Source organism: Pseudomonas moorei, from assembly GCF_008801475.1.
GTDB classification, from domain to species: domain Bacteria; phylum Pseudomonadota; class Gammaproteobacteria; order Pseudomonadales; family Pseudomonadaceae; genus Aquipseudomonas; species Aquipseudomonas moorei.
On the sequence record NZ_VZPP01000021.1, the window covers coordinates 1 to 57,454 of the forward strand.

52 protein-coding genes and 4 pseudogenes (1 of these 56 cut by a window edge) are annotated in these 57,454 nt (G+C 60.0%); 32 read left to right on the forward strand and 24 right to left on the reverse strand.

The genetic code is table 11. The annotated features are described in order from the left end of the window. The 13 genes and pseudogenes from F7R06_RS28250 to gap all read right to left on the reverse strand — a co-directional run. Positions 1–244 (reverse strand): hypothetical protein (locus tag F7R06_RS28250; protein WP_151149715.1); only part of this gene is annotated, 244 nt, incomplete at its 3' end. An 11-nt stretch (positions 245–255) separates the two neighbouring features. Next, positions 256–639, reverse strand: a complete 384-nt coding sequence (gene gcvH / locus F7R06_RS28255; protein ID WP_090324755.1) for a glycine cleavage system protein GcvH — start codon at positions 637–639, stop codon at positions 256–258. Positions 640–1,016: 377 nt separating this feature from the next. Next, a complete protein-coding gene (locus F7R06_RS28260) occupies positions 1,017–2,525 on the reverse strand; it encodes a sigma-54-dependent transcriptional regulator (protein WP_090324754.1) in 1,509 nt (502 codons plus the stop codon). 132 nt (positions 2,526–2,657) lie between these two features. Further along, positions 2,658–4,007: a CoA transferase gene (locus tag F7R06_RS28265; protein WP_090324752.1), complete on the reverse strand. Its 1,350-nt coding sequence runs from the start codon at positions 4,005–4,007 to the stop codon at positions 2,658–2,660. A 97-nt stretch (positions 4,008–4,104) separates the two neighbouring features. Beyond that, on the reverse strand, positions 4,105–4,860 hold the full coding sequence (locus tag F7R06_RS31615; protein ID WP_425530746.1) for a methyl-accepting chemotaxis protein: 756 nt from the start codon (positions 4,858–4,860) through the stop codon (positions 4,105–4,107). A gap of 102 nt (positions 4,861–4,962) precedes the next feature. Beyond that, a pseudogene (locus F7R06_RS31620) lies at positions 4,963–6,243 on the reverse strand (methyl-accepting chemotaxis protein); the annotation flags it as partial. A gap of 201 nt (positions 6,244–6,444) precedes the next feature. After that, positions 6,445–6,834 carry a YbaN family protein gene (locus F7R06_RS28275; protein WP_090324749.1) on the reverse strand — a complete coding sequence of 130 codons (390 nt, stop codon included), beginning with the start codon at positions 6,832–6,834 and terminating at the stop codon, positions 6,445–6,447. 161 nt (positions 6,835–6,995) lie between these two features. Then, positions 6,996–7,604: a biliverdin-producing heme oxygenase gene (locus tag F7R06_RS28280; protein ID WP_090324748.1), complete on the reverse strand. Its 609-nt coding sequence runs from the start codon at positions 7,602–7,604 to the stop codon at positions 6,996–6,998. Positions 7,605–7,718: 114 nt separating this feature from the next. Beyond that, a complete protein-coding gene (locus F7R06_RS28285; protein ID WP_090324746.1) occupies positions 7,719–10,307 on the reverse strand; it encodes a TonB-dependent receptor in 2,589 nt (862 codons plus the stop codon). A gap of 122 nt (positions 10,308–10,429) precedes the next feature. Continuing rightward, the gene (locus F7R06_RS28290) at positions 10,430–11,395 is read right to left on the reverse strand and encodes a FecR family protein (protein WP_090324745.1); all 966 of its coding nucleotides are present in this window, start codon (positions 11,393–11,395) and stop codon (positions 10,430–10,432) included. 98 nt (positions 11,396–11,493) lie between these two features. Beyond that, positions 11,494–12,015, reverse strand: coding sequence for an RNA polymerase sigma factor (locus tag F7R06_RS28295; RefSeq protein ID WP_090324743.1), 522 nt, complete (start codon positions 12,013–12,015; stop codon positions 11,494–11,496). A 77-nt stretch (positions 12,016–12,092) separates the two neighbouring features. Continuing rightward, positions 12,093–12,557, reverse strand: a complete 465-nt coding sequence (locus tag F7R06_RS28300) for a methylglyoxal synthase (RefSeq protein ID WP_090324741.1) — start codon at positions 12,555–12,557, stop codon at positions 12,093–12,095. 245 nt (positions 12,558–12,802) lie between these two features. Next, the gene (gene gap / locus F7R06_RS28305; RefSeq protein ID WP_090324740.1) at positions 12,803–13,804 is read right to left on the reverse strand and encodes a type I glyceraldehyde-3-phosphate dehydrogenase; all 1,002 of its coding nucleotides are present in this window, start codon (positions 13,802–13,804) and stop codon (positions 12,803–12,805) included. A 220-nt stretch (positions 13,805–14,024) separates the two neighbouring features. On the opposite strand from gap, the gene edd reads away from it, so the two are divergent. From edd to F7R06_RS28365, 11 genes are all read left to right on the forward strand, one after another. Beyond that, positions 14,025–15,851 carry a phosphogluconate dehydratase gene (gene edd, locus F7R06_RS28310; protein WP_047532465.1) on the forward strand — a complete coding sequence of 609 codons (1,827 nt, stop codon included), beginning with the start codon at positions 14,025–14,027 and terminating at the stop codon, positions 15,849–15,851. Further along, the gene (locus F7R06_RS28315) at positions 15,848–16,798 is read left to right on the forward strand and encodes a glucokinase (protein ID WP_090324738.1); all 951 of its coding nucleotides are present in this window, start codon (positions 15,848–15,850) and stop codon (positions 16,796–16,798) included. Before edd ends, F7R06_RS28315 begins: the two co-directional genes overlap by 4 nt. Positions 16,799–16,973: 175 nt before the next feature. Then, positions 16,974–17,705 carry a response regulator gene (locus F7R06_RS28325; RefSeq protein WP_090324737.1) on the forward strand — a complete coding sequence of 244 codons (732 nt, stop codon included), beginning with the start codon at positions 16,974–16,976 and terminating at the stop codon, positions 17,703–17,705. A 31-nt stretch (positions 17,706–17,736) separates the two neighbouring features. Continuing rightward, positions 17,737–19,164, forward strand: a complete 1,428-nt coding sequence (locus F7R06_RS28330; RefSeq protein WP_390960033.1) for an ATP-binding protein — start codon at positions 17,737–17,739, stop codon at positions 19,162–19,164. A 158-nt stretch (positions 19,165–19,322) separates the two neighbouring features. After that, positions 19,323–20,582 (forward strand): D-mannose isomerase, encoded by a 1,260-nt coding sequence (locus F7R06_RS28335; protein WP_090324733.1) that lies wholly within the window; start codon positions 19,323–19,325, stop codon positions 20,580–20,582. A gap of 117 nt (positions 20,583–20,699) precedes the next feature. Then, the gene (locus tag F7R06_RS28340; protein WP_090324731.1) at positions 20,700–22,001 is read left to right on the forward strand and encodes an ABC transporter substrate-binding protein; all 1,302 of its coding nucleotides are present in this window, start codon (positions 20,700–20,702) and stop codon (positions 21,999–22,001) included. Positions 22,002–22,155: 154 nt separating this feature from the next. Continuing rightward, positions 22,156–23,064 (forward strand): carbohydrate ABC transporter permease, encoded by a 909-nt coding sequence (locus tag F7R06_RS28345; RefSeq protein WP_090324730.1) that lies wholly within the window; start codon positions 22,156–22,158, stop codon positions 23,062–23,064. Then, the gene (locus F7R06_RS28350) at positions 23,057–23,902 is read left to right on the forward strand and encodes a carbohydrate ABC transporter permease (RefSeq protein WP_090324728.1); all 846 of its coding nucleotides are present in this window, start codon (positions 23,057–23,059) and stop codon (positions 23,900–23,902) included. Before F7R06_RS28345 ends, F7R06_RS28350 begins: the two co-directional genes overlap by 8 nt. A 2-nt stretch (positions 23,903–23,904) precedes the next feature. Next, positions 23,905–25,065 (forward strand): ABC transporter ATP-binding protein, encoded by a 1,161-nt coding sequence (locus tag F7R06_RS28355; protein ID WP_090324727.1) that lies wholly within the window; start codon positions 23,905–23,907, stop codon positions 25,063–25,065. Between the two features lie 202 nt (positions 25,066–25,267). Beyond that, a complete protein-coding gene (locus F7R06_RS28360; RefSeq protein ID WP_090324725.1) occupies positions 25,268–26,614 on the forward strand; it encodes a carbohydrate porin in 1,347 nt (448 codons plus the stop codon). Positions 26,615–26,745: 131 nt separating this feature from the next. Beyond that, complete coding sequence (locus F7R06_RS28365) at positions 26,746–27,600, forward strand: D-hexose-6-phosphate mutarotase (protein WP_090324724.1); 855 nt, start codon at positions 26,746–26,748, stop codon at positions 27,598–27,600. Positions 27,601–27,673: 73 nt separating this feature from the next. Here the strand turns inward: F7R06_RS28365 and F7R06_RS28370 are convergent, their stop codons facing one another. Then, complete coding sequence (locus tag F7R06_RS28370; RefSeq protein ID WP_170948639.1) at positions 27,674–28,534, reverse strand: MurR/RpiR family transcriptional regulator; 861 nt, start codon at positions 28,532–28,534, stop codon at positions 27,674–27,676. 229 nt (positions 28,535–28,763) lie between these two features. On the opposite strand from F7R06_RS28370, the gene zwf reads away from it, so the two are divergent. The 4 genes from zwf (at position 28,764) to F7R06_RS28390 (ending at position 32,529) form a co-directional block, all read left to right on the forward strand. Further along, positions 28,764–30,233 carry a glucose-6-phosphate dehydrogenase gene (zwf, locus tag F7R06_RS28375; protein ID WP_090324722.1) on the forward strand — a complete coding sequence of 490 codons (1,470 nt, stop codon included), beginning with the start codon at positions 28,764–28,766 and terminating at the stop codon, positions 30,231–30,233. Beyond that, positions 30,220–30,933 carry a 6-phosphogluconolactonase gene (gene pgl, locus F7R06_RS28380; protein ID WP_090324721.1) on the forward strand — a complete coding sequence of 238 codons (714 nt, stop codon included), beginning with the start codon at positions 30,220–30,222 and terminating at the stop codon, positions 30,931–30,933. Before zwf ends, pgl begins: the two co-directional genes overlap by 14 nt. Before the next feature lie 17 nt (positions 30,934–30,950). Beyond that, complete coding sequence (locus F7R06_RS28385) at positions 30,951–31,616, forward strand: bifunctional 4-hydroxy-2-oxoglutarate aldolase/2-dehydro-3-deoxy-phosphogluconate aldolase (RefSeq protein ID WP_090324719.1); 666 nt, start codon at positions 30,951–30,953, stop codon at positions 31,614–31,616. A gap of 196 nt (positions 31,617–31,812) precedes the next feature. Further along, entirely contained in the window at positions 31,813–32,529 is a 717-nt protein-coding gene (locus F7R06_RS28390; RefSeq protein WP_090324718.1) for an intradiol ring-cleavage dioxygenase, read from the forward strand. Between the two features lies 1 nt (position 32,530). Here F7R06_RS28390 and F7R06_RS28395 read toward each other — a convergent pair whose 3' ends face one another. Together F7R06_RS28395 and F7R06_RS28400 are read right to left on the reverse strand one after the other, a co-directional pair. Next, positions 32,531–33,712: an aminotransferase class V-fold PLP-dependent enzyme gene (locus F7R06_RS28395; RefSeq protein ID WP_090324716.1), complete on the reverse strand. Its 1,182-nt coding sequence runs from the start codon at positions 33,710–33,712 to the stop codon at positions 32,531–32,533. Positions 33,713–33,733: 21 nt separating this feature from the next. Next, the gene (locus tag F7R06_RS28400; protein WP_090324715.1) at positions 33,734–33,970 is read right to left on the reverse strand and encodes a DUF3820 family protein; all 237 of its coding nucleotides are present in this window, start codon (positions 33,968–33,970) and stop codon (positions 33,734–33,736) included. A 204-nt stretch (positions 33,971–34,174) separates the two neighbouring features. Here F7R06_RS28400 and F7R06_RS28405 point away from each other — a divergent pair, with 204 nt between their 5' ends. The 4 genes from F7R06_RS28405 (at position 34,175) to F7R06_RS28420 (ending at position 37,854) form a co-directional block, all read left to right on the forward strand. After that, positions 34,175–34,642, forward strand: a complete 468-nt coding sequence (locus F7R06_RS28405) for a ferritin-like domain-containing protein (RefSeq protein WP_090324713.1) — start codon at positions 34,175–34,177, stop codon at positions 34,640–34,642. Positions 34,643–34,798: 156 nt separating this feature from the next. Next, positions 34,799–36,787, forward strand: coding sequence for an FUSC family protein (locus F7R06_RS28410; protein ID WP_090324712.1), 1,989 nt, complete (start codon positions 34,799–34,801; stop codon positions 36,785–36,787). Further along, positions 36,774–36,980 carry a DUF1656 domain-containing protein gene (locus tag F7R06_RS28415; RefSeq protein ID WP_090324710.1) on the forward strand — a complete coding sequence of 69 codons (207 nt, stop codon included), beginning with the start codon at positions 36,774–36,776 and terminating at the stop codon, positions 36,978–36,980. The genes F7R06_RS28410 and F7R06_RS28415 overlap by 14 nt, the downstream gene beginning before the upstream one ends. 10 nt (positions 36,981–36,990) lie before the next feature. Next, complete coding sequence (locus F7R06_RS28420; protein ID WP_090324709.1) at positions 36,991–37,854, forward strand: efflux RND transporter periplasmic adaptor subunit; 864 nt, start codon at positions 36,991–36,993, stop codon at positions 37,852–37,854. A 51-nt stretch (positions 37,855–37,905) separates the two neighbouring features. Here the strand turns inward: F7R06_RS28420 and F7R06_RS28425 are convergent, their stop codons facing one another. Then, complete coding sequence (locus tag F7R06_RS28425; protein ID WP_090324707.1) at positions 37,906–38,376, reverse strand: MaoC family dehydratase; 471 nt, start codon at positions 38,374–38,376, stop codon at positions 37,906–37,908. A gap of 42 nt (positions 38,377–38,418) precedes the next feature. Continuing rightward, positions 38,419–39,363, reverse strand: coding sequence for an alpha/beta hydrolase (locus tag F7R06_RS28430; RefSeq protein WP_090324706.1), 945 nt, complete (start codon positions 39,361–39,363; stop codon positions 38,419–38,421). Positions 39,364–39,631: 268 nt separating this feature from the next. Here F7R06_RS28430 and fadD2 point away from each other — a divergent pair, with 268 nt between their 5' ends. Both fadD2 and fadD1 read left to right on the forward strand, forming a co-directional pair. Next, positions 39,632–41,320, forward strand: coding sequence for a long-chain-fatty-acid--CoA ligase FadD2 (fadD2, locus tag F7R06_RS28435; protein WP_090324704.1), 1,689 nt, complete (start codon positions 39,632–39,634; stop codon positions 41,318–41,320). A gap of 362 nt (positions 41,321–41,682) precedes the next feature. After that, a complete protein-coding gene (fadD1, locus tag F7R06_RS28440; protein ID WP_090324703.1) occupies positions 41,683–43,380 on the forward strand; it encodes a long-chain-fatty-acid--CoA ligase FadD1 in 1,698 nt (565 codons plus the stop codon). 52 nt (positions 43,381–43,432) lie between these two features. On the opposite strand, the gene F7R06_RS28445 is transcribed toward fadD1, so the two are convergent. Beyond that, positions 43,433–43,810, reverse strand: a complete 378-nt coding sequence (locus tag F7R06_RS28445) for a hypothetical protein (protein ID WP_090324700.1) — start codon at positions 43,808–43,810, stop codon at positions 43,433–43,435. Between the two features lie 199 nt (positions 43,811–44,009). Between F7R06_RS28445 and F7R06_RS28450 the strand changes: the two genes are divergently transcribed. The 3 genes from F7R06_RS28450 (at position 44,010) to def (ending at position 45,877) form a co-directional block, all read left to right on the forward strand. Continuing rightward, positions 44,010–44,201, forward strand: a complete 192-nt coding sequence (locus F7R06_RS28450) for a CsbD family protein (RefSeq protein ID WP_090324694.1) — start codon at positions 44,010–44,012, stop codon at positions 44,199–44,201. 177 nt (positions 44,202–44,378) lie between these two features. Next, complete coding sequence (locus tag F7R06_RS28455) at positions 44,379–45,335, forward strand: YihY/virulence factor BrkB family protein (protein WP_090324693.1); 957 nt, start codon at positions 44,379–44,381, stop codon at positions 45,333–45,335. A gap of 2 nt (positions 45,336–45,337) precedes the next feature. Further along, entirely contained in the window at positions 45,338–45,877 is a 540-nt protein-coding gene (gene def, locus F7R06_RS28460; RefSeq protein ID WP_090324691.1) for a peptide deformylase, read from the forward strand. 138 nt (positions 45,878–46,015) lie between these two features. Here the strand turns inward: def and F7R06_RS28465 are convergent, their stop codons facing one another. Beyond that, the gene (locus F7R06_RS28465; RefSeq protein WP_090324689.1) at positions 46,016–46,444 is read right to left on the reverse strand and encodes a GNAT family N-acetyltransferase; all 429 of its coding nucleotides are present in this window, start codon (positions 46,442–46,444) and stop codon (positions 46,016–46,018) included. Positions 46,445–46,773: 329 nt separating this feature from the next. On the opposite strand from F7R06_RS28465, the pseudogene F7R06_RS28470 reads away from it, so the two are divergent. From F7R06_RS28470 to F7R06_RS31630, 6 genes and pseudogenes are all read left to right on the forward strand, one after another. After that, positions 46,774–47,710: pseudogene (locus tag F7R06_RS28470) on the forward strand (fatty acid desaturase); the annotation flags it as partial. Positions 47,711–47,759: 49 nt separating this feature from the next. Beyond that, positions 47,760–48,551, forward strand: coding sequence for a phosphate/phosphite/phosphonate ABC transporter substrate-binding protein (locus F7R06_RS28475; protein WP_090324687.1), 792 nt, complete (start codon positions 47,760–47,762; stop codon positions 48,549–48,551). A gap of 218 nt (positions 48,552–48,769) precedes the next feature. After that, entirely contained in the window at positions 48,770–49,318 is a 549-nt protein-coding gene (locus F7R06_RS28480; protein WP_090324686.1) for a sigma-70 family RNA polymerase sigma factor, read from the forward strand. Then, positions 49,315–50,328, forward strand: a complete 1,014-nt coding sequence (locus F7R06_RS28485; protein ID WP_090324684.1) for an ABC transporter substrate-binding protein — start codon at positions 49,315–49,317, stop codon at positions 50,326–50,328. Before F7R06_RS28480 ends, F7R06_RS28485 begins: the two co-directional genes overlap by 4 nt. A 521-nt stretch (positions 50,329–50,849) precedes the next feature. Continuing rightward, a pseudogene (locus tag F7R06_RS31625) lies at positions 50,850–51,626 on the forward strand (PAS domain-containing protein); the annotation flags it as partial. 126 nt (positions 51,627–51,752) lie between these two features. Then, positions 51,753–52,169 (forward strand): annotated as a pseudogene (locus F7R06_RS31630) (methyl-accepting chemotaxis protein); the annotation flags it as partial. Between the two features lie 53 nt (positions 52,170–52,222). Here F7R06_RS31630 and F7R06_RS28495 read toward each other — a convergent pair. The 3 genes from F7R06_RS28495 to gntR all read right to left on the reverse strand — a co-directional run bounded on the left by F7R06_RS28495 (position 52,223) and on the right by gntR (position 54,751). Continuing rightward, entirely contained in the window at positions 52,223–52,795 is a 573-nt protein-coding gene (locus tag F7R06_RS28495; RefSeq protein WP_090324680.1) for a hypothetical protein, read from the reverse strand. 176 nt (positions 52,796–52,971) lie between these two features. Continuing rightward, a complete protein-coding gene (locus tag F7R06_RS28500; protein WP_090324678.1) occupies positions 52,972–53,610 on the reverse strand; it encodes a glutathione S-transferase family protein in 639 nt (212 codons plus the stop codon). Between the two features lie 109 nt (positions 53,611–53,719). Further along, entirely contained in the window at positions 53,720–54,751 is a 1,032-nt protein-coding gene (gntR, locus tag F7R06_RS28505; protein WP_090324676.1) for an HTH-type transcriptional regulator GntR, read from the reverse strand. A gap of 215 nt (positions 54,752–54,966) precedes the next feature. On the opposite strand from gntR, the gene F7R06_RS28510 reads away from it, so the two are divergent. Beyond that, entirely contained in the window at positions 54,967–55,500 is a 534-nt protein-coding gene (locus F7R06_RS28510; protein WP_090324675.1) for a gluconokinase, read from the forward strand. A gap of 81 nt (positions 55,501–55,581) precedes the next feature. Then, complete coding sequence (locus tag F7R06_RS28515) at positions 55,582–56,934, forward strand: GntP family permease (protein ID WP_090324674.1); 1,353 nt, start codon at positions 55,582–55,584, stop codon at positions 56,932–56,934. A 148-nt stretch (positions 56,935–57,082) separates the two neighbouring features. On the opposite strand, the gene alaC is transcribed toward F7R06_RS28515, so the two are convergent. After that, positions 57,083–57,454, reverse strand: the final stretch of a protein-coding gene (alaC, locus tag F7R06_RS28520) for an alanine transaminase (protein ID WP_047532424.1). 846 nt of this gene lie beyond the right edge of the window; only the last 372 of its 1,218 coding nucleotides appear in the window; its start codon lies beyond the right edge, outside the window — the gene reads right to left on this strand; it ends in the stop codon at positions 57,083–57,085.

Genomic DNA, 57,454 nt, shown 5'->3' on the forward strand with positions numbered 1-57,454 from the left:
AGGTCTTGAACAGCTGGTTCTTGGCGGCGATGGATTTGATCATCGCCAATGCATCGGCTTCGCTCAGGCCATCTTCCAGGCCCAGCACGCTGGTGCCCTTGATGCTGTCGGGAATCACGCTGGCGCTCAGGGCTTCGAGGGAATCGAAGCCGAGGCTGTTGAGCATGGCTTGCTCGTCGCCGGCGCGCGGGCCGATGTGGCGGGCGATGAATTCGTTGGCAGTGGTCAGATTCACTTGGGTCATTTCAGCGCTCCTCAGGCTTCGGCGTTGGCTTTGATCAGACGGTCGTAGGCGTCCTGATCCAGCAGTTTGGCGACAGCCGAGGCGTCAGTTGGCTGGAAGCGGAAGAACCAGCCTTCGCCCAGTGGATCTTCGTTGACCAGCTCAGGGCTGCTGTCCAGTGCCGGGTTCACTTCCAGCACTTCACCGTCCAGTGGCATGTACACGCCGCTGGCAGCTTTTACCGATTCTACGGTGGCGGCTTCAGCGCCTTTTTCGTAAGACTGCAGCTCAGGCAGTTGTACGAAAACCACGTCGCCCAATGCGTTCTGCGCGAAAGCGGTGATGCCGACTGTGACCGTGCCGTCAGCTTCGGTACGCAGCCATTCGTGATCTTCAGTAAAACGCAACTCGCTCATGGAAACTCCTAAGGGGCCAGACTCGTCTGGTGGACGCGATTGAATGCTTGGGCAATGCCCTGATTTATGCAGGGTTAATAAGCAAGAACGCGGCCAATGTTAAATTTACGTTATTAATCAATGGTTTATGAGTTTTTAGAAAGGCGCGGTCACGGCTGGCTGTAGCGAAATCGCTACAGCAGTGCGTAAAGAAAAAAGCTTAAGGGGATCAAAGCCTTGCGCAGCGCTGGTCGGGAAGGGGTGTAGCGATATCGTTCCGCTGTAGCGCTTTCAGTACAGATGAAGGTCGCTTTTAGAGTGATTTTTTGCTGGACACGAAGCCCGTGAGAGCGAGCTTGCTCCCACAGGGATCTGCGGTGATTCAGGCGTTGGCGGCGTCAGGCCTTGTTGGGAATACCGTACTTGCGCAAACGGTGGGCGATCGCGGTGTGGGAGGTTTGCAGGCGGGTAGCCAGTTGGCGGGTCGAGGGATAGCTGACGTAGAGTTTTTCCAACAGATCCTTTTCGAACGCTTCCATGGCTTGTTCCAGGCTGTCGACGTCATGGTCGCTCTGGCGCGCCACCGAGGTGCCGGCGATGTCGAGGTCGCCGATGTCCACCAGACTGCTTTCGCAAATGGCGGCGGCGCGGAAGATCACGTTTTGCAGCTGGCGGACGTTACCCGGCCAGCGATTGCCCAGCAGTGCCGGATAAGTGCCTGGCGCGAGACGACAGACCGGCCGCTGGATCTGCGCGCACGCCTGCTGCATGAAGTAGCGGGCCAGCAGCAGAATGTCCTGGCCGCGCTCGCGCAGGGGCGGGACTTCGACGTTGAGCACGTTGAGGCGATAGAACAGGTCTTCGCGGAACAAGCCTTCACTGACCATCTTCTCCAGATCGCGGTGAGTCGCGCTGAGGATCCGCACGTTGACCTTCACCTCGCGATCACCGCCGACACGGCGGAAACTGCCATCGTTGAGGAAACGCAGCAACTTGGCTTGCAAGTACGGTGACATTTCACCGATCTCGTCGAGAAACACCGTGCCCTGGTTCGCCAGTTCCATCAGTCCCGGTTTGCCGCCCCGCTGGGCACCGGTGAAGGCGCCGGGGGCATAGCCGAACAGCTCGCTTTCGGCGAGGTTCTCCGGCAATGCGGCGCAGTTCAATGCCAGAAACGGAGCGTTGTGTCTCGCACTGATGGCATGGCAAGCCCGGGCCACCAACTCCTTGCCGGTGCCGGTTTCGCCCTGGATCAGCAGCGGCGCATCAAGGGCCGCCACGCGTTGCGCGCGCACCTTGAGCGTGCGGATCACTGGCGACTCACCCAGCAGCGCATCGAAACCTTCGGCGTGATCGTGGTGCAGCGCCGACAGGCGTTCGCCGATGCGGTTCGGTTGATACAGGGTCAGCAGCGCGCCAGCGTCAGTGATGGGAGTGGCGTCCAGCAGTAACGTCTGCCCGTTGACGGTAATTTCCCGCAGCGGCAACCGGAAGCCGTGTTCGAGCAGGGCGTCGAGCAGGGCCGGATCAGCAAACAGGTCGGCGACGCTTTCACCGGCCGGTTCACGACCGTACAGGGCAATCAGGGCCGGGTTGGCCAACAGCACCTTGCCGCCACTGTCCAGCGCCAGCACCGGGTCGGTCATGGCCGCAAGCAACGCGTCGAGCTGCAAGTGCCGACGCTGGCCGGGCAGGATGTCGACCACCGTCACCGCTTGCACCCCGCGCACGCTGAACAGCGCATCACGCAGCTCTTCAAGGACTTCCGGGCTCAGGGTCGGGGCGTCGATGTAAACGTTGGGCGGAACCATCTCCACCGCATCCAGGTTGAGATTGCGCCCGCCGAGCAAGGCCAGGACTTCCTGGGTGATACCGACGCGGTCGATGAAGCTGACGTGGATACGCATGGGGCGGCAATGAATTCTGGACGGCGAAGGGGGGCAAGTATGCCTTGGCGCGGGCCAATGGTGAAATCCCGCGCACAATTTATGGGTAATGACAAACCTTGTGCGAGCCTGCTCGTGAAGGCTATCTGACCGTCACCACCACTGCGCGCGGTGGGAACCCAATTCAGAGGCCGCGATCGTCCACTGCAGAGGGGTACCGGTGATCTTCAATGGAACCCGCAGCCGATGCGCCGGCCCCCAGGTGGTCTGCTCGAGCACAAGCCCCTGATCGCCTTCGTCCTCTGCGCGCAATAACGCTTCGGTCCCGGGTCCATTGTCGATCAGCAACTTCGCCGTGCGCGCCAGTGACAGCCGCGCCGATCCACCACGGCCGTTGCTCAAGCGTTCAGCCAACAGCTTGATCGCACTGGCCGCCATCAGGTAGCCGGTAGCGTGATCCAGGGCTTGCAGTGGCAAAGGTGTCGGCTTGTCCGCGTGCTTCCAGTGCATGCCGGCCTCGGCAATTCCGCTGCTCATCTGCACCAGGCTGTCGAAGCCCCGACGGTTTTGCCAGGGGCCGCTCCAGCCATAGGCGTTCAGGCAGACATCGATCAGTCCGGGGGCCAGCCTTTGCCGTTCGGCGACGCCGTAGCCCAGGCGTTCCAAGGCATCGGCCCGGTAGCCGTGGAGCAGAATGTCGGTGTCCTTGAGCAAGTGTTCGAACACGCTGCGATCGGCCTTGTCATGCAGGTCCAGGCGCGCGCAGCGTTTGCCCAGGGTCATTTCCGGCACCACGCCGGGCTCGTTCCAGGTGGGCGGGTCGATGCGCAAGACGTCGGCGCCGAGGCCCGCGAGAAAACGGCTGGCGACAGGGCCGGCGAGCACACGGGTCAAATCCAGCACTTTGATCCCGGCCAAGGGTTGCGCGACCGAACCTTGCCAGGTCTTGGCGTTCCGGCTTTGCTGGCGGGCGAAATCGATCAGCGGTTCAGCGTTCACCGCCAGTCCCTGCGGGTGAGTCTGCCATTGCGGCCAACTGCGCATCTCGGCGGCACATCCACCGGCATCGACCACGGCCTGCTCCAGGTCACTCTTGGCCCATAGTGCGACTTTGCTCGCCATCGCTGCCCGGTCGGCACAGGCACCGAGTACCGATTCGGCAGCCGCGCGGTGATGGGGCGCATTGGTGTGCAGGCGAATCCAGCCATCGCGGGTGGCGTAGTCACCGGCGATCGGGTCCCACAGCGGCGGCACGCTCCAGCCCACCGGGCGGATCGAGGACGAGAACCAGAATGAGGCTAATCGACGATCGACTTCAATCTCGGGCAGGCGACCGGTTTGCTGATGCAGCAACTCACTGACGGCCTGGCCGGCGGCGGCGATGCTGGCGCACGCCAGGTCGGTAACGGCAAATGCCGAGGGCAGGGCGCCACTGGCGGTGAACGAAATCGGGGTGTGGGGCAAGCCGAGTGCGGCTTGAATGGACGTGAGTAGATCAGTCATCGAAGGCCCTCCGGAGCGAGAGCCCGAGCATAGAACAAATAGATGGTCGGTCGAATTAAATCCTGTGGGAGCGAGTGAGCTCGCTCCCACAAGGGTTCTATACGCGGAACTGATCCATCAGTTTCATCTGGTGGGTGGTCAGGTTGTTGAGCTGGCTGCTGATCTGCGCCGATTCGTTGGCCTGCCCGGTCAAGGTTTCGGTGACGGTGCGGATTGCCGAGACGTTGCGATTGACCTCTTCGGCCACGGCGCTTTGCTGTTCGGCGGCGCTGGCGATCTGCAGGTTCATGTCGCTGATCACAGTGACCGCATCGCTGATCTTGCTCAGGGCCTGGACGGCCTGCTGGATCTGGCCGGCATTGCTGTGGGCCTGAGTCTGGCTTGAGTGCATGGTGGCGACCACGCCGCGTGTGCCGCTCTGGATGCGTTCGATCACCAGGCGAATTTCCTCCACCGAGTCCTGGGTGCGTTTGGCCAGGTTGCGCACTTCGTCGGCGACCACGGCAAAGCCGCGACCACTTTCGCCGGCACGGGCGGCTTCAATCGCCGCATTGAGCGCCAGCAGGTTGGTTTGTTCGGCGATGCTGCGGATCACTTCCAGTACCGATCCGATCTGCTCGCTGTTGACTGCCAGGGCTTCCACTTCAGTCACGGCCTTGCTGACTTCCTCGGCCAGTTGATTGATGTCGCGGGTACTGCGCTCGATGATCTGCATGCCATCGCGGGCGGATTGGTCGGCGCCCTTGGCCGCATTTGCCGCATTCGATGCGCTGTTGGCAACGTCGTGGGCCGTGGCGCTCATTTCGTTGGATGCGGTGGCGACCTGGTCGACTTCACGGAACTGCACCAGCATGCCTTCACTGGTCTGGCGGGCGATTTCCGCAGACTGATCGGCGGTGCCGCGAGCATCAGTGATGCTCTGCTTGATCTGTGCGATGGTCGGTTGCAGCTTGTCGAGAAAGCGGTTGAACCAGCTGACCAGTTCGCCCAGCTCATCCTTCTTGCTGTAGTGCAGGCGTTGGGTGAGGTCGCCGTCGCCGCTGGCAATCGCCTTGAGCATCTCGGCCACGCTGTTGATCGGACGGGTGACGCCCGAAGCAGTCAGCCAGATCAACAGCAAGCCGATCAGGCCGGCAATGATCGCGATGCCCACCGCTTTGATCGTGCCGCTTTGTTGGGCGTCATCGAGTACTGCTTGCAGCTTCACCGAATCGGCCAACAGCACTTGTTTCGGCAGGTCGATCACCACGCCCCAGGCCTTGGCGTCAGGAATTGGACTGACCGGGTACACCGCGCGGATCAGATCGCCCTGTTGGAGAATTTTCGGTGCGCCGCCACCCAGCAGTTGCAGGATGTCCTTGCCGTCGGCACCCAGGGTGTCGCCGATGCTTTTGCCGACTTTGCCGGCGTCAACGCTGTAGGCAGCCATCACCCCGGTGCCGGAGACGATCAGCATATGCCCGGCGCTATTGAACAGGTCGCGCTGGGAGTCGACAGCCGCTGCCTGCAGGGCGTCGAGGGCGATGTCGACACCCACTACGCCAATGGACTTGCCATCCACCAGCAGCGGTACGGAAATGGTGGTCATCAACACTTCCTTGCCACCGACGGTATCGGCGTAAGGGTCGAGCAGGCAGGTGCGCTTGCTGTCGCGAGGGCAGGTGTACCAGACGTTATACGGGGTGCCGCTGAGGTTCAGAGTGGTCTTGGTCATGTCCTCTTCGACCATGATCGTATTGAGCGATTGCCCCCCCGCACGACTCCAGTAGGTGGCAAAACGCCCGGCTTCGTTGGACTGGCGAGCGGCGTCATTGGCGAACTCGCTGTCCTTGCCATCCAGGCCATTGGGTTCGAACGCCAGCCAGATACCCAGCACTTTGCCGTTGCGTTCGAACGCGGTTTTCAGGCTCTGGTTCAGTTCTTCACGCAGGGCGCCGGCCTCCAGGGAGCGCTTGGCTGCCAGGGTGCGCATGTCCTTGATCTGATCGGCCAGCGCCGTCACCACCGTGAGGGTCTCGCCAAATGTCTTCTGAACCCGCACCGCTTGTTCGGCAGCCTTGGCCTGCAGCAGATCCTGCACGCTGCTGGTGAGCATCTTGCTGCTGGAGGAACTGACCAGCTCATTGTTCTGATCGGTCTGGTAGACGTTCATGCCCTCGATCAGCGCGACCACGCCAAGCAGGCACAGACCGGAGAGCAAGACAATTTTCAGGCGGATGGACAGTGAGTCGAACATAGGGCGAACTCGCGAATGGATGAGGGGTGACTATGAGTCCGGGGCCGACTCGATTCGCCAAATCCATTCAGCGCATTCAATCCACATCGGCGAGGGTGGGGCATTGCATGAGAGCTATGCCGACGAACGGTAGTTGTTGAACGTTTGCGCAGGAAAATGTGCCGAAAATAAGGTTAAAAACGGGGAAAGTCGCGGCCTGATTCAGGAAGGTTGCGCAAGTGATTCGGGGCGCGACCAGATCCACAGATTACCCAGCCCCATGCCCGCAATCGCCAGGTAGATTGGCCAGCCATGATCGAGCATCACCAGCATCAACGTGGCGCACAGCAGCATGCTGACGGTGGCGCTGACCTTGGCCCGGCGCGCAATGATTTTGCCATTGCGCCAGTTACTGAGGATGGGGCCGAACAGCCGATGGTTTTCCAGCCAGGCACTCAGGCGTGGCGAGCTTCTGGTCGCCGCCCAGGCAGCCAGCAGGATGAACTCGGTGGTTGGCAGGCCGGGTATGACAATGGCGATCAGGCCGATACCCAGGCTGACGTAGGCCAGCAGGCCGAAGAGCAGACGAGTGAGTTTTGATGAGGAAGGCATTTTCTCAGAGGGGCGCTCGTGAGGCGGATCGGAATCTTTCAGGTTTACTCGGTCCCTGTGGAAGCGGGCTTGCCCGCGATAGCAGTCTTACAGGCAACATCCCGTTTGAATACCTGTCCGTCATCGCGAGCAGGCTCGCTCCCACGGGGGATCGAGTTATTTCAGACCGGTTCAGCCGTCACGGCATAAGCCTGTTCCAGCAACAGGGTAAAGCGGTTGAATGCTTCGATGGCGCCTTTATCCAGTTCGGCTTCTTCCTGAGCACTGAGCTGGAGTCCATCGAGGGTTTTAACGAAGCTTTTCCAGCCTTCTGCGCGACCACCGGCCGGTTCGCCAAGGTGGCGGGCGCCGAAGGTTTCGCTCAAGCCCAGGCCAATGGCACGCTTGATCAGGAAGGCCGCGCCGAGTTTTGAGCCTTCGGACACGAAGAGCCAGCCCAGGGCCTGGGCTTTACTCGGGTTGAACAAGGCGCCAGAAACCGCTGCCGGCACTTCGGTGTCCAGGTCCGCCAGGTCGGCTTTTGCGGCTTCGGCCCGGCAGCGAGCTGGCAGGTCCGGGACGACGGCGGTCAGTCTGGCATCGTTGTACAGCGACGCCAGCTCCGACTGGAACAGGTATTGCGCCACCACGAAACGGGCGAAGTTGGCCTGGGTTTCGAACGGTGCATGGGCTTTGACCAGCGCATCGAGTCTGGAGTGAGGTTCGTGGGTGATCTGGTTCAGGCGTTGCGAGCGCAAGGCCGGGCGTTGAGCCGTTTCCTGAGTGGTCATGAGAAGTCCTTGAGAAAAAGTAGAGCCTGGTAACGAGACGTATGGGCAGGTGCACGACAGTAAAAATTCCTCACGGCGCAGCCTGAATGAAGCTGCGTCGCGAGAAGGGCCGGATCAGATATCCCAGATCAGATTGACCGCGAAGTTGCGACCCGGTTGAGTCAGGCGATCAAGGTTGGCCGGTTGCGTCACCGAGGCTTCGCCGACGCTGTCGTAACCGCGCACGTCATTCCACAACCAGTACTTCTTGTCGGTCAGGTTGTAGACGCCGGCGCTGACGGTGACATCGTCGGTTACCTTGTAGAAACCACTCAGGTCCAGCACGCCGAAGCCCGGGGTCTTGAATTGACTGCTGACGCCGTCCGGCGACTTGAAGTTGCTGTCGTCGACACGATTTTTCTTTTTCACCAGCGTCCAGCTCAACAAGCCGCCGTAGTTGTCCTGGTCGTAACCGACTCCGAACACACCCGTCAGCGGACTGACGCTGTTGAGCGGCTCGCCGGTGTCATCGTTGCGCCCGTAGGCATAAGCCACGGAACCCTGGGTGTAGAGGCCTTGCGGCGCACCAAAGGCATCGAGGTTCAGGCGACCTTTGACTTCCGCGCCTTTGATGGTGGCGTGCTTGATGTTGGCACTCTGGAAGGTCGGTTCGTCATAACCCGGCGTGACGGCATCTTCGTTGATGAAATCGCGGTACTTGTTATAGAACACCGCCACATCGAAGGCGCCTTGCTCAAAGTTGCCGCGCAGGCCGGTCTCGTAGCTTTTGCTCTTTTCCGGTTCCAGATTCGGATTTGGCTCTACGCGGTAACCGGTAACGGTGTTATCGAAACGCCCGTACAGCGCCTTCGCGGTCGGGGTGCGGAATCCTTCGGCGTACTGGCCGTACCAGGTGTACTCGTCGGTCAGGGCGTAGGTCAGGCCGAACTTGGGCGACACTTTGTGCCAGGTCTTGTTCTGGTCGCTGACGGTTCCGCGACCATCGGCCGCCACGGTGTTGAGGAATTCCTGGGTAATGTGCGGCTTGAGTTCGGTGTAGTCGTAGCGCAGGCCCGGCAGGAAGGTCCACCGGTTCCAGCTGATCTGGTCCTGGGCGAACAGGCTGTAGGTGTTGATGGTCGGATCCGGGAAGTCGCTGGATTTTTTCAGCACGTCCGCTGCACTGGTGGCGCCAACCACCCGGCAGCTACCGAAGACGGCGAGGCAGGTGCCGTTGCCGCTGCGTGATCCGGTGACTTTCTGTTGCTTGATAGTGGTGCCGTAGGTCAGCAGGTGTTCGGTGTCGGCAATGCTGAATGATTTATCCAGTTGTGCATCGAAGACCCACTGCTTTTCTTCGTAGACCGTGTCTCGGGTCCGCAGCACTTTGCGTGACATCGGATAGTAGAACTCCTCGGTGCTCTGATCGGTCTTGGCGATCTGGTGATTCAGGCTCCACTTGACGTTGTCCACCAGCAGGCTGTCGAGGGCGAAGCTGTGTTCCAGGCCGAATCGTTCGCGGGTGATGGTGTCGTTACCGGTGCGCCACTGGTACATGCCGCCCGGCAAGATGCTGTTGGGAATGGTCGGTTGGCCACCGAAGAACGGGCCGCCATAAGCGCTTTTCTGGTCGGTGTCGCGGTCGTCCTTGTACTTTTCGTAGACAAGGCCCAGGCGCGCATCCTCTTTGTAGTTCCAGCCGACTTTCGCCAGCACGTTGCTGGCACGCACGTCTTCCGGGTTGGCGGCGGTACGCGCCAGCCCTGTGCCGTTGTTGCTGCCATAGGATTCGGTTTCGTGGCCATCGCGCTGGCTGTAATGCAGCAAGCCATCGAACTGATCGGCGCGGCCCGCCACGGTGGCGGATTTGAGCCAGCTGTCGTCGGCGGAGCTGTAACCGGTCTTCAGCCGTGCACCGACATCCTGGCCGGGCTTGATGATGTCGTCGGGGTCGAGCGTGAAGTAGCTGACGGCACCGCCGATGGCGTTACTGCCATAGAGCACCGAGGCCGGACCGCGGAGGATTTCGACACGCTTGACGATTTCCGGGTCGACGTAGTTGCGCTGGGTCTTGGCGTAAGGGCCGTTGAAGAAGCCGTCCGGTACTTCGACGCCATCGACCTGGGTCAGGATCCGGTCACCGTCGATGCCCCGGATGTTGTAGCCACTGATCCCGCCGCGGGTGCCTGTACCGCCCACGGCAACTCCCGGTTCGTAGCGCACCAGTTCCTTGATGGTGTTGACGTTGTTGCGATCCAGCTCTTCGCGTGTATGAACGGTGACGGTGCTGGGCACGCTGTTCACGTCCTGCTCCTGGCGGGTGGCGCTGATGGTCACCTGTTGCAGGTTGAGGGTGCTGTTGTTGTTACGCTTTTCCAGCACGATGTTGTTGTTGCCCAGTTTGCGATAGCTCAAGTCGGTCCCCACCAACAGACGCTCCAGGGCTTTTTCTGGCGGCAGCGAGCCGCGTACACCCGGCGATGCCACACCTTCGGCCAGCTGTGCCGACAAGCCAACCTGCCAGCCTGTAACAGCGGTAAACGCATTGAGCGCCGACACCAGCGACTGTGGCGCAATGGCGAACGAATAGTCGCCCATGTTGCGGCTCGGCTGTTCGGCAGTGGCGGCCATGAGCGGTGCAGTGCCGGCCATCAGGATGGCGGCGGTCAGCAGCGACAGCACGCGAGAAGGTGAAGAGGACTGGCGGGTAAGGCGAGAGGACATCGATAGCGCTCCGTGTCGCACGAATCTTTATAGGTGCTGATTGGCATGTGTAGATGCGAATCAATTGCATTGGCTATAACGAGACGTACGGGAAATGACTATCGAGTAAAAATAATTCTCATTTAATTCAGGATCACCAGCGCCGGGAACTCCCGGAGTTTGGCGGAGGTGATGTGAGCCAGTGAGCGGACTGCGTCCAGCGGCTGATCGAGGCGGTAATTACCCGTCACCGAAACATTGGCCAGTTGCTCGTTGTTGTTGATGATCCAGCCCGGATAGTAGCGACGAAGTTCCGCCAGCACCTGGCTCAGGGGGCAGTTTTCGAACACCAGTCGGCCCTGAACCCACGCCAGGTCGGTGGCGGCATTCAGCCTGGCCGGTCGGTCGAAACCGTTGGGGCCGATGCGAATGCTTTCTCCGGCGCTCAAGCGAACGCGTTCGTCGTCGCGAGTGGCGCGCAGATCGACGTCTCCGCGTTGTACTCGCACCTGAGTCACGCCATCCAGATAACGCACGGCAAATGCCGTATCCCTGACGCTCGCCGTGACCAGGCCGGCGTCGATTTCCAGCGGTTGGCCTTCATGAGGTTGCACCTCGAAATAGGCTTCGCCCTGATACAGCCGTGCCACGCGTTGTTGATCGTTGATGGTGCTGGAAAACGCAGAGTTGGTGTTGAGCAGGACTTTCGAGCCGTCCTCCAGTTGCAGGCGCTGACGTTCACCGACCACAGTCAGGTGATCGGCCTGCAGGCGCATCGGCAAATTGCTGAAACTGAACAGGCCGAGGATCAGCACGGCAGCGGTCGCCAGGGCTTTGCAGTGGGGGCGCAGGCGCGAGATGACGGTGACTTTCGCCAGGGGCGTGGCCAGGCTTTGCGCACACTGGGTGACGGGCTGGCCGTTCCAGATAGCCTGGGCCTTGGCGAACGCATCGGCATGCGCCGGATCGGCCGCGAGCCATTGGTGGAACTGACGGGTCTGTTCTTCGCTTGGGTCGTCCAGCACGATCAGCCAGTCGAGGGCCTGGTCCATCGCATCTGCACTGTCCTGCGCCGGGGAGGGCGAAGGGAGGCGGTGGGTGTCCGTCACGGTGTTTCCTCGGCAGGGGCGTGTTGAAAAGCAGTTTCAAGCGACAGGCTGCAAGCTGCAAGTCGTTCGTCGTTCGTCGTTCGTCGTTGGCTTGCCGCTTATGGCTTGGAGTGGCTGTTCTCTGCGACTCCGATACAAATCGTCATGATCAGCTTCAGCTCTTTTTGCACGGTGCTCAGGGATACACCGAGCTTCTCGGCGATTTCCAGATAGCTGTGACCGTGCAGGCGACTGAGGATGAAAATCTGCTGCTGACGAGGGCTGAGTTGACTGAGGCGTACGTTCAAGCGCTCAAGCAATTGTTCGGCATGGACGGCGTCCTCGGCATTGCTCGCGGGGGCGGCGACGCTTTGCACCACCTCCGGCGGCACGTCTTCGACCATGGTTCGCGAGTGGATTCGCCGCGCACGCAGATGATCCAGCGCCAGGTTGCGGGCGGTCTGGAAAACGAAGGGTTCAAGGTGATCGATGGCCCGCTCGCTGAGCGCACGGGTCACGCGCAGGTAGGTCTCCTGCAGCAGGTCTTCGGCGGTGCTGTGGTTGTTGACCATCCGCTCCAGCGTGCGCAGCAGAGAGGTTCGCTGGGTAATGAAGACATCGTTGAAGCGCGATTGACTCACGGGAGAACCTGATCCATTTCAAGCGGATGATAATGCTTATCATCCGCTATAATGGTCAAGCATTGATTTTCGAAGGGTTATGCACGACCCAGCAGGTAAGACGCGTAATCCGGAATTCGGTGCGCATGCGCCTGATCCATCAGTGGGCTGCTGAGCAAATAGTCGGCGCTGCATTCGTTGCACGCCACCGGGATGTTCCAGACCGCCGCGACCCGCAGCAGCGCCTTGATATCCGGGTCGTGCGGCTGGGGTTCGAACGGGTCCCAGAAGAACACCAGCATGTCGACCCGCTGTTCGGCGATGCGCGCGCCGAGCTGCTGGTCGCCGCCCAGCGGGCCGCTGATCATGCTCTCCACCGGCAGGTCGAGGCGTTGTTGCAACAACAATCCCGTGGTGCCGGTGGCAACCAGTTCGTGTTGCGCGAGTTTGTCTTTCTGCCGCTCGGCCCAGTCCAGCAAAAACACCTTGCAGTGGTCGTGGGCGACCAGGGCGATACGCTTGCGCGCCGCCAGGGTCTTTTGCGTAAAGCTGATGCCAATCATCGGTTGTTGCTCCAGAAATGAAATGCACCTTGTAGGAGCGAGCTTGCTCGCGATGAACCAAAGAACACCGCGGAGTATCAGATTCCCCGCGTTATCGTTCACGACTATCGCGAGCAGGCTCGCTCCTACAGGCAGGGGGGCACCTTGTAGGAGCGAGCCTGCTCGCGATGAACTTGAGAACACCGCGGAGCATCAGATTCCCCGCGTTATCGTTCACTACCATCGCGGGCAGGGGGGCGCGCTGCTTATTCAGCGTTGCACAGCGCCAGGCAGTTATCGAGCATGCGGTTGGAGAAGCCCCATTCGTTGTCGTACCAGGCCAGCACCTTGAGCAGCTTGCCGCTGACCTTGGTGTGGTTGGCGTCGAAGATCGACGACAGCGGGTTGTGGTTGAAGTCGCTCGAGACCAGCGGCAGGGTGTTGTAGCCGAGGATCTTCGAGTGCTGACTGGCTTCCTTGAGCAGCGCGTTGACTTCATCGGCCGACGCTTCGCGCTTGAGTTGCACGGTCAGGTCGACCAGGGAAACGTTGATCACCGGTACACGCACGGCCATGCCGGTCAGTTTGCCCGCCAGTTCCGGCAGCACCAGGCCCACCGCTTCAGCGGCACCGGTCTTGCTCGGAATCATGTTCTGGGTGGCCGAGCGGGCGCGGTACGGATCGGTGTGGTAGACGTCGGTCAGGTTCTGGTCGTTGGTATAAGCGTGGATCGTGGTCATCAGACCGCTTTCGATACCCAGTTCGCGGTGCAGTACCTGGGCCACCGGGGCCAGGCAGTTGGTGGTGCACGAAGCGTTGGAAATAATCTGGTGCGACTGGCGCAGGATGTCGTGGTTGACCCCGTAAACCACCGTGGCATCGGCACCTTTGGCCGGCGCCGAAATAATCACTTTGCGCGCGCCGGCCGTAATATGCGCGGCAGCCTTGGCGCGGTCGGTGAACAGACCGGTGCATTCAAACACCACATCAATCCTTTCCGCCGCCCATGGCAGGTCGGCCGGGTTGCGGATGGCGCTGACCGAAATGCGGTCGCCGTTGACGGTCAGGCTTTCCTGATCATGCTGGACATCGGCTTCGAACGTGCCATGAACGGTGTCGTACTTGAGCAAGTGCGCGTTGATCGCGCTGTCGCCCAGGTCATTGATGGCGACGATCTGCAAATCCTGGCGATAGCCTTGGGTATAGAGTGCGCGCAGGACATTACGGCCGATACGGCCAAAACCATTGATCGCGATTCGAAGAGTCATTTGTCAGCGCCGCCGTCGTTTTGTTGTTGGAATTACAAGATTATTCGCAAAAAAATAGAAAACAAGCCTTTTTAGTGGCAATATTTTGTTCAATCTACAACGAGTGACCTGAATCAACTGGTCCGATTGATCAAGAAAACCGTCTGTCATCCCATCAACAACGGCTCTTGTTCAGCATAGACAATCAGGTCGCCACATCCGTTAGCCTGGAGTTCTACACATGCATCCCCGCGTCCTTGAGGTCACCGAACGGCTTATCGCCCGCAGCCGCGCCACGCGTGAGGCTTACCTTGCACTGATTCGCGGTGCGGCCAGTGACGGTCCGATGCGTGGCAAGCTGCAATGCGCCAACTTCGCCCACGGCGTGGCCGGCTGCGGCAGCGACGACAAGAACAGTTTGCGGATGATGAACTCCGCCAACATTGCAATTGTTTCGTCATATAACGACATGCTTTCGGCGCACCAACCGTACGAAGTCTTCCCGGAGCTGATCAAAAAAGCCCTGCGCGAGATCGGCTCCGTCGGTCAGTTCGCCGGTGGTACCCCGGCCATGTGCGATGGCGTGACCCAGGGCGAGCCGGGCATGGAACTGAGCCTGCCGAGTCGCGAAGTGATCGCGATGTCTGCCGCGGTGGCGTTATCCCACAACATGTTCGATGGCGCGCTGATGCTCGGCATCTGCGACAAGATTGTGCCGGGCTTGATGATGGGCGCATTGCGTTTCGGTCATCTGCCGATGATTTTCGTCCCGGGCGGGCCGATGGTGTCGGGCATTTCCAACAAGCAGAAAGCCGATGTGCGCCAGCGCTACGCCGAAGGCAAGGCCAGTCGCGAAGAGCTGCTGGAATCGGAAATGAACTCCTACCACAGCCCCGGCACCTGCACCTTCTACGGCACTGCCAACACCAACCAGTTGCTGATGGAGGTCATGGGCCTGCACTTGCCGGGCGCTTCCTTCGTCAACCCGAACACGCCGTTGCGCGATGCCCTGACCCGCGAAGCGGCGCATCAAGTGACGCGCATCACCAAACAGAACGGCAACTACCTGCCAATCGGCGAAATCGTCGACGAGCGTTCGCTGGTCAATTCCATCGTCGCCCTGCACGCCACCGGCGGCTCGACCAACCACACCTTGCACATGCCGGCCATCGCCATGGCGGCAGGCATTCAGTTGACCTGGCAGGACATGGCCGACCTCTCCGAGGTAGTGCCGACCCTGAGCCACGTCTACCCGAACGGTAAAGCCGACATCAACCACTTCCAGGCAGCGGGCGGCATGTCGTTCCTGATCCGCGAACTGCTGGAAGCCGGGTTGCTCCACGAAAACGTCAACACCGTGCTGGGCCACGGCCTGAGCCGTTATACCCAGGAGCCGTTCCTCGATAACGGCGAGCTGGTGTGGCGCGAAGGCATTACCGAAAGCCTCGACGAAAGCATCCTGCGTCCGGTGGCTCGCGCGTTCTCGCCAGAAGGCGGCCTGCGGGTGATGGAAGGCAACCTCGGTCGTGGCGTGATGAAGGTTTCCGCCGTGGCTTTGGAAAACCAGATCGTCGAAGCACCGGCCATGGTGTTCCAGGATCAGCAAGACCTGGCCGACGCGTTCAAGGCCGGTTTGCTGGAGAAGGATTTCGTTGCCGTGATGCGCTTCCAGGGCCCACGCTCCAACGGCATGCCGGAACTGCACAAGATGACGCCGTTCCTTGGCGTGTTGCAGGATCGCGGCTTCAAGGTCGCGCTGGTGACCGACGGGCGCATGTCCGGCGCGTCGGGGAAAATTCCGGCGGCCATTCACGTCAGCCCCGAAGCTTACGTGGGCGGCGCTTTGGCGCGGGTGCAAGAGGGCGATATCATCCGCGTCGATGGCGTCAAAGGCACCCTGGAGCTCAAGGTGGACGCCGAAGAATTCGCAGCGCGCACGCCGGCCAAGGGCCTGTTGGGCAACAACATCGGCACCGGTCGCGAACTGTTTGGTTTCATGCGCATGGCCTTCAGCTCGGCGGAGCAGGGCGCCAGCGCCTTTACTTCTGCCCTGGAGACGCTTAATTGAAACTGGCTTTGGTCGGTGACATCGGTGGGACCAACGCACGTTTCGCGTTGTGGAAAAACCAGCAACTGGAATCGGTCCAGGTGCTGGCGACGGCAGACCACGCCAGCCCCGAAGAGGCGATCAGCCTCTATCTGAGCGGGCTCGGTCTGGCGCCGGGGGCCATTGGTTCGGTGTGCCTGTCGGTCGCGGGGCCCGTGAGCGGCGATGAATTCAAGTTCACCAACAATCACTGGCGCCTGAGCCGCAAGGGGTTCTGTCAGACCTTGCAGGTGGATCAGCTGTTACTGGTCAACGACTTCTCGGCCATGGCCCTGGGCATGACCCGTTTGCAGCCAGGCGAATTCCGCGTGGTCTGTGAAGGGACGCCGGAACCCCTGCGACCGGCCGTGGTGATTGGCCCTGGCACCGGTCTGGGCGTCGGCACGTTGCTGGATCTGGGTGAAGGCCGTTTCGCGGCATTGCCGGGAGAGGGTGGCCATGTCGATTTGCCCCTGAGCAGCCCGCGGGAAACCCAACTGTGGCAACACATTTATAACGAGATTGGCCACGTCAGCGCCGAAACGGCATTGAGCGGTGGTGGTTTGCCACGGGTGTATCGGGCGATTTGCGCGGTGGACGGTCATGAGCCGGTACTCGATACCCCGGAGGCGATCACCGCTGCCGGGTTGGCGGGTGATCCGATTGCCCTGGAAGTGCTCGAGCAGTTCTGCTGCTGGCTCGGTCGCGTGGCCGGCAACAACGTGCTGACCACGGGCGCACGCGGTGGTGTGTACATCGTTGGCGGGGTGATTCCGCGCTTCGCCGATTTCTTTCTCCAAAGCGGTTTCGCCCGGTGCTTTGCCGACAAGGGCTGCATGAGCGATTATTTCAAGGGAATTCCGGTGTGGCTGGTGACGGCACCGTATTCCGGGTTGGTGGGGGCGGGAGTGGCGCTCGACCAGGCTTGAGACCGCTTCGCCTTCATCGCTGGCAAGCCAGCTCCCACAGGATCACCGGCATTTTCAGAATGTGTACATAACCCTGTGGGAGCGGGCTTGCCCGCGATAGGGCCAGAACAGGCAACAAATATTCGAAGGTCATCAGGCATAATCCGCCCAATTCAAACAACAAGGACGCCGCCCCGTGAGCTCAGTCAACAAGTCGATATTGTTGGTCGATGACGATCAAGAGATACGCGAGTTGCTGGACACCTACCTGACCCGCGCCGGTTTCCAGGTCCGTACCACGCCCGACGGCGCCGGTTTTCGTCAGGCGTTGAACGAGGCGCCGAGCGATCTGGTGATCCTTGACGTGATGCTGCCCGATGAAGACGGTTTCAGTCTGTGCCGCTGGATTCGCCAGCACCCGCGCCGGGCCCAGGTGCCCATCATCATGCTTACCGCCAGCTCCGACGAGGCCGACCGTGTCATCGGCCTGGAACTGGGGGCGGACGACTACCTTGGCAAACCCTTCAGCCCCCGTGAATTGCAGGCGCGGATCAAGGCCTTGTTGCGTCGTGCGCAGTTCGGTCAGGAGCGCTCCGGCAGTGAAGTGCTGGCCTTCGATGACTGGCGCCTGGACATGGTCAGCCATCGGTTGTTTCACATCGATGGCGAAGAAGTGATTCTCTCGGGCGCCGATTTTGCCTTGCTGAAACTGTTCCTCGATCACCCGCAGGAAATCCTCGACCGCGACACCATTGGCAACGCCACCCGTGGGCGTGAGTTGATGCCGCTCGATCGCATCGTCGACATGGCGGTCAGTCGTCTGCGCCAACGCCTGCGCGATACCGAAAAACCGCCGCGCCTGATCCGTACCGTGCGCGGCAGTGGCTACCAACTGGCAGCCAATGTGGTTGCCAGCAATGGTCACTGAGTTTTTTCGCACGCTCGCGGCGAAGGTGCCGGTGCCGCGCTCGCTGCTCGGGCGCATGTTGCTGCTGACCTTGCTGGCGGTGCTGTTCGCGCAGACGCTGTCGAGCGTGATCTGGGTTTCGCAACTGCGCGCCACCCAGCTTGAGGGCCTGGTCACCAGCGCCCGCAGCCTTGCCCATTCCATGACCGCCAGTGTCAGTTACTTCCGTTCGTTGCCGGTGGCGTTTCGGCCGCTGGTGCTCGACCAGTTGCGCAGCATGGGCGGGACGCGGTTCGTGGTGACGCTCAACGACAAACCCCTGGGCATGGAAGTGTTGCCGGTTACCCCGCGCAAGGCGGCGGTGATCAAGGCGGTGGACGAAGTGCTGCGTCAGTCACTGGGCCAGGACACGGACATTTCGGTGACCTTCGTCAGCCCCGAAGACCTGCGGATCTTCAATGCCGGCCTGAAGCTCGATGAACTGCCACGCTCCTGGGCGCATTACGCGCTGACCCTGGAGCCGGTGAATCCGCCAGTGCTGGTTACGCAGATCCAGATGGCCCCCGGCGAGTGGTTGTACATCGCTTCGCTGTTGCCCGAGCCCTACACCAGTCTTGAAGAACAGGGCCTGCCATCGCAGCAGGTGTGGTTCATCGTCCTCACCAGTGGCTTTCTTCTGCTGTTCATCGGCCTGTTGGTGCATTGGCAGAGCCGGCCACTCAAGCGTCTGGCGCGGGCGGCACGGGATCTTTCCCTGGGCGCCGACGTCGAACCTGTGGCCGAGGGCGGAGGCAGCGAAGTGGTGGAGGTCGGTCGTGCCTTCAACACCATGCGCGAGCGCATCAGCCGTTACCTGACTGAGCGCAGTCAGTTGTTCAGCGCGATTTCCCATGACTTGCGTACGCCGATCACCCGCCTGCGCCTGCGGGTCGAACTGCTCGAAGACGAAAAACTGCAGGCCAAGTTCGGCCGCGATCTGGATGAGCTGGAGCTGCTGGTCAAAGGCGCATTGCAATGTGTGAAAGACACCGACATTCACGAAAACATCGAACAGGTGGATCTCAATCACGTACTCGATTGCCTGGTGGAGCCGTACCTGGCGCCAAACGGTAACGGTCGCGTGACTCAGCAAGGGCGTGCGCTGGCGCCCTATCCGGGCAAGCCGCTGGCGCTCAAGCGCTGTATCGGCAACCTGATCGACAACGCCTTGAAGTACGGACAGAACGCTCATCTGCACATCGATGATGACGACAGTGCGTTCGTGCTGCATGTCGACGATGAAGGGCCGGGGGTTCCGGAACAACGGCTGGAGCAGGTGTTCGAGCCACACTTCCGCCTGGCCGGGCAGCAGCAGGGGTATGGGTTGGGGCTGGGCATTGCGCGCAACATTGCCCACAGCCACGGCGGCGAAGTCAGCCTGCAGAACCTGCGTGAAGGTGGCTTGCGGGTGACCCTTCAGTTACCCCGCTCGCTGGATTGACACCAACACTGTGGCGAGGGGGCAAGCCCGCTCGCCACAAGTGTTCACTCAGTGTCTATTGTCACAACCTGGTGACATAACTCGCCCCCTTCGTTACAAGCCCGCCACCGCCCGTTGTTTAGACTGCCCAGCAGTCATAACAACAAAAAAGGTCCTCCATGCACAGCTTCCAACCGGCCTTCAGCAGTTGGCTGAACTCGCCTGCTCATCAGCAATGGCTCGCCACCGAAGGCCTGCGCCTGTTGGCGTTCGCCAAGGCTTCTAAGCTTCCCGAAGGCTTCGGTAACCTCGATGAAAAAGGTCACCTGGTGGCCAATGCGCAAGCCGAAACCATGAACACCGCGCGCATGACCCACAGCTTCGCCATGGCCCATATCCAGGGCTTGCCGGGGTTTGCCGAGGTGGTGGATCACGGCATCAACGCCCTGCGCGGGCCGTTGCGTGATGCCGTTCATGGAGGGTGGTTCGCGGTCGCTGAACATCGTGACGGCAACACCGGCAAAAACGCCTACCTGCACGCTTTTGTTGCGCTGGCTGCCAGTTCCGCGGTGGTCGCGCGACGGCCCGGGGCACAAGCCTTGCTCGACGATGCCATCGATATCATCGATACGTATTTCTGGAGCGAGGAGGAGGGCGCCATGCGCGAATCCTTCAACCGCGACTGGAGCAGCGAGGAGGCCTATCGCGGCGCCAACAGCAACATGCACGCCACCGAAGCCTTCCTCGCCCTGGCGGATGTCACCGACGACAACCGCTGGCTGTGCCGCGCCCAGCGCATCGTCGAGCGCGTCATCCATGGTCATGCGGCTGCCAACGATTACCTTGTAGTCGAGCATTTCGACCGCGCCTGGCAGCCGCTACGCGACTACAACCGCGACAATCCGGCCGACGGATTCCGTCCCTACGGCACCACGCCGGGCCATGGTTTCGAATGGGCGCGGTTGCTGTTGCACCTGGAGGCGTCGCGGGTACAAGCCGGGATGCTCACTCCGGGATGGCTGGTCACGGACGCAGAAAAGCTCTTTGAGCACAATTGCCGTCATGGCTGGGACGTCGATGGCGCGCCCGGCATTGTCTACACCCTCGACTGGGACAATCGCGCGGTGGTCCGCCATCGCCTGCACTGGACCCATTGCGAAGCCAGCGCCGCTGCCAGCGCGCTGCTCATGCGCACGGGTGATGAGCAATACGAGCAGTGGTACCGACTATTCTGGGAATTCTGTGACAGTCATTTCATTGACCGTTGCGATGGCAGCTGGCATCACGAACTCGACCCGCTGAACCGCCCGAGTGCCGATATCTGGGCCGGTAAACCCGACCTTTACCACGCCTGGCAAGCCGTGCTGATTCCGCGCCTGCCTCTGGCCCCGAGCATGGCCAGCGCGCTGGCAAAGCTGTCCCAGAGCGGTTCTATGTAACCATGCGGTGACATTCGCGCGTCCCTTCGTTACCTGCGAAGGGACATCCCCTGTTTAAAATCCTATGCAGCGCAAGCACCAGACTTGCATGCATAACAACAAGAAAGGTACTACTAGATGAATGCGATTTCTCGCCTCGCTACTGTCATTTCTCTCGCCTCAATACTCCCTGTTGCTGCATTCCCCATCAGTGCCCTTGCCGCCGATTCCAAAGGAACGGTGGAAGTTGTTCACTGGTGGACGTCGGGCGGTGAAAAAGCAGCGGTCGATGTCCTCAAGGCACAAGTCGAAAAAGACGGCTTCACCTGGAAGGACGGCGCAGTCGCCGGTGGTGGCGGTGCCACGGCCATGACCGTTCTGAAAAGTCGCGCAGTGGCCGGTAACCCGCCAGGCGTCGCTCAGATCAAGGGACCGGACATCCAGGAATGGGCCTCGACCGGCCTGCTGGACACTGACGTCCTCAAAGACGTTGCCAAAGAAGAAAAGTGGGACGGTCTGCTCGACAAGAAAGTCTCCGATACCGTGAAGTACGACGGTGATTACGTGGCCGTGCCGGTGAACATCCACCGTGTGAACTGGCTGTGGATCAACCCGGAAGTCTTCAAGAAAGCCGGTATCACCAAGAATCCAACCACCCTCGAAGAATTCTACGCCGCTGGCGACAAGCTCAAGGCCGCCGGTTTCATTCCGCTGGCCCACGGCGGCCAGCCTTGGCAGGACAGCACCGTATTCGAAGCCGTCGTGCTTTCGGTCATGGGTGTCGATGGCTACAAGAAAGCCCTGGTCGATCTGGATAACAAAGCGCTGACCGGTCCGGAAATGGTCAAGGCGCTGACCGAACTGAAGAAAGTCGCGACCTACATGGATGCCGACGGCAAAGGCCAGGACTGGAACCTGGAAGCCGCCAAGGTCATCAACGGCAAGGCCGGCATGCAGATCATGGGTGACTGGGCCAAGTCCGAGTGGACCGCCGCCAAAAAAGTCGCCGGCAAGGACTACGAGTGCGTAGCGTTCCCGGGCACCGACAAGGCATTCACCTACAACATCGACTCTCTGGCGGTGTTCAAGCAGAAAGACAAGGGCACGGCTGCCGGTCAGCAGGACATCGCCAAAGTCGTGCTGGGTGAAAACTTCCAGAAAGTCTTCAGCATCAACAAGGGCTCGATCCCGGTGCGCAACGACATGCTGGCCGATATGGGCAAGTACGGTTTCGACTCGTGCGCCCAGACCGCCGCCAAGGACTTCCTGGCTGACGCCAAGTCCGGCGGCCTGCAGCCGAGCATGGCGCACAACATGGCGACCACGCTGGCGGTACAGGGCGCGTTCTTCGACGTAGTGACCAACTACATCAACGACCCGAAAGCCGACCCGGCCGATGCGGCCAAGAAACTGGGCGCGGCGATTCAGTCGGCCAAGTAACCGTTAGCAACGCCGGCTCTTGCAGGAGCTGGCTTGCCAGCGAAGGCGTCATGTCAGCCGACTCATCCACCGTCTGACGCAGCGCTTTCGCCGGCAAGCCGGCTCCTACAGGGGACCTGCATGTAGTTTTTATTCCCACGTACTGGATTTCCCCATGAGTTCTGTTGCTGTGTTCAGCAAGGCCTCGCCGTTCGATGCATTGCAGCGCTGGCTACCAAAACTGGTGCTGGCGCCGAGCATGTTCATCGTTCTGGTGGGCTTCTATGGCTACATCCTGTGGACGTTCGTTCTGTCGTTCACCACCTCGACCTTCCTGCCGAACTACAAGTGGGCGGGCCTGGCGCAATACGCACGGTTGTTCGACAACGACCGCTGGTGGGTGGCGAGCAAGAACCTGGCGCTGTTCGGCGGCATGTTCATCGGCATCACGCTGGTGATCGGTGTGATGCTGGCGGTGTTTCTCGACCAGCGCATTCGTCGCGAAGGCTTCATTCGCACCATTTACCTGTACCCGATGGCGCTCTCGATGATCGTCACCGGTACCGCATGGAAATGGCTGCTCAACCCGGGCATGGGCCTGGACAAACTGTTGCGAGACTGGGGCTGGGAAGGCTTCCGCCTGGACTGGCTGATCGACCCGGATCGCGTGGTCTATTGCCTGGTGATCGCCGCCGTGTGGCAGGCCTCGGGTTTCATCATGGCGATGTTCCTTGCCGGCCTGCGTGGCGTTGATCAATCGATCATCCGTGCCGCGCAGATCGATGGCGCAAGCATGCCGCGCATCTACTGGAAAGTGGTGCTGCCAAGCCTGCGTCCGGTGTTCTTCAGTGCGGTGATGATCCTGGCGCACATCGCGATCAAGAGTTTCGACCTGGTGGCGGCGATGACGGCCGGCGGCCCGGGTTACTCCTCGGATCTGCCTGCGATGTTCATGTATTCCTTCACCTTCAGTCGCGGCCAGATGGGCATGGGCTCGGCCAGTGCGATTCTGATGCTCGGTGCGATTCTCGCAATCATCGTGCCTTACCTGTACTCCGAGCTGAGGACCAAGCGTCATGACTAGTCTCGCTGCCAAACCTTCCATCAGCCTGAGTCGCATCGCGATCTACGCGGTGCTGATCCTCGCCGTGATGCTCTACCTGATTCCGCTGGTGGTCATGCTGTTGACCAGCTTCAAGACCCCGGAAGACATCAGCACCGGCAACCTGTTGAGCTGGCCGACCGTGGTCAGCGGCATTGGCTGGGTCAAGGCCTGGGCCACGGTTGACGGTTACTTCTGGAACTCGATCAAGATCACCGTTCCGGCGGTGCTGATCTCCACGGCCATCGGTGCCTTGAACGGCTACGTGTTGTCGATGTGGCGTTTTCGCGGTTCGCAGTTGTTCTTCGGCCTGCTGCTGTTCGGCTGCTTCCTGCCGTTCCAGACCGTCCTGCTGCCGGCCTCGTTCACCCTCGGCAAGATGGGCCTGGCGAGCACCACCACGGGCCTGGTGTTCGTGCACGTGGTCTACGGCCTGGCGTTCACCACGCTGTTCTTCCGTAACTACTACATCAGCATCCCCGATGCGCTGGTCAAAGCCGCGCGCCTCGACGGCGCGGGTTTCTTCACCATCTTTCGCCGGATCATCCTGCCGATGTCGACGCCGATCATCATGGTCTGCCTGATCTGGCAGTTCACTCAGATCTGGAACGACTTCCTGTTCGGGGTGGTGTTCTCCAGCGGTGATTCGCAACCGATCACGGTGGCGTTGAACAACCTGGTCAACACCAGTACCGGGGCCAAGGAATATAACGTTGATATGGCGGCGGCGATGATCGCCGGTTTGCCGACCCTGCTGGTCTATGTGGTCGCAGGCAAGTATTTCGTGCGCGGGCTGACAGCCGGCGCAGTCAAGGGGTAATCATGGCTACGCTCGAACTTCGCAACGTAAACAAGACCTATGGCGCCGGCTTGCCGGACACCCTGAAGAACATCGAACTGTCGATCAAGGACGGTGAGTTCCTGATCCTCGTCGGCCCGTCGGGCTGCGGCAAGTCGACCCTGATGAACTGCATCGCCGGCCTTGAAACCATCACCGGCGGCGCGATCATGATCGGCGACCAGGACGTCAGCGGCATGAGTCCGAAGGATCGCGACATCGCCATGGTGTTCCAGTCCTACGCGCTGTACCCGACCATGAGCGTGCGCGAGAACATCGAGTTCGGACTGAAAATCCGCAAGATGAGCCAGTCGGCCATCGATGAGGAAGTGGCTCGCGTAGCCAAGCTGTTGCAGATCGAACACCTGCTCAATCGCAAGCCGGGCCAGCTGTCCGGTGGTCAGCAACAGCGCGTGGCGATGGGTCGGGCGCTGGCACGCCGTCCGAAGATCTATCTGTTCGACGAACCGCTGTCCAACCTCGACGCCAAGCTGCGGGTCGAGATGCGCACCGAAATGAAACTGATGCACCAGCGCCTGAAGACGACCACGGTCTACGTGACTCACGACCAGATCGAAGCCATGACCCTGGGCGACAAAGTGGCGGTGATGAAGGACGGCATCATCCAGCAGTTCGGCACGCCGAAAGACATCTACAACAACCCGGCCAACCTGTTCGTGGCGAGCTTCATCGGTTCGCCGCCGATGAACTTCATCCCCCTGCGTCTGCAACGCAAGGACGGTCGTCTGCTGGCATTGCTCGACAGCGGCCAGGCGCGCTGCGAATTGCCGCTGAGCATGCAGGACGCTGGTCTCGAAGACCGTGAAGTGATCCTCGGCATGCGTCCGGAACAGATCGTTCTGGCGAACGGCGGAGCCAACGATCTGCCGACCATTCGCGCGGAAGTCCAAGTCACCGAACCCACCGGTCCGGACACCCTGGTCTTCGTCAACCTCAACGACACCAAGGTCTGCTGCCGCCTGGCGCCAGACGTCGCTCCGGCCGTGGGCGAGACCCTGACCCTGCAGTTCGATCCGGCGAAAGTGCTGCTGTTCGATGCCAAGACCGGGGAGCGCCTGGGGGTGGCCGGTCTGCCGAAAGCCGAAGCGCACGCCGCCAACGTCGCGCAATTCAAAGGCCGCTGAACAAGAAAACGGTAGGAGCGAGCCTGCTCGCGATGGACGTCAACGATGACACCGGAAACCTGACACCCCACGGTGTTCTCAGGTTTCTCGCGAGCAAGCTCGCTCCTGCAGGGGGGATACGTGACGGGTGGCCTGTCATCCGTCGCAACCGTTGTAACCGCGTTAATCAAAAAGTTAATAACAATAAAACGAGGATGTAGGGATGAAGATGAAGAACAAGGCCCGGTTGATCTGCCAGGTGTCAGCAGCGGCAGCACTGGTTCTGGCCGGTAATGCGATGGCCGATGAAGCGTTCAGCTCCGACTCCAAGTGGATGACGGGCGATTGGGGTGGCGAGCGTACCAAGCTGATCGAGCAAGGCATCGACATCAAGATGGACTACGTCGGGGAAGTCGGCGGCAACCTGCATGGCGGGTTTAACGACGACAAGACTGCGCGCTACTCCGACCAGTTTGGCCTGGGGGCCGCGCTGGATCTGCAAAAACTGCTGGGCTGGGACAACACCCAGGCCAAGATCCAGCTCACCAACCGTAACGGTGAGAACATTTCCAATGACCGTATCGGCGACCCGCGTGCCGGCACCTTGAGTTCCTCCCAGGAAGTCTACGGTCGTGGCCATATGGTCCGTCTGACCCAGTTGTGGATTCAGCATCAATTCTTCGACAACAAGCTGGACGTCAAGGCCGGTTACTTCGGTGAAGGCGAAGACTTCAACACCTTCCCGTGCGAATTCCAGAACCTGGCGTTCTGCGGTTCCCAGGTGGGTAACTGGGCGACCAACATCTGGTACAACTGGCCGGTCAGCCAGGCGGCGATCCGCGTGAAGTACAACATCAATGACGAGCTCTACGCTCAGATTGGTGCGTACAACCAGAACCCGTCGCAGCTGGAGCACGGTAACGGCTTCAAGCTCAGCGGCAGCGGTACGGCGGGTACCGTGTTGCCGGTCGAACTGGTCTGGTCGCCGAAGGTCAACAGCCTGCCTGGCGAATACCGTGTCGGTTACTACAAAAGTACCGCCCCGGCCAACGACGTGCTCGAGGACGACAATGGCCAGAACGCCGCGACCACCGGCAACCCTTATCGCGTCCACGATAGCAAGCACGGCTACTGGTTCGTCGCGCAACAGCAACTTACCAGCCACAACGGTGATGCTTCTCGCGGTCTGAACATCGCCGCCAACGCTACTTTCCACGACAAGGACACCAACTTCATCGACAACTACCAGTCGCTGATGTTTGTGTACAAGGGCCCGTTCGACGCGCGTCCGAAAGATGATGTGGGCATCGGTTTCGCCCGTATCCATGTCAACGATGACGTGAAGAAAAACGCAGAGCTGGTCAATGCGTCCAATGGCGTTTCGGACTACAACGATCCGGTGTTCTCGCCGATTCGTGAAACCGAATACAACTACGAGATCAACTACGGTTTCCACGTGACCAACTGGCTGACCGTGCGTCCCAACCTGCAATACATCACACACCCGGGTGGTGTGGATGAAGTCGACAACGCGCTGGTGGCCGGCCTGAAAATTCAGTCGGTGTTCTGACGCTGTTGCGATAAGCTCTTCTCCATGTGCGCATTTTTGCGGACAGCCAAGGCTGTCCGCTTTTTTTTGTGCGGACCTTTGGCCAGTAGGCCGCAGTATGAGTACACCCATGTTTTTCAGGACCGTGGCACATGCTTGAGCATCCACTACAACGCTTCTTCAAATCCTTGCGCGAACGTCCGGTGTTTGCGTGGGAGCGCTATCAGAAGCGCGACGTGTTGGTGATCGATCATCCGCTGTGTCAGGCGGTGTTCAGTCGTCAGGGCGCGCAGTTGCTGCATTTCCAGCCCAAGGGTCAGAAGCCATGGCTGTGGTGTGCGGCGAAGTGGCCGCAGGTCGGTGCCATTCGGGGGGGCGTACCGGTGTGCTGGCCGTGGTATGGCCGTCATCCAAGTGAAAACGCCTGGCCGTCCCATGGCTGGGCGCGGTTGATCGACTGGAAACTGATCGACAGCAGCCATGATGACGATGGGGTGCGATTGCACTGGCAACTTCAATTGTGCGACTGGCAAGTGGACCTGCACGCGCACCTCGGCGAGCGCATGGATCTGCGCCTGAGCACCGAGCATCAGGACAGCCTGCCGTGCCGGCTGAGCCAGGCTTTGCATGCTTACTGGCGTATTGGTGATGTCGGTGAGGTAGCGCTGTCTGGGCTGGAGGGCGCGCAGGGTTATGACCAATTGAATCGGCAGATATGTCAGCAGGAAGGCGAGTTACGCGTGGAGGGCGGCTGTCAGCGAGTGTTCCAGCACAATGGCGAACTGCAGCTCAACGACCACGCCTGGCAGCGGGCATTGTGCATCGACACGGGGGATGCGGCCGATACGGTGGTCTGGCATCCGGGGTCGCGGCCGTTGCTTGGCGTGACCTGGAATGAGGTGTCGGAGTTTGTCTGTGTGGAAGCGGCGAGTGGTGGCACCGACAGCCTGTGCCTGAAGCCGGGGGAGCGAGCGCATTTGAGCTTGCAGGCGCGGGTGGGGGGTTAGATTTGTGCTGTTGCTGCTGGCCCATCGCTGGCTTGCCAGCGATGAGGCAGGACCGTTCAGCGCAGATTTCGGATCAATTAAACTCGTCACCCACCGGATACCGGCTCGCATTCAAACTCTCTTTGATCTTGCGCAAATGCGGCTGGAAATCCACGCCACGGCGCAAGGTCATGCCGGTGGCGAGCACGTCCAGCACGGTGAGCTGGATGATCCGCGAAGTCATCGGCATGTAGATGTCAGTGTCTTCCGGCAGCGGAATGTTCAGGCTCAGGGTACTGGCCTTGGCCAGCGGCGAGTTCTCGGCGGTCAAACCCAGTACCGACGCGCCGTTTTCCCGGGCGATGCGCGCCACTTCCACCAGTTCGCGGGTGCGTCCGGTGTAGGAAATGATCACGAACAACTCGCCGGTATGCGCCACCGACGCAATCATGCGCTGCATCAGCACGTCGGCATGGGCAGTCACGGCCAGGTTGAAACGAAAGAACTTGTGCTGCGCATCCAGGGCCACCGGGGCCGAGGCGCCAAGGCCGAAGAAGTGGATCTGCCGGGCCTGGATCAGCAGGTCGACGGCGCGGCTGATCAGGTTCGGATCGAGGGCCTGGCAGGCACTGTCGAGGGAGGCGATGGCGCTGCCGAAAATTTTCTGGGTGTAGGCTTCCGGATTATCGTCGGCCTCCACCGCACGGCTGACGTACGCCGCGCCACTGGCCAGGCTTTGGGCCAGTTGCAGCTTGAGTTCGGGGTAACCGCTGACGCCGAATGAACGGCAGAACCGGTTGACCGTCGGTTCGCTGACCGAGGCGGCCTGGGCGAGGGCGGCGATGCTGAAGCGAGTGGCCTGCTGTGGGTTGAGCAGGATCACCTCGGCGACTTTGCGTTCGGCCTTGTTCAGCTCTTCAAGGCGATTCTGGATCTGTTCCAGTAAATTTCGCACGCGGTCCATAGTGAGTTTCCTTGATTCACCGGCGCCGATAAGCGCGCGGCTAATGCAAAAAGGGCCTTTGGTGTGGCCCATAACGGTGGCCTATCCTACTGATGGCTCTGACCGACCACCACTCGGAATCTATATTTTGCGAAAATGTTGTGGTTATTACTACATTTTCCCTTGAGTGATGCCTTGAAAAAAGGTATTTGTAGCTTAACTTGATAAAAGAACAAACATCATGCCTTCGATTACGGTTGAACCGTGCACCTTTGCCTTGTTCGGCGCCCTTGGCGACCTGGCCTTGCGCAAGCTGTTTCCTGCCCTTTATCAACTCGATGGTGCGGGCCTCCTGCACGAGGACACGCGGATCATCGCGCTGGCCCGTGAGCCGGGCACCGAACAGCAGCACCTGGCGTTCATCGCCGCCGAGCTGCGCCGCTACGTCGGTGCCAAAGAGCTGGACGATGCCGTGGTCGAACGCTTCCTGGCCCGCCTGAGCTACCTGCACGTCGACTTCCTCAAATCCGAAGACTATGTGGCCCTGGCTGAGATGGCCGGCAGCGCACAGCGGGTGATTGCCTATTTCGCCACGCCGGCAGCGGTGTATGGCGCGATCTGTGAAAACCTGGCGAAGGTTGGCCTGGCGGAAAACACCCGCGTGGTGCTGGAAAAACCCATCGGCTCGGACCTGGAATCCTCGCGCAAGGTCAACGATGCCGTAGCCCAGTTCTTCCCGGAAAACCGCACTTATCGCATCGACCACTACCTGGGCAAGGAAACGGTCCAGAACCTGATCGCCCTGCGTTTCGCCAACAGCCTGTTCGAAACCCAGTGGAACCAGAACTACATCTCCCACGTGGAAATCACCGTGGCCGAGAAGGTCGGGATCGAAGGCCGCTGGGGTTACTTCGACAAGGCCGGTCAGCTGCGGGACATGATTCAGAATCACCTGCTGCAACTGCTCTGCCTGATCGCCATGGATCCGCCGGCCGACCTGTCCGCCGACAGCATCCGCGACGAGAAAGTCAAAGTCCTCAAGGCGCTGGCGCCGATCAGCCCGGAAGGCCTGACCACTCAAGTGGTGCGCGGCCAGTACATCGCCGGCTACAGCGAAGGCAAACCGGTGCCGGGTTACCTGGAAGAACCCAATTCCAACACCCAGAGCGACACCGAAACCTTCGTCGCCCTGCGTGCCGACATCCGCAACTGGCGCTGGGCCGGCGTGCCGTTCTACTTGCGTACCGGCAAGCGCATGCCGCAGAAGCTCTCGCAGATCGTCATCCACTTCAAGGAACCGTCGCATTACATCTTCGCTCCCGAGCAACGCCTGCAAATCAGCAACAAGCTGATTATCCGCCTGCAACCGGACGAAGGCATTTCCTTGCGTGTCATGACCAAAGAACAAGGCCTGGACAAGGGCATGCAGCTGCGCAGCGGTCCGTTGCAGCTGAATTTTTCCGACACCTGGCGCAGCGCACGGATTCCCGATGCCTACGAGCGGTTGTTGCTGGAAGTGATGCGCGGCAATCAGAACCTGTTTGTCCGTAAAGATGAAATCGAAGCCGCGTGGAAGTGGTGTGACCAGTTGATCGCCGGATGGAAAAAATCCGGTGATGCGCCCAAGCCGTACGCGGCCGGGTCCTGGGGGCCGATGAGCTCCATTGCTCTGATCACGCGGGACGGGAGGTCGTGGTATGGCGATATCTGATTTGAAACTGCCTCAAGGCGTCAGCGCCCGTGAGTTCAAGAACCCGGCGCAACTGGCTGAAGGCCTGGCGCTGGGCGTGGCCAAACAACTGCGCGAGGCCATCGACGCCCAGGGCACCGCAACACTGGTGGTGTCCGGGGGGCGCAGCCCGGTGGCGTTTTTCCAGCACCTGGCCAAGCAGGCACTGGACTGGTCAAACGTGGTGGTCAGCCTGGCGGATGAGCGTTGGGTACCGATCGAGCATGCCGACAGCAATGCCGGCCTGCTGAAGAAGTATCTGCTGCAAGGGCCGGCGGCCAAGGCGCAGTTCCTGAGCCTTTACAGCGCCACTGCCAACCTTGAACAGGCGGCTGAACAGGCCGACCGTTTGCTGGCTGAATTGCCGGCAATCGATGTGCTGGTGCTGGGCATGGGCGATGACGGTCATACCGCATCGCTGTTCCCCAATAGCCCTAACCTCGCCGACGCCTTGAAAGCCGATGGCACGCGTCGTTGCTACCCGATGCTGGCGCCGACCGTGCCGCATCAGCGCCTGACCATGAGTCGTGCGCTGCTGGCTTCGGCCAAACATAAAGTGCTGTCGATTTCCGGTCAGTCGAAGCTGACCACCCTGAACACCGCACTGGCTGGTGACGATGTCGCCGCATTGCCGATTCGCGCGTTTTTGCAACCCACGTTAGAGATTTACTGGTGCCCATGAGCCAAGGAACAGCCGCTATGACAAACCCATCCCCGACCGTTTCCATGGCGGACAAAGTTGAACTGATCGACAGCCTCTGTGCCAAGGCGCGGATTCTGCCGGTGATCACCATCGCTCGCGAGCAGGACATTCTGCCGCTGGCCGATGCGCTCGCCGCCGGTGGCCTGACCGCGCTGGAAGTGACCCTGCGTTCGCAGTTCGGCCTCAAGGCCATCCAGATCCTGCGTGAGCAGCGTCCGGAACTGGTGACCGGTGCCGGCACCGTGCTCGATCGCCACATGCTGGCGGCCGCGGAAGCTGCCGGTTCGCAGTTCATCGTGACGCCGGGCATCACCCGTGATCTGCTGGAAGCCAGCGTCGCCAGCCCGATTCCACTGTTGCCGGGCATCAGCAACGCTTCGGGCATCATGGAAGGCTATGGTCTGGGCTATCGCCGCTTCAAGCTGTTCCCGGCTGAAGTCAGCGGCGGTGTTGCGGCCATCAAGGCACTGGGCGGCCCGTTCGGCGAAGTGAAATTCTGCCCGACCGGCGGCGTCGGCCCGGCCAATATCAAAAGCTACATGGCGCTGAAAAACGTCATGTGCGTGGGCGGTAGCTGGATGCTTGATCCCGAGTGGATCAAGAACGGCGACTGGGCCCGCATTCAGGAATGCACCGCCGAAGCCTTGGCGCTGCTGGACTGATCCGCTTCACCTGACACCTCGTTGTGTGTTCTACGGCTTTTCGGTGCGCTTGGTCGGCGCACCGTTTTTTTTGCCCGCAAAAAAACAGGTGTGCGAGCACGTTCGCTCCCACAGGGACATCATGCGATACATAGTTACTACATGACATGTTTTGGCCAGTGCTAGCCTGCGTTCATCTTATGGAAGAGAGAACGTCATGGACGACAACACTTCGGCAGCACCCGTTTACCTGCTTTCCCCGGAACAGATTGCCGGCCCCTATTTCCGCAACCCGAAACTGATCAGACGCAATATCAGCGAAGGTGCCGATGGCATTCCGCTGGTGTTGCGGCTGGCCATCGTCGACGCCATGACCGGCCAACCGGTCACCGACGCGCTGGTGGATATCTGGCACTGCAATGCACGGGGGGCGTATTCCGGCTGGAGCAAGGTCAACCCGGATGTGGAAGTCGATGCCGGAGACATCGGCTCGGTCCCGCGAACCGACGACGATACTTACCTGCGCGGCGGGCAATTCACCGACAAGAAAGGCATCGCCCGGTTCACCACGATCTGTCCGGGGTTTTATGCCGGCCGCACCTTGCACATCCATGTCGCCGTTCGCATCACCAGCGGTAACAACTACCTGCAGGAGCGACACGTCGCGTGGGTCGGTCAGTTGTACTTCCCCGAGGTCGCCGCGCGCTCGGTGCTCAATGCCCGGGAGTACAGCGGTCGCGCCATCCCCGCACTGAGTAACGATCAAGACTTTTTCTATCAGAACATGGGCGGCGAAGCCTCGACCCTGAACATCCACACTCTCGGGCGAGACTCCAATGAAGACGGCTTTTTCGGGCAGGTGACCATTGGCATCGATACCTTCGCGGTGTCATCCCGGATCAAGCCCGAGGACTTCGACAAGTTCACGGTGTGAGTCAACTCAGCTCGGTCAGCGCCGTGATCAGTTGGGCCATGTCGGCAGCGGTGGTGGTCAGGCCCGGCGTAATGCGAATGCAGGGACCGCAGGCCGCGCCGCTGCGCATTACGGTGAACAGGTTGTAGTCGTTGAGCAGTTGCTCGACCATCAGCTGCTGATCGTTGTGTGCGGCGAAGCGCATCGAGGTGATGCCGCAATACAGTCTTGGGTCATCCGGTGTCAGCACGTCTATGCCCGGCAGCTCATGCGCTGCTCGAACCCACAGGTTGCGCAGGTAATTGAGCCGCATCCCCTTGGCGGCGGCACCGCCCATGGCCCAATGTTCCTCCAGCACCAGCGGCAAGGTCAGCAATGCGGGGATGTTTGGGGTGCTGTACGGCGTGCGGGCGCGAATATCGGTGATCGGGAAATGCATCTCGCCCATGTCCGGGTCGATATCGCTCAGGCGTTCAGGGGCAATGTAGAGGAAGCCCAGGGTCAGCGGCGCACCGACCCACTTGTGCAAGTTATAGGCGGCGAAAGCGATGCCCAGTTCCTCAAGATCGAACTCCAACTGGCCCAATGCATGGGCACCATCGAGAATCACGTCGACCCCGTGTTCCCTGGCTGCGGCGGCAATCGCCTGTACCGGCATCACCAGACCGGTGCGATGGGTGACGTGGGTCAGGGCCATCAGCCTGAGTCGTGGATAACGCTCGAAAGCATCGCGGTAGGTGGTCAGCAAACTGTCGAAACTGGCGGGGTGTCGGTGCTCGATCTCGATCACTTCGACGCCGCGATGACGCGCCAGCCAGCGCATGGCGCCCTTGACCGTGTCGTACTCCAGATCGCAGATCAAAACCTGCTCGCCCGGTTGCAGGCGATTGTAGTTGCGGATCAGTGACTGCAAGCCGTCCGAGGCATTACGGGTAAGCGCGACAGCTTCGGCGGGCACGTCAATCAGTTCGGCCACCTGTGCACGGATCTTCAGGCCGTCGCTCGCCTCGAAGCGCTGGCGTACGTATACCGAGTTACTGCGGTTGATCAGCTCGATGTTGCGCTGATATTCCTCGACCACCGTGCGCGACATGCGTCCGAAGTAACCGTTTTCCAGGTTGATCGGGCCGGGCTGGACATCGTAGCGGTCGGCGAACGTCCGCCAGAAGGATTCATCACGGGCACGGCGGGTGTTATCGGGCATGGGCAACTCGAAGAGTGGATGTCAATGACGTGGTGCAGGTTTGCCATGTTTGGCGCGCAAGGGTTCGAGCAATTCAGCCAAGCCGTTGTGATCGATTTCCTGCATCAGGGCCAACAGACCGCCCAATTCGCCGTGGGGAAATCCTTCCCGGGCAAACCAGTTCAGGTAGGGGCCGGGCAGGTCGGCAATGATTCGGCCCTTGTATTTGCCGAAGGGCATCTGGCGAGTCATCAGCAATTCGAGCTTTTCAGGGTTCATCTATCAATCGCCTGGATTCAATCAGTCTGGAAAATACAGGCATTCTGCATGCAGGCCAAATGACAGATCATGCAAAAGAAACGGATACAGATTTAGCCGATATTCATAACTGATTGAAATACATAGGGTAATTGCTCGGTCGAAAGCTGGCATGCGAGGTGCAACACCTATAGCACCTTTCATCCAACCGCAAGGAATTGAAAAATGACCGACGTGAATAAAGAAGCGATTTCTGTACTCAACGACCTGATTGAAACCAGCAAGGACGGTCAGGAAGGGTTCAAGACTTGCGCTGAAGACATTAAACACCCAGAACTCAAGACCCTTTTCGTGCAGCGTGCCGCAGAGTGCGCCACGGCGGCTTCCGAACTGCAGAATGCGGTTCGTTCCATGGGCGGCGATCCGGAAACTTCCACCAGTGTCAGCGGCGACTTGCACCGTCGCTGGGTCGACGTGAAGTCGATGTTCACCGGCAAAGACGAAGAAGCGGTGCTCAATGAAGCCGAGCGTGGTGAAGACCATGCCTTGAAGGCCTACCGAGAAGCCATGGAGAAAATCAACAAGCATAACCTGGTGGGCATTCGTGACCTCGTTGAGCGTCAGTATCACGGCGTGCAACGCAATCACGATCAGGTAAAAGCCCTGCGTAACCAGGCGCGCGCACGCTCGTAAGCGTACGTTTGCTGTCAAAAACGCCAGCCAGTCTGGCGTTTTTTTGTGCGTTGGAATTAATGCTGGACGGGATATAGATAGCTAGCTAATAATTTGTTTCTCAAGTTATTCACCGAAGCCGTCTATCGTTAAATCGTTCCTTCAAGAGTCCATTTCGTGCCTATCACTTTCCAGGCCTTGTTTGCGCCTGACCGCCGCGCTGTGCAATTCGCGATCAAGACCCTGATCGGCGGAGGCCTGGCGCTGTGGCTGGCCTTGCGATGGGGACTTGAGCAACCGGCCTGGGCGCTGATGACGGCGTTCATCGTGGCGCAGCCATTGTCCGGCATGGTGCTGCAAAAGGGCCTGGCGAGGCTGTTGGGCACATTGGTCGGGACGATCATGTCGGTGGTATTCATGGGCGTTTTCGCCCAGGCGCCGTGGCTGTTCCTGTTGGCGTTGGCGCTGTGGCTCGGGCTGTGTACGGCGAGTTCGACCTTGTTGCGCAGCGCCTGGTCCTATTCATTTGTACTGGCCGGGTACACGGTGGCGATCATTGCCTTGCCGGCCATTGCCCATCCGCTGACAGTATTCGATCAGGCCGTGGCGCGCTGCACGGAAATTTGCCTGGGGATTGTCTGTGCGACGGCCAGCAGTGCCTTGCTCTGGCCGATGCGGGTCGAGCTGCAACTGGCGGATCAGGCCCGTGCGGCCTGGCGAAGTGGTATCAACGCCGCGCGCGCGACCCTGGCCGGCGATGGTCAGGCGCGAAAGGGCTTGCTGGAAATCCTTGGCCGAATCGTCGCGGTAGATGCCCAGCGCGAACACGCCTGGTTTGAAGGCCGTCGCGGCCGGCAACGTGCGCGCGCCATCAGTGGTCTGAGTCAGAAACTGTTGATGCTGCTGCGCATCGCCCGTTCGGTACGTCGTCAGTGGAAGCAGTTGGAGCCCCAGGAATCGGCGCAATTATTGCCCTGGATGAGCGAAGTCCTGGAGGCACTGAACAGTGGCGATCCCGCGACGTTGCAAGCCTTGCGCCCACGCTTGCTTGATGCGTCCCATGACCCGCACATCAGCTCCGCGCAAAGCTATTGCCTGGTGCGGCTGACCTTGTTGATGGACACCGCGCTGGCGGCCGGTATGGCGCTGCAAGCGGTGGAGCAGGGCGGTGAAACCCTTGACCCGCCACGATCCCTGACCCCGCACCGTGACCTGTCCCTGGCGCTGGTGTTCGGTGCCCGCAGCGCGCTGGCCTTTCTGGTGGTTTCGAGTTTCTGGCTGGCGACGGCATGGCCCGCCGCGACTGGGGCGTTAGTGCTGACGTGTGTGGTGTGCAGCCTGTTCGCCAGCCGTGAGAACGGCGCGCAGATCGGCATGAGTTTCATGCGCGGGATTTTCCTGGCCATCCCGGCGGCCTTCATCGTCGGGCAGATCCTGCTGCCACAATGGAGCGGTTTCGCGATGCTCTGCATGGGCCTGGGCGTGCCATTGTTTTTCGGGGCGCTGGGCATGGCCAAACCGCAGATTGGCGCCACGGCGACCTCGTTCTGCCTGCACTTCATTGTGCTGGTGGCACCGTTGAATCAGATGAGTTTCGACGTCGCTGTGTTTTTCAACAGTGCGCAAGCCATGGTGATAGGCGTGGGGGCGGCGGTGCTGGCGTTTCATTTGCTGATCCTGCGTAATCCGACCTGGCATGGACGACGCCTGTTGGCCGCGACCCTTGATGATCTGGTGCGCCTGACCCGGCGCAATCTGGCCGGCGCCGAGAGCTGGTTCGGCGGGCGCATGGCTGATCGTTTGCTGCAATTGGCGCGGCATTATCCGGAGCTGCCGGAGCCGGCACGCAGTCGCTGGGACGATGGCTTGCTGGGCCTGGACATCGGCGATGAACTGCTGCACCTGCGCTTGAGCCTGGCGGTGGCGCAGTTACCGGTCAGCGCGCCGCAACAGCGTTATCTGGAACAACTGGAAAAAGTCCTGCAACAAGGCCCGGCCGGCAGTCGCGCCGAGGCGTTGGCCGAGTCGAGCGAAATCTTGTTGCAAACCCTGTATGCCTTGCCCCCTGACGACGCGGTGAAGCTGGCCCAGGGCGCGGTGCTGCAATTGCAAAACAGCTGGCGTGCCTGGTGCCGCCAGCAGGAGGAGGTTCATGGGCTTGCGTGAGTGGGCGGTGGGCGGCGTGCTGCTCAGTCCGTTTCTGATTTATGTGGTGCTGGCGCTGCTGGTGACCGGCGCCTTGCGCCTGCTGTTGCGGCTGACCCCGATGAGTCGCTGGATCTGGCATGAAGCACTCTTCGATTGCGCCTTGTACGTCTGTGTATTGACCGGGATCACCGTCGTCCTCGGTCCCTTATAAGGAGTTGAATATGCGTACCCCCGTACGTGTCGCAGTAACCCTGTGTCTGGTGGCAGTGGCGATTTTTGCCGGGTTCCATTTATGGCAGTACTACATGCTCACGCCCTGGACTCGCGATGCGCGAATCCGTGCCGATGTGGTGGTGATTTCCCCTGACGTGTCGGGTTGGGTGCGAGAACTCAAGGCTTATGACAATCAACAGGTGAAGGCCGGCGATCTGCTGTTGAGTATCGACCGTGACCGTTTCGAAGCCGCGCTCGAGAAGGCTCAGGCGGTGGTGCAGACCCGCCAGCAACAACTCAGTTTGCGTGAGCGCGAAGCCAGCCGTCGCGCCAGTCTCGGGCCGCAAGCGATCAGTGCCGAACTGCGTGAAAACGCTCAAATCAACGCTGGCATCGCCCGTGGCGAACTGCGTGAAGCCCAGGCTGAAGCCAAGATGGCGGAAATCAACCTGGCCCGCAGCCAGGTCCACGCGCCGCGCAATGGCCACATCACCAACCTGCGCCTGGCCGAAGGCAATTACGTGAATGCCGGGCAGTCGGTGATGGCGTTGATCGACGATTCAACCTTCTATGTGCAAGCGTATTTCGAAGAAACCAAGCTGCCGCGGATTCGCGTCGGCGATCCGGTGAAAGTCTGGTTGATGAGCGCCGGGGAGGCGTTGCAGGGACACGTGGAAAGCATCAGCCGCGGCATTACCGATCGCAATACCACGCCCGATGGTCAATTGCTGGCGGAAGTGGAGCCGACTTTCAACTGGGTCAGGCTGGCGCAACGGATTCCGGTGCGGATCAAGCTGGACAAGGTGCCCGAAGGACTGAATCTGAGTGCCGGGATGACGGCGAGCGTGCAGGTGCAGGAAGGTGAGCGCTGAATTGTGCCTGAGGCGAGGAAGCTTGCTCCCTCGCCTCAGGTTAGTGGTGGATCAACCGATGCTGATCGCCGGCAACTCGGTCAGGGTCACGCTCTGCTGTTTGCGCGGCGCCAGAATCTCCGCTTCGCCATCCACCACCAGCTCATCACGCTGGTTGAACACGCGAGTGGCAATACGTACGCGAAACTTCGGCAGTTTCTCGAGAATCTCCAGACGCACGGTCAGGGTGTCGCCAATCTTAACCGGCTTCTGGAAGCTCATCTGTTGGCCGATGTAAATGGTGCCCGGCCCAGGCAACTCGCAAGCCACTGCCGCACTGATCAGTGCGCCGCTGAACATGCCGTGGGCGATACGCTCCTTGAACATGGTGCTGGCGGCGTATTCGGCGTCCAGGTGTACCGGATTGTGGTCGCCCGACATCGCGGCGAACAACTGAATGTCGCGCTCTTCGACGGTCTTGCTGTAGCTGGCGGTCTGGCCGACTTCGAGGGCTTCGTAAGGGGTGTTGGTAACCTGGGTCATCTGTCTCAATTCCTGTGACGAATAAAAAAATTCACAAAAAAGCTATTCGGTTCGGGGTGGCCGGCGGTTGCTCAGGGCCCGGGCGATCCAGGCCAGCACGTCGGCGGTCACTTCATCGCGGTTGCTCTCGTTGAACAGTTCGTGTCGCGCCTGCGGGTAAATAGTCAGTTGCAGGCTCTGGCTGCCGGCCTTGCGCAGGGCATTGGCCAGATCTTTCAGACGTTTGCCTTCGCTCACCGGATCACATTCGCCGCCGATCACCAGCAGTGGCAGGCCCGGATCGATCTGAGCGAGATTGGACGCTTTGCTGATTTGCTGCAACCCGCCGAGCAAATCGATCCACAGTTGATTGGTGCAGCGAAAGCCGCAGAGCGGGTCGTTGGCGTACAGGTCGACTTCCGCCGGATCGCGGCTGAGCCAGTCGAACCGGGTGCGCGCCGGGTTGAATTTCTTGTTGAACGAGCCGAATGACAACCATTCGATCAACGCGCTGCGGCCCTTGGGGCCTTGGCGCATACGTTCGAAGCGGGCGATTTGACGCGCTGCGCGATAAAGCGCCGCGGGCTGGAAGTTCGAACCACTGAGAATCGCCCCGTGCAGGCTGGCGCTGTGGTGCAGCAGATAACCCTGGGCGATGTAGCTGCCCATGCTGTGACCCAGCAGCACAATCGGCACGCCGGGATGCTGCTGGCCGATGTGCTGGTTAAGGCACGCCAGGTCGCCTACCACTTTGACCCAGCCGTCGGTGTCGGCGAAATGACCGAGGGTCCCGCTTTCGGCAGTTTTGCCATGTCCGCGCAAGTCCGGTGCATACACGCCGTAGCCCTGATCGCAGAATTTTTTCGCCAGGCGTGCATAGCGGCCGCTGTGTTCCGCCATGCCGTGAGCCAACAGGATCACGGCCTTCAGACTGCCTGCCGGTAGCCACTGGTTGACGAAGAGACGGCTGTGGTCGCTGGTGGTCAGCCAGAAAGTGTTGTGGATCATCGCGGTTCCTTTCCATAGAGGCGGCAGTGCTGCAAGGGATACGGCTTGGTTGCATTGTATAGCGCATCCTGCATCGGGCGTCTGATCAGCTCACGCCACGGCAGGAAGATTCACACGATCTATGACGCCCGTGTGCATATTTGCCTGATTCGCCATAGCTGCTAGTGTCCGTGAAGCTCCGCTTTTCGCTTTTCTGCTTGTAGAGGGATATCGAGAGAAATGACAGAAAAGCGGCCCCGGATAGGTTCAGGTAAAGAGGACAAGAACAATGCAACCTGATTTCTGGAATGACAAACGCCCGGCCGGCGTGCCCCTGGACATTGAAGCGGGTGCCTACAAGTCGGTGATCGAGGTGTTCGAACGTTCCTGCAAGAAGTTTGCTGACCGCCCGGCGTTCAGCAACATGGGTGTCACCCTGACCTACGCTGAACTGGAACGCTATAGCGCGGCCTTCGCCGGTTACCTGCAAGCCCACACCGACCTGGTGCCGGGGGATCGCATCGCGGTGCAGATGCCCAACGTCCTTCATTACCCGATCGCCGTGTTCGGCGCGTTGCGCGCCGGGTTGATCGTGGTCAATACCAACCCGCTGTACACCGCTCGGGAGATGCGTCATCAGTTCAAGGATTCTGGTGCCCGAGCGCTGGTGTACCTGAACATGTTCGGTGCCAAGGTCCAGGAAGTAGTGCCTGACACCGACCTGCAGTACCTGATTGAAGCGAAGATGGGCGACCTGATGCCTGCCGCCAAGGGTTGGCTGGTCAACACCATGGTCAGCAAGGTCAAGAAAATGGTCCCGGCCTATCATTTGCCCCAGGCGATTTCCTTCAAGAGTGCGCTGCGCCTGGGCCGGGGTCTGGGGATCAAGCCGCTGAACGCCGGCCTCAATGACATCGCGGTGCTGCAATACACCGGTGGTACCACCGGGCTGGCCAAGGGCGCGATGCTGACCCACGGCAACCTGGTGGCCAATATGCAGCAGGCGCGGGCCTGCCTCAGTCAGACCGCCGTCGACGGCCACCCGCTGCTGCGCGAAGGACAGGAAGTGATGATCGCGCCGCTGCCGCTGTACCACATCTATGCCTTCACGGCGAACTGCATGTGCATGATGGTGACGGGCAACCATAACGTGCTGATCACCAATCCGCGGGACATCGGCGGCTTTATCAAGGAACTCAAGAACTGGCGGTTTTCGGCACTGTTGGGCCTCAACACGCTATTTGTCGCGCTGATGGATCATCCCGATTTCAAGACCCTGGATTTCTCCAGCCTCAAGCTCACCAATTCCGGCGGCACCGCGCTGGTCAAGGCCACTGCCGAGCGCTGGGAGCAACTGACCGGGTGCCGCATCACCGAAGGCTACGGTCTCACGGAAACCTCGCCAGTGGCTTGCACCAACCCCTATGGCGACCAGTCGCGCATCGGCACGGTCGGTTTGCCGGTGCCGGGCACCACGCTGAAGGTCATCAACGATGAAGGCGTCGAGCAGCCGTTGGGCGAGCGCGGCGAACTGTGCATCAAGGGCCCGCAGATCATGAAGGGCTACTGGCAGAAGCCCGAAGCCACCGCTGAAGTGCTGGATGCCGAGGGCTGGTTCAAGTCCGGTGACATCGCGGTGATCGACCCTGACGGGTTTGTACGCATTGTCGATCGCAAGAAGGACATGATCATCGTCTCGGGTTTCAACGTGTACCCCAACGAGATTGAAGACGTGGTCATGGCCCATCCGAAAGTCGCCAACTGCGCGGTCATCGGGGTGCCGGACGAGCGCTCGGGCGAAGCAGTGAAGTTGTTTGTGGTGGCCCGAGAAACGGGTGTCAGCCTTGAAGAGCTGAAGGCGTACTGCAAGGAAAACTTCACGGCGTACAAAGTGCCCAAGCACATCGTGTTGCGTGAGTCGCTGCCAATGACGCCGGTGGGCAAGATCCTGCGACGGGAATTGCGCGATATCGCCTGATCGGTGAATGGCCGCGCTTGCTCGCGATGGTCTTGAACCATGACGAGTGAAGCCGGATGCCCCGCGGCGGCCTCGAGTTTTTCGCGAGCAAGCTCGCTCCTGCATAGATTTAAGCCCCGATTTTCGGGGCTTTCAGGGCTTTATAGAATTTTTGCTCTAAAATGACCGCTTGTCATTCTTGAGTCACAAAAGTGACCGTAGAGGCCGCTTTTGGCTCTAGTCGACCCTTGGCAAAGCTGCTACTCTCGGCGCGCTTTGTGACTTCTCGGCCTTGTAAAAAGCCAGACTCACCAATAAACAAACACCAATAATAATCGCATCAAATGCGGTGCTGAATTCGCGTTGCTGAGGAGTGGGCTTCCATGAACGAAGACTTTTGGAAGGATAAGTACCCAGCTGGAATTGCTGCCGACATCAATCCAGACGAGTATCCGAATATTCAGGCAGTGTTGAAGCAATCCTGCCAACGCTTCGCCAACAAGCCGGCGTTCAGCAACCTGGGCAAGACAATCACCTACGGTGAACTGTACGAATTGTCCGGTGCCTTTGCTGCTTACCTGCAACAGCATACCGATTTGCAGCCTGGCGATCGAATCGCCGTGCAACTGCCCAACGTGCTGCAGTACCCGATTGCCGTCTTTGGTGCCATCCGCGCTGGCTTGATTGTGGTCAATACCAACCCGCTGTACACCGCGCGGGAAATGGAACATCAATTCAACGATTCCGGCGCCAAGGCCCTGGTGTGCCTGGCCAACATGGCGCACCTGGCCGAGACCGTGGTGCCAAAGACTGGCGTCAGGCACGTGATCGTCACCGAAGTGGCCGACCTGCTGCCACCGCTCAAGCGCCTGTTGATCAACAGCGTCATCAAGTACGTGAAGAAGATGGTCCCGGCGTACCACCTGCCAAAAGCCGTCAAGTTCAATGACGTGTTGAGCAAGGGGCATGGCCAGCCAGTGGCGGAAGCCAGCCCGGCCAGCAGCGACGTGGCGGTGTTGCAATACACCGGCGGAACCACCGGCGTGGCCAAGGGCGCCATGCTGACCCACCGCAACCTGGTGGCGAACATGCTGCAGTGCAAGGCGCTGATGGGCTCCAATCTCAATGAAGGCTGCGAGATCCTGATCACGCCGCTGCCGCTGTACCACATCTATGCGTTCACCTTTCACTGCATGGCGATGATGCTGATCGGCAACCACAACATCCTGATCAGCAACCCGCGCGACCTGCCGGCGATGGTCAAGGAGCTGTCGAAGTGGAAGTTCAGCGGTTTCGTCGGCCTCAACACCCTGTTTGTCGCCCTGTGCAATAACGAAGGTTTCCGCAAGCTGGATTTCTCGGCGCTGAAAATCACCCTGTCCGGCGGCATGGCCCTGCAACTGGCTGCGGCCGAACGCTGGAAAGCGGTCACCGGTTGCGCCATCTGCGAAGGTTACGGCATGACCGAAACCAGCCCGGTGGCGACGGTCAACCCGATCCAGAACATTCAGATCGGCACCATCGGCATTCCCGTGCCGTCGACCCTGTGCAAAGTCATCGACGATGCCGGCGTGGAACGGCCAATGGGGGAAATCGGCGAACTGTGCGTGAAAGGTCCGCAGGTCATGAAGGGCTACTGGCAGCGTCAGGAAGCCACCGATGAAATCCTCGACAGCGAAGGCTGGTTGAAGACCGGTGACATCGCGCTGATCCAGCCCGATGGCTACATGCGCATTGTCGATCGCAAGAAAGACATGATCCTGGTGTCCGGTTTCAACGTGTACCCCAACGAGCTGGAAGACGTACTGGCGACCCTGCCGGGCGTGTTGCAATGCGCGGCCATTGGTATTCCGGACGAGAAGTCGGGGGAGGCGATCAAGATCTTCATCGTAGCCAAACCGGGCGTGACCCTGACCAAGGAACAGGTGATGGAGCACATGCGCGCCAACGTCACCGGCTACAAGGTGCCGCGCTCCGTGGAGTTCCGCGATGCATTGCCGACCACCAACGTTGGCAAGATCCTGCGTCGCGAGTTGCGGGATGAAGAGTTGAAGAAGATCAAGGCGAAGAACGCCGCCTAATCAAAGAGCCCCGCCGATGCGGGGCTTTTTGTTAGTACTCTTGTGGCGAGGGTTATTGGCGGAACGGCGCGAAATTGACGTTGGTGCCCGCCGGGCGCATGTCCTGCAGGTACGAGTCCTTGTCGGCGCTCAGTTCCAGGCTCAATGCAGCCTTGCGCTTGCCCTGGTTGCGCACCACCAGGCCTTCGAGTTTCTCGCGCAGGAATACCGTTGGCACTTTCAGGTGCAACAGCTCGTCGGTTTCCGGGGTGTGCATCAGCAGGTGAATCCACTCGTACTGACCAATGGCCAGACGCGCGACCGGAATATCGAACCACCAAATGTTGCGGTTGCGGTTCAATTCAGTGAAATGGCAGTTGTTGACGCCAAGCACAGCACCGCCGAGTTCCTGGTTTCTGCGGGCAATGGCCTGCTTTTTATCGAGTTTCATAACATTCCTACGGGATTGGATCTTCAGCGCCATGGCCTGAATACGTTGCGCATTCTCGGGGGTTGTCGGGCAAACATAAAGCCCAACCTGCGTTGAACGATGAAATGGCGAGGTGAAAATAAATGAAACTCCGTGCAAACGCCTCCGGTCAACCTTGTGTAACGACCTTTTTCATCGAGATGTTCACAGGAGAAACACCATGAGCAGCACTGGCGATAAAGTTAAAGGCATGGCCAACGAAGCAGCCGGTAACGTCAAGCAAGGCGTGGGCAAAGTCACCGGTAATGACAAAATGCGCGCCGAAGGCGTGATGCAGGAAAAGAAAGGCGAAGCCCAACAAGCCGTTGGTAAAGCCAAGGATGCCCTGAAGAAAGGCATCGATAAGGCGTAACTCAGCCTTTAATAAAGGCAAGAAACGGCCATCCGCGGATGGCCGTTTTTGTGTCAGCCTGAACTTGAACCCTGAAATTGTTTCAAAGTCGCCAGCTAGAGTATTTTGATGTAGAAAACGGCCCTTGAGTCGCCACGACTTAACCCACCATTTTGTTTGCGGCGAATGGAGACGCTAATGATTTTCCCGGACATGAAAGGTCTGCCCTTGCATCGTGTGATGGTGCGCACGGTCACCGAGTTCATCGACGACGAGATGTCGACCTATGCCTCGGCGCTGGCCTATCAAATGCTGTTTTCGCTGTTTCCGTTCATTCTGTTCCTGATCGCCCTGATCGGTTTCCTGCACTTGCCGGACTTCTTCTCCTGGCTGCGCCTTCAATCTGAACTGGTACTGCCGCCTCAGGCCCTGGAGCAAGTGAACCCGGTGATCGACCAGCTCCAGCAGTCCAAGGGTGGGCTGCTTTCAGTGGGTATCGTGATCGCCCTGTGGACGGCCTCGGCTGGCGTGCGGCTGATGATGAGCGCGATGAACGCCGCCTACGATGTGGTCGAAGGCCGGCCGGCGTGGAAGCGTTTTCCGCTGTCGATCATCTACACCGTCGGCGTCGCCGGCATGCTGTTGATTGCCGCCGCGCTGATGGTGCTCGGGCCACAAGTGATGGGCTGGATCGCGTCGCAAGTCGGCCTCGAATACTTCATCGTCACGCTGTGGACCATCGCGCGCTGGCCGGTGATCGTGATTCTGTTGATGGTGGCCGTGGCCCTGATCTACTACGTGATGCCCGACGTCAAACAGGAGTTCCGCTTCATCACGCCGGGCTCGGTGCTGGCGGTGGTGGTGTGGATCATCGCGTCCCTGGGCTTCGGTTTCTACGTCAAGGAGTTCGCCAACTACAACGCCATGTATGGCAGTATCGGCGCGATCATCGTGCTGTTGCTGTACTTCTATATTTCTTCCGCGGTGCTGCTGCTCGGTGCCGAGATGAATGCGGTGATCGAGCACATGTCCAAGGAAGGCAAGGACCCGGGTGAAAAAGTCCCCGGCGAGCACGGCCCGAGCATCGAACCCAAACACCATGTGTCGGGACTGGGCCGGGATCACTCGCTCAAACCGACCACTGACGAAGCCTGACCATGATCCGTGAAATTCTGAAAATGGGCGATGAGCGCCTGCTGCGCATTGCCCCGCCAGTGCCGGCCGAGATGTTCGACAGCCCGGAACTGTGGCAATTGATCGACGACATGTTCCAGACCATGGAAAGCGTGGGCGGTGTCGGCCTGGCTGCGCCGCAGATCGGTGTCGATCTGCAACTGGTGATCTTCGGCTTCGAGCACAGCGAGCGCTATCCGGATGCCGAAGCGGTGCCGCAGACGATCCTGATCAATCCGTTGATCACCCCGCTGAGTCCGACCCTGGAAGAGGGCTTCGAAGGTTGCCTGTCGGTGCCCGGTTTGCGCGGCGCCGTGGATCGTTATCAACACATTCGCTACGAGGGCTTCGACCCCAAGGGCGAGCCCATCGTGCGCATCGCCTCCGGGTTCCATGCGCGAGTGGTGCAGCATGAGTGCGACCACCTGATCGGCCGGTTGTACCCGTCGCGCATCCGCGATTTCAGCAAGTTCGGGTTTACCGAGGTGATGTTTCCGGACCTTGATCCGAACGCCGACGATTAACGACGCAAAACCCTGCAGGCGCTGGCTTGTCAGCAACAGCGACGGAGCCATCACCGCCTGGAGCCGACAAGCCGGCTTCAGGCGGGCGTCACTTTGCAGGTTTTACAAACCGCAGCGTCATCCGCTCCGACTTTCCGATCACCCTGTGGTCCTGACCAATGGTTCCAGGCCCATGGCGATCATCGGTTTGCTGCGGGCATAACGGCTCAGGCGCTCGGCCATGGCATAGGGCATCTCTGGATCGAAGACAAAGCCGCGACGCTCATAAAAACCGCGCAAGTCCGGGTGGCAGAACAGCCAGACGGGGTTTTCGGCGTCCTTCACCGCGGCGGCGATCAACGCAGCAGCGATGCCTTGCCCGCGACAGGCCGGATCGACAAACAACCCCGTCAGCCAATGCCCGCCGGACACCGGACGCAAACACAACGCCCCGACGATTTCGTCGCGCCGGGCAACCCACAATTGCGCGTCGCGGACCGCTTTCATCGAGGATTGGTGGGCGCGATAAAACTTGTTCATCAACGGCCATAACGGCTCATCGAGCCGGGTGTATTGAGTGTTGGGCATGGGACCGGACTGTCGGTGTGCAAAGCGGGCGATTATAAAAGAACGGGACCCCAAGGATAGGTGTATACCTGATCTCACATCCCGTGTGAGTGGAGTACGCATCATGTCCAAAGGTATGGATTCAAAGAAAGCAGCGAAGAAAAAACCGGCAAAAACCGCCATTGAGAAGCGTGCGGAGAAGAAGGCCAAGAAGGTCGATATTTTCGGTCATTGATCCCGTGATCAGGGAGCCCGGTCCTCGGGCTCCCGTTGTTCGTCCAGTGAAAAAATCTGCAAGAAAACCCGGCGTCGTTGCACAGAAGGGAATTGATCCCGATCCGAGCAACGCCATGCCCCATTACTTCGATGCTGCCCACCGAGAAGAAATCGAGACCCTGCGCCAACGCCTGACGGCTCGCACCGAGTGGCCGACCTGGCTGTTGCTGATCGGCGTTTATGGCGCCTGGTTCGGCATTGTCCTGGCCAGCCCGCAGTTGGGCCTGTGGTGGAGCACGTTGTTGCTGATTCCCCTGGTGGTGCTGTGGCTGTCGGTGCAGCATGAATTGCTCCACGGTCATCCCACGCGCTGGCCAGCGCTGAACAAAGTCCTCGGCTACGCGCCATTCGCCGTCTGGTATCCCTACACCCTGTATCGCGACAGCCATTTGCTGCATCACCGCGATGAAGACCTGACCATCCCCGGTCGCGATCCTGAAAGCCGCTACCTGAGTGCCGAGCAATGGCAGGGCAGTTCGTTGTTCGAGCAGGGCCTGCATCGGCTGAACAAAACCGTGCTCGGCCGCTTCGTCATCGGTGCGCCACTGGCCTTGCTGGCGTTGGTCCGGGAGACGCTGCAACGGCTCAAAAACGGCGATCGCCAGGCCTGGCTGATGTGGCTCAGCCATAGTGCGCTGACGCTGCTCATGTTGCTGTTCATTGCGCGCTTCAGCCTGATACCGGTGTGGCATTACCTGTTGCTGATCAGTGTGCCGGCGCTGTCGATTGCGATGATCCGCTCCTACTATGAACATCGCCCGCACGCGGCACCGCAGCAACGCACGGTACTCAACGAAGCGGCGTGGCCCTGGCGCTGGCTGTTTCTCAACCTCAACCTGCACCTGGTGCACCATGATTTGCCGGGGTTGCCCTGGTGACCTGCCACGGGCCTATCGCGCCCGACGCGAGCAATGGCTGGCGCGCAGTGGAGGGTTTCTGGTGCAGGGGTATGGTCAGTTGTGGCGCGAACATTGGGCGAAGGCCATCGACAGTCCACAGCATCCGTTTCACCGAGACTTGCCCGCTCCTACGGGGGAGTTTGTTGCAGGGAAGATTTTTGATGACTCAAGACATTGCTGAATTACTGATGTACGTCGCTCCCGAGCCCATCCGCCAGGCTAACGAACGCTGGCTGGCGCAGATCGTTGGGCGGCTGGGCGTCACGCGTCGTCATGTCGAGGATCTGCCATTGCTGGAACTCTGGCGATCCCCGCAACTGCTGTTGACCCAAACCTGCGGCTACCCGCTGATGACGGCATTGCGCGGTCAGGTGCGGTTGGTGGGGCGGCCACGCTATGAGCTGGCGGACAGCACCGACGGCCATCATTGCAGCCTGCTGGTGAGCCGGGCCATCAATACACGGCGAGCCCTGGCGGATTTTCGCGACAGCCGTGGCGTGATCAATGGCGAAGACTCCAACAGCGGCATGAATCTGCTGCGTCATCGGCTGGCGCCCTTGCAGCGCGACGGGCGGTTTTTTGCCCAGGTCGGCATCAGCGGCAGCCACCGCGAAAGCCTGCGCTGGTTGCGCGAAGACCTGGCCGACCTGGCCGCCATCGACAGCGTGACCTTCGCCTATCTGGCGCGCCACGCCGAGGAAGAAGTGGCGGGTTTGCGTGTCGTCGCTCGCAGCGCCTTCAGCCCGACCTTGCCGTACATCACAGCTGCCAAGCTTAACGATGAGCAGGTCGAAGAACTTCGACGGGTGATGAATCAAACGTTGCACGAATTACCGGATGTAGCGGAGTTACTGGGTTTGCGAGAGGTGTTGCCTGCCAGTGAAAGCGACTATCAGGTGGTTCTCGACTATCAGATGGAAGCCGAGGCGTTGGGGTATGGGCGGTTGCGCTGAGCTTTTGGATGGGCGTCGACAGATCCATTTTTTCGCGGGCGAGCCGCGTCTGTGGGAACGTGGCTTGCTCGCGATGGGATTGATCAGACGGCGATCAGTTAAATTCCATAATGGAATATAAAAATGACATTTAAATATTATTAATGAATAAGGCTCCTTGCTAGGATCGCGGCACCGGACCACCGGACATTCAGCGACCCCTGACCTTTGGAGCCTCTATGTCCGGCGCCGACTTTTCCCATCGCAACGACGTGGGCGGATTGTTCCGCGCCCATTACCCCTGGCTTTGCACTCGATTGCGCCAGTATCTGGGTTCTGCTTCCAGTGTCGAAGACATTGCCTCCGACACCTTTGTGCAGTTGCTCGAGTCGCCCGCAGCCCTCTCCATCCGAGAGCCTCGTGCGTTGTTGACCACCATTGCGCGGCGCCTGATCTATCAGCGCTGGCGCCGTCGCGACCTGGAACGTCGCCACCTCGATCAGTTGCAACAGGTTGAACGGTTATCGGCGCCTTCGCCTGAAGAACTGGCGCAACTGACCCAGGCCTTACATGGCCTCGAGCGCTCCTTGGCGCGTCTTCCAGGCAAGGTCCGGGCAACCTTTCTGCTGTCGCGGATCGACGGTTTGACCTACCCGCAAATTGCCGCCGAACTGGGCATTTCCCAGCGTTCGGTCAGCACCTATATGACTCGCTCCCAAGCCCTGTGCACCCAGCTCATCGCTAACCAATCCCTGAACCCGTTACTCCTGACCCAGAGGTCCGCATGAAATCGATCAAAACCCTGCTCGGCAGTTCACTGCTGGCCCTGAGCCTGATGGCCAGCCAGGCACCGGCGGCGCAAAAAACCGCGCCCATCGACTTCGGCGACATCACGTGGGAGAGCGGCAGTCTGATTACCGAAATCCTGCGCCTGATCGTCGAAAAGGGTTACGGCTATCCGACTGACACCTTGCCGGGCAGCACCGTCAGCCTTGAGGCGGCGCTGGCCAAAAATGACATTCAAGTGATCGGCGAAGAATGGGCCGGGCGCAGTCCGGCGTGGGTCAAAGCCGCGGCGGAGGGCAAAGTGTTTGGCCTGGGCGACACGGTCAAGGGGGCCACCGAAGGCTGGTGGGTGCCGGAATATGTGATCAAGGGCGATCCACAGCGCGGCATCAAACCCCTGGCACCGGATCTGAAATCCGTGGCCGACCTGGCGCGTTACAAGGACGTGTTCCGCGATCCCGAAGACCCGAGCCGTGGGCGCTTCCTCAACAGCCCCACCGGCTGGACCTCGGAGATCGTCAACAGTCAGAAACTCAAGGCCTATGACCTGACGGCCAGCTACGTCAACTTCCGTACCGGCTCTGGCGCGGCGCTGGATGCCGAAGTGGCTTCGTCGATTCGTCGGGGTAAACCGGTGCTGTTCTATTACTGGTCACCGACGCCGCTGCTGGGGCGTTTCAAACTGGTCAAACTCGACGAGCCGGCCTTCGATGCCGACGCCTGGAAAACCCTGGCCGATGCCAGCAACCCGCACCCCAAAGGCACCCGCTCGATGCCGGCTAGCCTCGCCATTGGCGTGTCCGCACCGTTCAAGGCGCAGTACCCGGACCTGGTGGCGTTCTTCGAGAAAGTCGATCTGCCGATTGATCTGCTGAACCAGACCCTGGGCCAAATGAGTGAAAAACGACAAAAGCCGCGAGAAGTCGCCGAAGGTTTTTTGCGTGATCAACCGCAGGTCTGGAAAGGCTGGGTGCCGGGTGAAGTGGCCAGCAAGGTGAGCGCGAGCTTGTAGTTATTGGACTGAAGACTTCGCGGGCCTGCCCGCGAAGCGGTCAGCAGCCTTATCCCTCCCATGGCGCGGTCAGCGCCGGTCGTGTCAGTCCATCGACGACACGCATTGTCAGCCCTTTCCGCTGAACCGATTTTGTCCTCAATACTGGCCGACTAGTGGCCTTGCTTAGCCATGACGGCTGTCTATGCTCATCTGTAACTAACTATGTCGGTGGCCTTCGGGTGACCGGCGTTTAACCGTGAGAGTGCGCATTCCAAGGCACCGAGGCGGGGCAAAATGGAGCAATCGGGTAAAGGGAGTTTGCTTTTGAGTACGTTAGGGCTGGCCCGATTCCGGGCTATCAAGAGAAGGATGTCTTGATAAGAGTGTCGTTAAAAGGACCCTCCGATTAAACATCATTTATCACCTGACAAGTCCTTCCCGTGGAGGGGCGCGTGTACCTGTTCTGTGGAACGTAGTGGTGGATGTGAAAGATCAGCAACTTTCATTAATCAAAAGACCGCGCTCAAGGTGGTACGAACATGTTCAACCTACATCACAAGGCTGACCTGCAGGAAATCGAACGTTTCAGCTGTGCGCTGGGCGAGGCCAACGCCAAGTTGGCCGCCATCAGCCGTTCGATGGCGATGATTGAATTTACCCCGGACGGCATTGTGCTCGATGCCAATGAAAACTTTTGCAGCGCCATGGGTTACAGCGTTGAAGAAGTCCGCGGCAAGCACCACCGGATATTTTGTGAAGAGGCGTTTTACCGCAGCGAAGAGTACGCCAAGTTGTGGCGCGACCTGGCCCGTGGCGAACCCGTCAGCGGCACCTTTTTGCGCTTGAACAAGGGCGGCAAGGAGATCTGGCTCGAGGCCAGCTACATGCCGGTGTACGGGCCAGACCGGCAAGTACGCAGTGTGATTAAAATCGCCACCGACATCTCCGCCAGAGTCTACGAAGAACATCAAAACGAAAGCATGCTCGCGGCGATCGGGCGTTCCATGGCGGTGATCGAGTTCACCCCCGACGGCAAGGTGATCACGGCCAACGAAAACTTCCTGAAAACCATGCACTACTCGCTCAATGAAATCGTCGGCCAGCATCACAGTATGTTTTGCCACCGCAGCGAAAGTGAATCGCCCAACTACAGAGCGTTCTGGGCCTCACTCAATCGCGGCGAATACCACTCGCACCGATTCGAACGCAAGGACAAGTTCGGCCACATGGTTTATCTGGAGGCGTCCTACAACCCGTTGTTCGACACCAAAGGCCGGCTGTACAAAGTGGTGAAGTTCGCCAGCAACATCACCGAGCAGGTCACCACCCTGCAAACGGCCGCGGAATCGGCCCACAGCACCTCGGTTCAAAACGACGCCTGCGCGCGCAAAGGATCGGAGGTGGTGCAGCAAACGGTGCAGATCATCCAGGACATTTCCCGGGACTTGAACGAAGCGGCGGTGAGCATCGATGCCGTCAGCAAACAGTCCGACATCATCGGCACCATTGTGCAGACCATTCGCGGCATTGCCGATCAGACCAACCTGCTGGCCCTCAACGCCGCGATCGAGGCAGCCCGTGCTGGCGAGCATGGGCGCGGGTTCGCGGTGGTGGCCGACGAAGTGCGCAGCCTGGCCGCACGCACCAGCCAGGCGACGGTGGAAATTGTCGAAGTGGTGCGCAAGAACCACGATTTGTCATTGAGCGCGGTGTCGAGCATGCAGTCGAGCTTGAGTCGAACCGGGCTCGGGGTAGAGCTGGCAAATGAGGCGGGGGAAGTGATTCTGGAGATTCAACAAGGGTCGCGGCATGTGGTGGATGCCATCAGCCAGTTCAATTCGACCTTGCAGTTGAATTAATTGTGATCCGATGAAAGGGGCCCCGGAAGAGGCCCCTTTTGGTTCCGGCGCCATCAAAGCGAAGCGAGGAACTTGTCGACCACCTGGCTGCTGCCTTTATCTCTGCTGCCGGTGTCTTTCTCGGTCTGCGCCAGTTTCACCTTGTCTTGCATACGCTCGGCGATCTCTTTGCCGATCGCCAATTGTTGCGCAGGAGGCATGGCTTTCACATCGTCTTCCGTGAGTCCCATCCCTTGCAGAATATCGTCGCGCAAACGCTGTTCGGGCGATTTGCTCATGTAGTCCTTGAATTCGTCGGTGGCCGAGCCACTGCCGACCTTGTCCTGGGTGTCGGCCGGTGAGCTTGCAGTCGTCGCTTGCAGGTTCACGCGGGTCTTGGCGAAGGCTTCATCCAGGTTGTCGCTGATCGTGCTGGCCTGGCTGACCTGCTGAGTGGCGATTTGGGTGGCGGATGCCTGCACCTGCTCGCTGGCCTGCGCGGTTTGCGACTGCACATTGTTTTGCAGCGCTTGCATCATGGCGCCTTGAAGGCCGCCCTGAAGTCCGGCAGCGGCTTCGGCGTTCGGATCTTCACCGAGCCGTTTGGCGAGTGGCATGACCATGTTCGATTTTGCACTGACCAACATGATATGTAGACCTTGTGGGTAATGGCGGTGCTGTGCGTTGAGCAATTAGCATGCCTATAAGGAAAATATCTTATATATCAGTGTCTTGAGTGATTTTTTCAGGCGGGCAACGAGCGTTTTCGGTCAAGCCTTGCCGCCAAACGGCAGAGTTCTACCGCAAGGGCTCACTGGCACCCTCAAGGCAGGCCATTGCAGCAATGCTTGAGGAATCCAGGGTGCTGCGCCAAACGCCTGAAATACTCGTCGATGGCCGGGAAATCGGGGCGTTCGATCGGCGTCATCAACCAGCGATTGACTGACAGCCCGACGACGATATCGGCCAAGGTGAATTTTGGCCCGGCAACATAAGCCTTGGTACTTGCCAGCTGATGCTCGAGGATGCCCATTTTCTGATTCCAGCCACGCACGCTGACCTCCACTCGATGCGGGTCCTGGAACTCCGGATCCTTGCGCACCAATGCCATGAACGCATAGCTCCAGGACGCATTGAGCTCGATCGCCTGCCAATCCATCCACTGTTCCACCCGGGCGCGCGCGGCTGGATCGGTGGGCAGCAGTTCAGCATGGTGATGGTGGTGTTTGCCGGCCAGGTAGCGGCAGATGGTGTTGGACTCCCACAGCACCCCGTTCTCATCGATGATCACCGGTACCTGCGCATTGGGATTGAGCCGCAGAAACTCGGGGCTGTGGGTCGAGGCAAAACCGCTGCCCCAATCCTCACGCGTGTAGGACAGGTCCAGCTCCTCGCACGTCCACAAGACCTTGCGGACGTTGATCGAGGAGGCTTTACCGAGAATTTTCAGTGCATGTTCCATTTTGCGACTCCGTTAGCGAATTGACGCGCTACGGGAGACTGGCAGGGTGCGGACCGGTTGGCGACATTCGTTGTTCTGAAAAGGTTAGTTGAAATCCTATGGTCCGTCCTTACGTGCTCTCGCGCACCTTCAACTCGAACCCCATGTCCTGCACCGGTTTGGCCACGGTGTTGCCGGCCATCAGCGTCAACATTTGCTCCGCCGCACGACGACCAATCGCCTCGCGCGGGGTGTTGATGCTGCTCAGGCGCGGGACCATGTGTTCCGACATGGGCAGGTCGTTGAAGCCGAGAATCGCCACCTGCCCGGGGATCTTGATCCCGCAGCGCATGGCTTCGAGCAATGCTCCCTGGGCCAGGTCGTCGTTGCCGAAGAAAATCGCATCGACATCGGGATGACTGGCGAGCAGTTGCAGGAACAGTTCGCCGCCCAGGCCGACCGAGGAGGCGCGCGGGGTCAGGACTTCCAGGTCCGGGTCATACAACCCGGCCTTTTGCAGGGCCTTGCGGAAACCTTCGCCGCGCAGCAGCGTGCGCTGGTCGAGTTGCGCGCCGATGTAGGCCAGGCGCTTGCGCCCGCGGGACAGCAAGTGTTCGGCCGCCGTTTCGCCGGCAGCCAGTTGCGAAAAACCTACGCAATTGAGTCCGGCGGCGCTGTCGAGCTCCATCATGTAGACGCAGGGGATGTTGCTCGCTTCGATCATCCGCCGCGAACTTTCCGTGCGGTCGAAACCGGTCAGCAGCAAGCCGCGCGGCTGATAGGCCATGTAGTTGCGCAGCAGGTTTTCTTCTTCGTCGCGGGAATAGTGGAAGTTGCCGATTAGCACTTCGAAGCCCTTGGGACGCAGCACCTGATGAATGGCTTCCAGGGTGTCGATGAACAACAGGTTGGACAGCGACGGCACCAACACCACCACCGAATGGCTCTGGGCCGAGGCCAGGGCGCGGGCAGCCGGGTTGACCACGTAGTTGAGTTCAAGCGCCGCTTTCTGGACTTTTTCCACCAGTTCAGCGGCCACGGTGCTGACGCCGCGCAGGGCGCGCGAAGCGGTAATCGGGCTGACGCCGGCCAGTCGGGCTACTTCGTTCAGGGTAGGGCGGCCAGTGGTTCGTGTGTTTTTATCGTTTTTGGTTGAGATCATCGACGGCTTGCCAAACAAAATTCAAGGCACTAAGGTAGCGCTGTCTCGATGCAGCTGCAAATGCGTGAGCGAGGGTTTGCCTGATCCTCGCTTTTTGGCGTTGGGAACGAACATGCTGCAACCCACAAAAATGACAAGAAGGCGTCGGCAACTTCTACTTTTGGTCTAGTGTCATAACTGGCAAAGGTAGCGCTGTCTGCGCGCTGAGGTGTTACATGAATCATCCCATCACCGCCCTGGTCATCATGGGCGTTGCCGGTTGCGGCAAGACGTGCGTCAGCGAGGCCCTGTGCCAGCTCAGCGGCGCCACTGCCATTGAAGGCGACACTTTTCACCCTGCCGCCAATATCGAAAAGATGAGCGCGGGCATCCCCCTGAACGATGAAGACCGTGCCGGCTGGCTCGACAGCCTGTGCGATGAGTTGCGTCGCGTGGACGCCCTGGGTCAGCGCCCGGTGCTGACGTGCTCGGCGCTCAAGCACATTTACCGCGAACGCCTGCGCAGTGCCTTGCCGGGCCTGGGTTTCGTGTTTCTTGAACTGACCCCTGAAGTCGCCGCCGACCGTGTTTCCCACCGGCCGGATCACTTCATGCCGTCGACCCTGATCGACAGCCAGTTCGCCACCCTCGAATCCCCCGTCGGCGAGCCCCTGACCCTGGCCCTCGATGCATCGACCCACAGCGTCGATGAGCTGGCCGTGCAGGCGCACCACTGGTGGCTGGCCCATGGCTTGAAACGTGCCGGTTGATTTTGCTCGCAGAGATAGCGCTGTCCTTATGACTTTCGAATTACCCGCTTTAATAACAACAACAACCAGGAGACACCCCTAATGTTTGGCATGTCCCACGAGACGTTCCTGCTGCTCGATGCAGTGGTCACGGTGATCGGGCTCATCGTTCTGATCACCAAGTTCAAGTTGCATCCCTTTCTTGCCCTGATCATCGCCGCAGCCTTCCTCGGGCTGACTTCCGGCATGCCAATCGGCACCATCATCAAGGCGTTCCAGGACGGCTTCGGTGGCGTGCTCGGTTTCGTCGGGATCATCCTCGCGCTGGGTACCATGCTCGGCAAAATGATGGCCGAGTCGGGCGGGGCGGACCAGATCGCCCAGACCCTGATCCGCGCCTTCGGCAAAGATAAAGTGCAGTGGGCCATGATGTTCGCCGCGTTCCTGGTGGGCATCCCGCTGTTCTTCGAAATCGGCTTCGTGCTGCTGATTCCGCTGGTGTTCATCGTTGCCCGTCGTACTGGTGTGTCGATCATCAAGATCGGCATCCCGTTGCTGGCCGGCCTGTCCGCCGTCCATGGCCTGGTGCCGCCGCACCCGGGTCCGCTGCTGGCGATCGGCGTTTTCGGTGCCGACATCGGCAAAACCATTCTGTACGGTCTGATCGTTGCGCTGCCGACGGCCATCATCGCCGGCCCGATCTACGGCACCTTCATTTCCAAGTACATCCCGGGCAAACCTAATCAGGAACTGGTGGATCAACTGGCTCGCGAGCCGGAAGCCGGCGATCTGCCGAGCTTCGGCATCACCCTCGTCACCGTGCTGCTGCCGGTGTTCCTGATGCTGCTCAAGACCTTTGCCGACGTAGTGCTGCCCGATGGCAACTTCTTCCGCACCTTCATGGACCTGATCGGTCACCCGATCTCGGCCTTGCTGCTGGCCTTGCTGTTGTCGCTGTATACCTTCGGCTACAAGCAGGGCATCGGTTCCAGCCAGATGATGAAATGGCTGGACGCGAGCCTGGCGCCGACCGCCGCGATCATCCTGATCATCGGTGCCGGTGGTGGCTTCAAGCAGATGCTGGTGACCAGTGGTGTGGGTGACGTGATCGGCCACATGGCAGTGAATGCGCAGATCTCGCCGATCCTGCTGGCCTGGCTGGTGGCGGCGGTGATCCGCATCGCGACCGGTTCGGCAACCGTGGCGACCATCACTGGCGCAGGCATCGTGGTGCCGGTGGTGGGGATGATTCCGGGCGTGAACCGTGAGCTGCTGGTGCTGGCCACCGGTGCCGGTTCGTTGATCCTGTCCCACGTCAACGACGCCGGTTTCTGGCTGGTGAAGCAGTACTTCAACATGACCGTGGCGGAAACCTTCAAGACCTGGACCGCGATGGAAACCATCCTGTCGGTGGTGGGCCTGGGCTTCATTCTGCTGTTGTCGTTGTTCGTTTAAAGCTAAACGCCAGACACAAAAAAACCGCAGCGATGCGGTTTTTTTGTGGGTGATTTATTTGTAGGAGCGAGCTCGCGAAGGTGTGTCAGCTGCATACACGTTAACTGACCCACCATCGCGAGCAGGCTCGCTCCTACAGGGTTTTCTGTCAGGCGCTGGATTTGGCGATCAACCCATCGGCCCGGAACATCCCGCGAATGCCGCGAACGGCCTGACGAATCCGGTCCTGGTTTTCGATCAGCGCGAAGCGAACATGATCATCCCCGTACTCACCAAAACCCACGCCTGGCGAGACACAGACCTTGGCTTCGGCCAGCAGTTTCTTGGCGAACTCCAGCGAACCCAGATGGGCATACGCCTCGGGAATCTTGGCCCAGACGTACATCGACGCTTTTGGATTCTCGACCATCCAGCCCAGCTCATGCAGGCCTTTGACCAGCACGTTACGGCGCTGGCGGTATTGCTCGGCGATGTCGAGCACGCATTGCTGGTCGCCCTCGAGGGCTGCAATCGCCGCGAC

Bases quoted from the DNA above. Each gene is read 5' to 3' on its own strand.
- F7R06_RS28500 (WP_090324678.1), bottom strand. From the start codon at position 53,610: ATGGAACATGCACTGAAAATTCTCGGTAAAGCCTCCTCGATCAACGTC.
- F7R06_RS28450 (WP_090324694.1), top strand. From the start codon at position 44,010: ATGAGCAGCACTGGCGATAAAGTTAAAGGCATGGCCAACGAAGCAGCC.
- F7R06_RS28390 (WP_090324718.1), top strand. From the start codon at position 31,813: ATGGACGACAACACTTCGGCAGCACCCGTTTACCTGCTTTCCCCGGAA.
- gcvH (WP_090324755.1), bottom strand. From the start codon at position 639: ATGAGCGAGTTGCGTTTTACTGAAGATCACGAATGGCTGCGTACCGAA.
- F7R06_RS28455 (WP_090324693.1), top strand. From the start codon at position 44,379: ATGATTTTCCCGGACATGAAAGGTCTGCCCTTGCATCGTGTGATGGTG.
- fadD2 (WP_090324704.1), top strand. From the start codon at position 39,632: ATGCAACCTGATTTCTGGAATGACAAACGCCCGGCCGGCGTGCCCCTG.
- edd (WP_047532465.1), top strand. From the start codon at position 14,025: ATGCATCCCCGCGTCCTTGAGGTCACCGAACGGCTTATCGCCCGCAGC.
- F7R06_RS28395 (WP_090324716.1), bottom strand. From the start codon at position 33,712: ATGCCCGATAACACCCGCCGTGCCCGTGATGAATCCTTCTGGCGGACG.
- F7R06_RS28350 (WP_090324728.1), top strand. From the start codon at position 23,057: ATGACTAGTCTCGCTGCCAAACCTTCCATCAGCCTGAGTCGCATCGCG.
- F7R06_RS28465 (WP_090324689.1), bottom strand. From the start codon at position 46,444: ATGCCCAACACTCAATACACCCGGCTCGATGAGCCGTTATGGCCGTTG.
- F7R06_RS28475 (WP_090324687.1), top strand. From the start codon at position 47,760: ATGACTCAAGACATTGCTGAATTACTGATGTACGTCGCTCCCGAGCCC.
- F7R06_RS28515 (WP_090324674.1), top strand. From the start codon at position 55,582: ATGTTTGGCATGTCCCACGAGACGTTCCTGCTGCTCGATGCAGTGGTC.
- F7R06_RS31615 (WP_425530746.1), bottom strand. From the start codon at position 4,860: ATGCTGGTGCAGTTCCGTGAAGTCGACCAGGTCGCCACCGCATCCAAC.
- F7R06_RS28400 (WP_090324715.1), bottom strand. From the start codon at position 33,970: ATGAACCCTGAAAAGCTCGAATTGCTGATGACTCGCCAGATGCCCTTC.
- F7R06_RS28445 (WP_090324700.1), bottom strand. From the start codon at position 43,810: ATGAAACTCGATAAAAAGCAGGCCATTGCCCGCAGAAACCAGGAACTC.
- F7R06_RS28510 (WP_090324675.1), top strand. From the start codon at position 54,967: ATGAATCATCCCATCACCGCCCTGGTCATCATGGGCGTTGCCGGTTGC.
- F7R06_RS28430 (WP_090324706.1), bottom strand. From the start codon at position 39,363: ATGATCCACAACACTTTCTGGCTGACCACCAGCGACCACAGCCGTCTC.
- F7R06_RS28420 (WP_090324709.1), top strand. From the start codon at position 36,991: ATGCGTACCCCCGTACGTGTCGCAGTAACCCTGTGTCTGGTGGCAGTG.
- F7R06_RS28340 (WP_090324731.1), top strand. From the start codon at position 20,700: ATGAATGCGATTTCTCGCCTCGCTACTGTCATTTCTCTCGCCTCAATA.
- F7R06_RS28360 (WP_090324725.1), top strand. From the start codon at position 25,268: ATGAAGATGAAGAACAAGGCCCGGTTGATCTGCCAGGTGTCAGCAGCG.
- F7R06_RS28280 (WP_090324748.1), bottom strand. From the start codon at position 7,604: ATGACCACTCAGGAAACGGCTCAACGCCCGGCCTTGCGCTCGCAACGC.
- F7R06_RS28405 (WP_090324713.1), top strand. From the start codon at position 34,175: ATGACCGACGTGAATAAAGAAGCGATTTCTGTACTCAACGACCTGATT.
- F7R06_RS28355 (WP_090324727.1), top strand. From the start codon at position 23,905: ATGGCTACGCTCGAACTTCGCAACGTAAACAAGACCTATGGCGCCGGC.
- F7R06_RS28485 (WP_090324684.1), top strand. From the start codon at position 49,315: ATGAAATCGATCAAAACCCTGCTCGGCAGTTCACTGCTGGCCCTGAGC.
- pgl (WP_090324721.1), top strand. From the start codon at position 30,220: ATGGCGATATCTGATTTGAAACTGCCTCAAGGCGTCAGCGCCCGTGAG.
- F7R06_RS28425 (WP_090324707.1), bottom strand. From the start codon at position 38,376: ATGACCCAGGTTACCAACACCCCTTACGAAGCCCTCGAAGTCGGCCAG.
- F7R06_RS28335 (WP_090324733.1), top strand. From the start codon at position 19,323: ATGCACAGCTTCCAACCGGCCTTCAGCAGTTGGCTGAACTCGCCTGCT.
- F7R06_RS28385 (WP_090324719.1), top strand. From the start codon at position 30,951: ATGACAAACCCATCCCCGACCGTTTCCATGGCGGACAAAGTTGAACTG.
- F7R06_RS28300 (WP_090324741.1), bottom strand. From the start codon at position 12,557: ATGATTGGCATCAGCTTTACGCAAAAGACCCTGGCGGCGCGCAAGCGT.
- F7R06_RS28365 (WP_090324724.1), top strand. From the start codon at position 26,746: ATGCTTGAGCATCCACTACAACGCTTCTTCAAATCCTTGCGCGAACGT.
- F7R06_RS28260 (WP_090324754.1), bottom strand. From the start codon at position 2,525: ATGCGTATCCACGTCAGCTTCATCGACCGCGTCGGTATCACCCAGGAA.
- F7R06_RS28480 (WP_090324686.1), top strand. From the start codon at position 48,770: ATGTCCGGCGCCGACTTTTCCCATCGCAACGACGTGGGCGGATTGTTC.
- F7R06_RS28285 (WP_090324746.1), bottom strand. From the start codon at position 10,307: ATGTCCTCTCGCCTTACCCGCCAGTCCTCTTCACCTTCTCGCGTGCTG.
- zwf (WP_090324722.1), top strand. From the start codon at position 28,764: ATGCCTTCGATTACGGTTGAACCGTGCACCTTTGCCTTGTTCGGCGCC.
- fadD1 (WP_090324703.1), top strand. From the start codon at position 41,683: ATGAACGAAGACTTTTGGAAGGATAAGTACCCAGCTGGAATTGCTGCC.
- gntR (WP_090324676.1), bottom strand. From the start codon at position 54,751: ATGATCTCAACCAAAAACGATAAAAACACACGAACCACTGGCCGCCCT.
- F7R06_RS28275 (WP_090324749.1), bottom strand. From the start codon at position 6,834: ATGCCTTCCTCATCAAAACTCACTCGTCTGCTCTTCGGCCTGCTGGCC.
- gap (WP_090324740.1), bottom strand. From the start codon at position 13,804: ATGACTCTTCGAATCGCGATCAATGGTTTTGGCCGTATCGGCCGTAAT.
- F7R06_RS28345 (WP_090324730.1), top strand. From the start codon at position 22,156: ATGAGTTCTGTTGCTGTGTTCAGCAAGGCCTCGCCGTTCGATGCATTG.
- F7R06_RS28495 (WP_090324680.1), bottom strand. From the start codon at position 52,795: ATGTTGGTCAGTGCAAAATCGAACATGGTCATGCCACTCGCCAAACGG.
- def (WP_090324691.1), top strand. From the start codon at position 45,338: ATGATCCGTGAAATTCTGAAAATGGGCGATGAGCGCCTGCTGCGCATT.
- F7R06_RS28265 (WP_090324752.1), bottom strand. From the start codon at position 4,007: ATGACTGATCTACTCACGTCCATTCAAGCCGCACTCGGCTTGCCCCAC.
- F7R06_RS28415 (WP_090324710.1), top strand. From the start codon at position 36,774: ATGGGCTTGCGTGAGTGGGCGGTGGGCGGCGTGCTGCTCAGTCCGTTT.